This is a genomic window from Sinorhizobium sp. Y406, from assembly GCF_058732025.1.
In genome coordinates, this window is the sequence record NZ_CM178974.1 from 2307058 (window position 1) to 2364728 (window position 57671).

Sequence of the window (57671 nt, forward strand, 5' to 3'; positions counted from 1 at the left end):
GAAGCGCAACTGGACAACCGCGAGGAGGAAAGCAACCGCCCGGCCCGGCCCGGCGACGGCGTGACGCCGATCATGATTACCGGCAATGATTTTGCCGGCGCCTGGGCCATAGACGCGAACGGCGCCGCGCTCTTGCCGACGGTGCCGCCGGACGAGATGCAGCGCGAGTATTCCTTCCGCTCCGGCGTCAACATCATGATGTATATGCTGACGGGCAACTACAAGGCCGACCAAGTGCATGTTCCTGCTCTGCTCGAGCGGCTCGGGCAGTGAGACCGCGATGACCATCGACTTTTCGCCACTCCTCCCCTGGCCCTACCTGACGGCGCTGATCCTGGCGGCCATTGTCCTGGCCGCCTTCGGTATCTGGCAGCGCGTTCGCGGCGCTTTCCTGCGTACGGCCGCGCTCGCGGCCTTCTGCCTTGCGCTTGCTAATCCCGTGCTGTTCCAAGAGAAGCGCGAACCGCTTTCGACTATCGTTGCCGTCGTTGTCGATCGCAGCCAGAGCCAGGAGAATGCCGACAGGCGTGAACAGACCGACAAGGCGCTGGCCGGACTCCAGGAGCGCCTCGCCCGCTTTCCGCAAATCGAAACGCGCATCGTGGAAGCGGCGGATTCCAGGGACAACGACGCGCCCTCGACAAGGCTTTTCGACGCGCTGGCAACGGCATTGGCCGACGTGCCGCCCGCGCGCGTCGGCGGCGCCATCTTCATCACGGACGGCCAGGTGCACGATGTGCCGGATGTGAGCCAGACGCTCGGATTCAACGCGCCGCTGCACGGTCTGATCACCGGAAGACCCGATGAATTCGACCGGCGCATCGAGATCGTCAGCGCGCCTCGCTTCGGCATCGTCGGCGAGCAGCAGAACCTCACCTTCCGCGTCGTCGATGACGGTACCGCCCCCCGGGGCAGCGCCGAAGTAACGATCCGCCTCAACGGCAACGAAATCGCGATCGAGCACGCCGAGCCCGGCACGGAGGTGCCGTTCAGCTTTACCGTGCCGCGCGGCGGCAACAATATTCTCGAATTCGCGGTCAATCCGATCGCCGGGGAAGTAACGGAGGCGAACAACCGCGCCGTTCACGTGATCGACGGCATTCGCGAGAACCTACGGGTGCTTCTCGTTTCCGGCGAGCCGCATGCCGGCGAGCGCGCCTGGCGCAACCTGTTGAAATCCGACGCGGCCGTGGATCTCGTCCACTTCACCATTCTCCGGCCGCCCGAAAAGCAGGACGGCACGCCAATCAACGAGCTGTCGCTGATCGCCTTCCCGACACGCGAGCTCTTCGTCGACAAGATCAGCGAATTCGACCTCATCATCTTCGATCGTTATCAACATCGCGGCGTGCTGCCGATCCTCTACTATGACAACATCGCGCAATATGTGCAGAACGGCGGCGCCCTGCTGATCGCGGCCGGCCCGGAACATGCCGGCGACGATTCGATCGCGGCGACGCCGCTGTCGGCCGTCCTTCCCGCAAACCCGACCGGGGTCGTCAACGAAAAGGCCTTCTTCCCGCGCCTTTCCGAGGAGGGCAGGAAGCATCCGGTGACCAGGGGCCTCGAAGGTGCGGACAGCGAGCCTCCTGCCTGGGGGCGCTGGTTCCGCACGGTCGATGTCGACAGGCCGCTCGGTCAGACGGTGATGGAGGCCGCGGACAGCCGGCCATTGCTGGTGCTCAACCGCGTCGGCAAGGGCCGCGTCGCCATGTTGCTCTCCGACCAGGGCTGGCTCTGGGCCCGCAATTTCGAAGGTGGCGGCCCGCATATTTCGCTCTACCGCCGCACCGCCCACTGGCTGATGCAGGAGCCGGCCCTCGAAGAGGAGGCGCTGACCGCGCGTGCTTCGGGTCGGACGCTGGAAATCACCCGGCAGACGATCGAGGGCGATCCGGGCCAGGCAACGCTTACCTATCCCTCCGGCCGCTCGGCGGAGGTCACGCTGACGGAACGGGAGCCGGGCCTGTACAAGGCGGAGGTCAGCACCGACGAGATCGGGCTCTTCGAAGTTGCCAATGACGAGCTGACGACGCTCGTGCATGTCGGCAATGTCAATGCACCGGAGTTCAAGGCGGCGATTTCGACGGAGGAAAAGCTGGAACCCTGGGCCGAGAAAACCAAGGGAACCCTCCGCCGCCTGGCAAATGCCGACGGCCCGGTCGACCTTCCTTCGATCCTGCCTGTTCGAGGTGCCGTGCGGGCGGTCGACGACCAGCGCCTGTCGCTGAAGATGACCGACGAGACGGTGCTCAAGGGCGTCAATTCCCTGTCGCTGTTCTCCGGACTGCTCGGTCTGGCGGCACTGCTCTTCATCATCTCGGCCACCTGGTATCGCGAAGGGCGGTGAACGGGGCTTGCGTTTATCGCTTTGCGCGCGGCGCCGCACCTTGCTGCAAAGTCGCCCGGCCGACGTGCCTGGTGTTCCCCGCAATGCTTGTGCGCGGATCGTTGGCTCAGGGCAGCCCAGGCCGAGGATGACTGACGAAGGAGGAGTTTGCAGCCCGGTCAGGCGATCACGCCGCGACTTCCCGCGAGGCGCCGATGGCGCCCTCGGACTCAATGCCGTCGTCACGCCAGGCGATCACACCGTGCAGCCGTGTGTAAACATCCGTAGCGATCGGCACGACCAGCACCCGGGCCGGATCGACCGGCCCCGGGAACTCAAGAGCGCCGTAACGCACCTTCTCGAAGCCGAGCGGCTGGTAATAGGGTGGATCGCCGACGAGGATCACCGCCTCTGAGCCCTTCCGCCGCGCCGCCTCGACGGCGATGCGTACGAGCTCCCGGCCGATGCCCTTGTTCTTGTACGACGGCCGGACCGCAAGAGGCCCGAGTAGATGCCCCCGCACGGATCCGGCGGTCACCGCCGTCATCCTGACCGACGCGATCGTTTCGCCATTGTCTGTGCAGATGAACGAAAGCGACCGATCATGTGGTCCCTGCTCACGGATCCGCGCAGCAGCACGGGTAAACCGGCCGGGACCAAAGGCTTCTTCATTGATGATTTCGATGGCTGCGTCGTGGGACGCGTCTTCAGTCAGATAGACGAGATCGTGCTTTTTCATGGATGTCGAAAACCGGCATGCGAACGGACAGAATGCAGTGGCTCACCCCAAAGGGCGTTGGCGGCATCAGCGTCGTCGCAGGTTTCCCGACTGGATCATGGGTATCAGTCATTTCCGAAAGTGAAAAAGCGTTCCGTTGCCGATAGCAGAAATTTGCCGCCTGTCAAAGCCGAAAACGCACTGTTCGAGATTCGACCCCTATCTCCTGCTCCGTCGCGCGCTATTTTGAACGACAGCAGGATCAGGAATGGAGATCTGTAATGGGCAGGCTGGTGGACGGCGTCTGGCAGGACGTCTGGTACGATACCGTCGAGACGAACGGTCGCTTCAAGCGCAGTGTATCGCAGTTCCGCAACTGGATCACCGCCGACGGCTCGCCCGGACCCTCCGGCGAAAGTGGCTTCAAGGCCGAGGCCGGTCGCTACCACCTCTACGTATCGCTCGCCTGCCCTTGGGCGCACCGAACACTGGTATTCCGCAAGTTGAAAATGCTGGAGGAGATGATCTCGCTCTCCGTCGTCGACCCGCTGATGCTCAGCAATGGCTGGGAGTTCAAGCTGGAGAACGGCGGCACGGTCGACCACCTCTTCGATTCACGCTTCCTCTGGCAGGTCTATGTTCGCGCCGACAGCAATTACACGGGCCGTGTCACCGTGCCGGTCCTTTGGGACAAAGAAAGAGAAACGATCGTCTCCAACGAGTCGGCCGAAATCATCCGCATGTTCAATTCGGCTTTCGACGGCCTCACTGGCACGACCCTGGACTTTTATCCCCAGGCGCTCCGGACCGAGATCGACGCCCTCAATGCGCGCGTCTATGACGCGGTCAATAACGGTGTCTACAAGTCAGGCTTCGCCACGACGCAGGAAGCCTATGAGGAGAGCGTCACCGCACTTTTCGCAATGCTCGACGAGTTGGAAGATCGCCTCGGCTCACGGCGCTATCTCTTCGGCGATCGCACGACCGAGGCCGACTGGCGCCTGTTCACGACATTGGTCCGCTTCGATCCGGTCTATGTCGGCCATTTCAAATGCAACATCCGCCGCATCGCCGATTATCCCCATCTTTCGGGTTACCTGCGCGACCTCTACCAAATAGAGGGGGTCGCGGCGACGGTCGACCTGAGCCACATCAAGCAGCATTACTATCGCAGCCATAGGATGATCAATCCAACCGGCATCGTGCCGGTCGGGCCGGAGTTCGACCTCGCGGCTCCGCACAGGCGGGATCGCCTGTAAATCGACGTGAGGAAAGCCGTGCGCCCTTTGGTGTTACCAGAACGAATCCAGCGCTGCGATTCCGGCCAGTTCTTCAAGCCGGCGGCGGGTCGAGGGTGTCGTCTCCTCCGGCAAGGCGTCGAGGGTGAAAAACCCCGCGGCAGCGATTTCAAGGTCCGCACGCTTCGGCCGCTCCTGGCGGACACCCTCACAGCGGAAGAAGATAACGTGATCGCGCCGGCTGGTGCTGCGGTTGTAATAGACCTGTACAAGTGTCGGCGGCCTCGTGAGTTCGAGATTGCCCTCTTCCCCCAATTCGCGGACCAGCCCCTCGACCGCGGTTTCGTCGCGATCGAGGCCGCCGCCGGGAAAGTGCCAGCCTGGCAAGTAGGAGTGCCTGACCAGAAACACCCGCCCCTCTTCGTCGAAGCAGGCCGCCCTCACCCCGAGCGTCATGCCGCGCGAGAATGCGAAATAGACATGGGCGAACCGGGTCAGAAGGCGGAGCCGCCAGCTCTGCATGTCGCTACTCCTTATGATCGATAAAGGCGACAGCCGCGCTGTAGAGGTTCGGGATAATTCTTTCAAATGATTTCCCTGATCCCGAATATGCGCTAGACGGGGGGTAATGTTCAAACTCGCGCATATTTCCGACGTTCACCTCGGGCCGTTGCCGGAGCTTACCCTGCGCGAACTCGCCTCGAAAAGAATCACCGGCTTCGTCAACTGGCACAGAAACCGAGCGCGCCACCTTTTCCCCGGCACGCTCGCGTGCCTGATGGAGGACATGGAGAGCCGCCGACCGGATCATCTGGCGATCACCGGCGATCTCGTGAATCTCGCCTCCTCGCTTGAGATCAAGGCGGTGACCGAATGGCTCGCGGAAGCCGGCGATCCCAAAGACGTCTCCGTCGTGCCTGGCAACCACGACGCCTATGTGCCGGGCGCCTACGAGCGGATGTCCCGTGCCTGGTATCCTTATATGCGCGGCGACGTCGGTCCAACCGGATGGGCGAAGGAGCATTCCTGCTTCCCCTATATGCGCGTGCGCGGCCAGGTCGCGCTCATCGGCTGCTCGACGGCCGTCGCCACGCCCCCCTTCGCGGCAAGCGGCTATTTCGGGCCGCATCAGGCGCGCGCCACGGTCAATCTGCTGCGCGCGGCCGGCGAGGCCGGGCTCTTCCGGGTCATCATGATCCATCATCCGCCGATCCGCGGCGCAACCTCGATGCACAAGCGCATGATCGGCATCCGCCGTTTCGCCGCGACGATTTCGTCCGGTGGAGTGGAACTGGTGTTGCATGGCCACACCCATCTCAACACGGTTCATTGGCTGAAGGGACATGCAGGGCCGGTGCCGGTGGTCGGAATCTCATCGGCCTCCCAGGCGCCGGGCGGCAGCAAGCCCGTCGCCGCCTACAATCTCTTCACGATCGCAGGTGCGCCTGACAAATGGCAGGTGACGCGCGAGCGCTTCGCGCTCAATGCCGACGCGACCGCTACCACCCTTGCCGAAACGACGCATTTTTATGGCCAGCCTGTCGAATAAACGGCGAGTCTTGCGCGTCTTATTCGCGTTCGGTTCGGATCAGCCAGCCGCCGGGGGATGTCCGGTTCGGCTGGGTCACCGATCACCGATCTTCACAGGAGACAGGCATGACGAACCGCAAAATCATTCTCTTCGCCTCCGCAGTCTTGACGGCCTCGGTAGCGAGCCACGCGGCGATGGCCGTCGGCGATGACACCAGCGAGCCGCCGAAGAAGACCAAGACGACCACCCAATGCACGAACGGCAAGGTCTGGGACGCCAAGCAGAACAAATGCGTCGAAGCGAAGAAGAGCAGCCTCGATGACGATATATTGTTCGATGCGGCGCGCGAACTCGCCTATGCCGGCCAATACGAGAATGCCATCAAGGTTCTCGGCGCCATGAAGGAGCAGCACAGCGCCCGCGTCTTCAACTATCTCGGCTATGCCAACCGTAAGGCCGGCCGTATGGAACTCGGCATGCAATATTACAAGCGCGCTCTTCAGGCGGACGGAAATTACATCCTTGCCCGCTCCTATATGGGGCAGGCGCTGGTCGAGCAGGGCCGGATCGAGGAAGCGAAATTGCAGCTCGTCGAGATTCGCGATCGCGGCGGCGAAAACACCTGGGCCTACAGGGCATTGCTGCAATCGCTCGGAGGTCTCCGCCACTACTGAAGCGCGTGGCTGCGCGCCTTTCCTCGGACAGGTAACCCGCTGTCGGAGGCGCAGAGCGGCTATTGGATGGGTCCGAAGCGCAAAAACCTCTTTGCGTTCCGGCTCTTCCCTTGCAGACTTCGGATCGTGTTTCATATCATGGGCCGTGGGTTCGCGTGGCGAGCAGGCCCCCGATCCGGCATGTCTCATTGGAAGAGTAATGCGCCAAGCGGTTGAGATGAAGGACTTCAGACGGGATTTGGTCAGCCTGCTGCCCAAATTGCGTCGCTTCGCGATGACGCTGACACGCGACGTCAATGATGCCGACGACCTTCTTCAGGAGGTCTGCGAGCGCGCGATCACGCGCAGCCATCTTTGGAACGGAGAGGGTCGGCTGGCGAGCTGGGTCTACGCCATGACCCGCAATCTTTGGGTCGACGAGATCCGCAAGCGCAAGGTCCGCAGCGGGGGCGACATGACCGATTTTCTGGGTTCTGCCGAACTCAACGTCGAAGCGACCGCCGAGAAGGCGGTCTATGTCAATCAGTTGCATAGGATGATCCTCTCCATGCCGGAGGGATTGGCAAGCGTGTTCCTGCTGGTAAACGTCGAAGGCTACAGCTACCGGGAAGCGGCGGACATACTCGCGATCCCCGTCGGTACGGTCATGAGCAGATTGTCGACGGCGCGCCTCAGGCTTGCGGCAATGCTGTCCGAAGATGCGGAAAGGAGGGCATGAGCGTTGCAGGAGACGAAAGGACTCGCGCTCGAAGTGCGGCTCTCGGCCTATATCGACGGCGAGATCGGCGAAGCGGAGAAGACGGAGCTCGATAGCTTGCTGGCGCAGGACGACGACGCGAGGGCTCTGCTTGAGCGCCTGAAAGCAGGCAGCACCTTCGGCAACAGGGCCTTCGAGGATTTCCTCCACGATCCCGTGCCTCTGGCTCTGGTCCGCCAGATCAAGCAAGGCCCCGGGATCACGCCGCGTTTCGAGCGGGTCGCAACGGCGAACCTTCCGAAAAGAAGCCTGCGCATCTGGCCGCGCCTTGCCGTCGCCGCCGTTGCGCTGTTCTTCCTCGGCAGCGTCGGCGGTTTCATTCTTGGCAGTGCCGGCAACATCGTCGATCCCGCCCCCGAGGCGGCCGATCGCTCGTGGATCGGCGAGGTCGCAGAGTATCACGCCATCTATTCGCGCCAGAAAAAGCACCTTGTCGAGGTACCGGCCTCGCAGGCAGCAGAGATCCAAAGCTGGCTCTCCTCAAGCGTCGGCGTTGCCTTCCGCATCCCCGATCTCACGCGCAAGGGACTGACCTTCGAAGGTGCCCGCTTGCTTGTCGCCAACGGCAGACCCGTCGCCCAACTGATGTACCGCGATCGCGAAAGCGAAATCGTCGCCATCTGTTTCCTGAAGAACGGCGGCGGCGGGAAACCGGATCAATTCAGAGAGACGATCCGCGGCGATCTAAGCCTCGTCTCCTGGCAGCGAAACAACGCTTCCTTCGTCGTGGTGGGACCGTCATCGGATGCCGGCCTGCAGGATCTCGCCCAGATGGTGGCGGCGGCCATATGACGGGGCAGTCCCCCTCTGAACAGAGGGGGACTGCCCCGGAAGGCTACTTCCCCATCGTCTCCAGCACGCGGTTGGCGGCCGAAACGATCGCTTCGAGCGAGGCGGCGACGATATTGGTGTTGACGCCGACGCCGAACAGCGTGCCCCCCGGATATTCGACTTCCACATAGGCGATCGCCGCGGCGTTCGAGCCGTGCTGCAGCGAGTGTTCGGAATAGTCTGCCACCGAGAGCTCGATGCCGAGATAGATCGACAGGGCATTGATGAAGCCGTCGATCGGGCCCGTGCCCTTGCCCTCGATCCGCCTGGCCTCGCCCCTGTCGGTGATCTCGGCGGCAACGACGCGCAGTCCCTTGTGTTCGCTCACCGGATAGGTGTGGTGATCGATGAATTTGAGCCGCGCGCCGGGCTGCTCCACGTAACCTTCTATGAAGCGCTGATGGATCCGCTTCGACGGCAGTTCCTTGCCCTCCTCGTCGGTAATGCGCTGGATGTCCTCGCGGAACTCTATCTGGAGTTTCCGCGGCAGATTGATGCCATAGTCCTCCTGCAGGATATAGGCGATGCCGCCCTTGCCCGACTGCGAGTTGATGCGGATGATGGCCTCGTAGCTGCGCCCGACGTCGCGCGGGTCGATCGGTAGATAGGGCACTTCCCAGAGCGTCTTGTTTGCCTGCTTCAGCGCCTTCATGCCCTTGTTGATGGCGTCCTGGTGCGAACCGGAGAAGGCGGTGTAGACCAGCTCGCCGACGTAAGGGTGGCGTTCCGGAATGACCATCTGGTTGGAATATTCGTAGACTTCCTTGATGCGCTCGATATCCGAGCAGTCGAGCTTCGGATCGACGCCCTGTGTGAACATGTTGAGCGCCAGCGTCACCACGTCGACATTGCCGGTGCGCTCGCCATTGCCGAAAAGCGTACCCTCGACGCGATCCGCGCCGGCCATCAGGCCGAGCTCGGTGGCGGCGATACCGGTGCCGCGATCGTTGTGCGGATGCAGGGAGATGATCAGGTTCTCTCGGTTGTCGAGATTGCGGCACATCCATTCGATCTGGTCGGCATAGATGTTCGGCGTCGCCATTTCGACCGTCGACGGCAGATTGATGATGAGCTTGTTGTCCGGCGTCGGCCCGATGATCTCGGTGACGGCGTTGCAGATCTCCAGCGCCACTTCGAGTTCCGTACCGGTGAAGCTCTCAGGCGAATATTGGAAGCGGTAGCCGCCTCCCGCCTTTGCCGCCATGTCGGTGATCATCTTGGCGGCATCGGTGGCGATCTGCTTGATGCCGGAGACGTCCCTGGCGAAGACGACGCGACGCTGCAGCTCGCTTGTCGAATTATAAAAGTGGACGATCGGATTGCGGGCGCCCTCGAGCGCCTCGAAAGTGCGCGTGATCAGCTCCGGCCGGCACTGCACCAGCACCTGCAGCGACACGTCCTCCGGCACATTACCTTCCTCGACACACCAGCGGGCGAAGTCGAAATCCGTCTGTGAGGCGGAAGGGAAGCCGATCTCGATCTCCTTGAAGCCCATGTCCAGGAGCAGGTGGAACATCCGCGCCTTGCGGTCGTGCCCCATCGGATCGACGAGCGCCTGGTTGCCGTCGCGCAGGTCGACCGAACACCAGATCGGCGCCTTGGCGATCGTCTTGGATGGCCAGGTGCGGTCCGGCAGCGCCACCTGCGGATAGGGCTGATATTTCAACGCGGCCTCGGGCATGCCTTGCTTGACGGGATGCGATTTCAAGATCATGTGCAGCTTCTCTTCGTCACTGGAGCGTCGCTTGCCGCATGCAATAGCCGATCGCCGGAATTATTGCGATGGCTGATGCTCGCCGGAGCGCGCCTGTTTTAACTGTTGTTTGCAGCTTGGGATTTCGAGGAGCGATCCGCCGGCAAGGCTTTTCGGCCGCCGGGCGCTCCTCACCGGACCCGGCAACCGCGCGTAAGGCCGAGAAGAAGAAGAAGCGAGGCGAAGGCGCGCACGGAAGCGCGATTGTTATCGCGTCCGGAGAAGATCGCTGCGATCCTGTGTGCTTTCGCCTGGGTCATGCAAGTGCCTATACACGGGCCGACGCTGTGGGGCAAGAGGAGAAGCAGATTGCGTGCCGTACTGAATGTAAGTCTTGGCTGGTTCAGACCTAGCCCTCTCCCCGCCGGCGCGGCGAGGGACTTGGAGGATGCCGCGAGTCTCCTTCGCCCCGCCTGCGGGGAGAAGGTGGCCGGTAGGCCGGATGAGGGGCGATCGCTTGCTCTAAGGCCGGGAGGCGCTCGTCATCAGATTTCAGTGACGGAGGTGATGATCCGCGAAACGAGCCCGTAGGCCTTCGCTTCGTCCGCTCCGAGCCAGTAGTCGCGATCGGTGTCCTTGGCGATCTTTTCGACCGGCTGGCCGGTCGCTTCCGAGAAGATTCGGTTGAGGCGCTCGTTCATCTTGATAATTTCCCGCGCCTGGATCTCGATGTCGGAGGCCATGCCGCGCGTACCGCCGGACGGTTGATGCAGGAGGAAGCGGGTGTTCGGCAGGCACAGGCGGCGCTCTTTCGGGGCCCCGACATAGATCAGTGCGCCGGCGGAAGCGACCCAGCCAGTGCCGATCGTCCAGACCTTGGGTTTCACGAACTTGATCATGTCGTGAATGCTGTCGCCCGATTCCACATGGCCGCCCGGCGAATTGATGAAGATGCGAATATCCTCATCGCTGGCCGAGGCCAATGCCACGAGCTGCGAGCAGACCTTCAGCGCCAGCTCCTGGGTGACCGTTCCGTAGATGAAAATCGAACGCGACTTGAAAAGGTTCGCCTCCGTTTCCTTGCCGAGCGGCAATTCGGTCTTCTTCTCTTCCTGGTCGTCGTCGTTCATCCGCATTCTCCGGACTCCTCATGAAATGTCTCAAAGTCAGATAATGCGACTCGACAGCGAAAACAATGCAATGAAATAGGCGAAGCTGGCTCCGCCCAGCCGGTGCTGCTGCGGTGGGAAATGCGCGAGGGACGACAAATGCTGTATGGACAGGGCGCAAAAGCCCAATAAGATCAGCGCGTCAGCAATGGTGCGGTCCCTGGTAGAGCCGCGCCCCGCTGACATGAATTTCAGACAGGCGGGCTACCTCCCAGGCCTGCCGACCAGTGGGGACCCGAATGAAGAAACAGATCCTTATCGCCGCCGCCGCGCTTGTTGCCTCCGCCGCACCCGCTTTTGCCCACCTCGATCCGACGCTGCACGGCTCGCTGACGGCCGGTCTGTTGCACCCGTTTTTCGGCGCCGACCATGTCCTTGCGATGCTCGCCGTCGGCCTCTGGGCCGGCGAGATCGGCGGACGGGCACGCTGGGCGGTACCCGCAACCTTCGTCGCGACCATGGCCGTCGGCTTTGCGCTTGCGGTAATCGGCGTCGGCCTACTCTTTGTCGAACCGACGATCCTCGCCTCCGTGATTGCTCTTGGCCTGATGGTGGCGATCGCCGTCCGGCTCTGCGCTGCGAAAGCCGCGGCCATTGTCGCAATCTTTGCGCTGTTCCACGGTCATGCGCATGGGGGAGAGCTTGGTGCGGCCAGCGCCTGGTCCTTTGCCGCGGGCTTCATCATCGCGACCGCCCTCCTCCACGTCGCCGGTATGGTCTTCGGCATGGCGCTCGCCAGGCGCTCGGGCGGCGCCTGCCTCGCCCGCCTGCTCGGCGGAATTACCGCGCTTGCCGGTGCAGCCCTGATGCTCGGATGAGCAAATGAAGAGCGAAGGGGCGGGTCCATGCCCGGCCGTTCGGGAAAATGGCTGAATGAATGCTGGTGATCCGCCCTGCACTCCCCGAGGAGATCGGCACCCTTGCCGCAATCGGCCTTTCAGCCTGGCTGAAGGGGATAGCGCCACTCGTGACCGAGACGGTGGCGACCAGGATTGCCGCAACCAATCCTTTCCTGCCGTTTCTGCAAGAACTGGGGCCACGCGTGGTGGTGGCCGAGATCGGCGGCGCAGCCGCGGGGATCGGTGCATGCGAGTGCAACGACAATACGATCAGCGATATCTGGATCGCGCCGGCCTTCGAAGGGCGCGGCGCCGGATCGGCCCTGATCGGAGCGCTCGAAGCGCAGATCGCCGGCCGAGGATATGCGGAGGCGCATATTCAGGTTGCCGTCCGGAACGAGCGGGCGCTCCAGCTCTATCGCCATCTCGGCTATCGTGAAACCTGGCGGAAGGTGCTGTTCGACCCCATCCTTGAGACCGATCTTGAAAAGGTCGGTCTCTCCAAGCTTCTCTGATCGGTGCGCCTGTTCGGGCGCGCGTCACCCGCGGCCGCGATAGGTCGGCACGCCTTGGTCCGGCAGCCAAACGCCTCCAGGGGGATTGCCGGTCTGCCAGAAGACGTCGATCGGGATGCCGCCGCGCGGGTACCAATAGGCGCCGATCCTGAGCCATTTCGGCGAAAGCAGCGATACCAGCCGCTTGGCGATTTCCATGGTACAATCCTCATGGAAGGCGCCGTGATTGCGGAAAGAATGCAGGAACAGTTTCAGCGACTTCGACTCGACCAGCCAGCCATCCGGCACATAGTCGATGACGATGTGCGCGAAGTCCGGCTGTCCCGTCATCGGGCAGAGCGACGTGAACTCCGGCGCGGTGAAGCGGACGACGAAATCCGTGCCGGCGTGGCCGCTCGGCACCCTTTCCAGTTCGGCCTCTTCCGGGCTTTGCGGCAGATCTACTTTCGCGCCGAGTTGCGAAAGTCCTGATACGTCCGTCTTCGTCATTTCCGTCATGCTCCAATCTGTGATCGAGACGCTGGATGGGGCGCACCGCCCACTCTTCTCCTTAATGCCCCTGAATGATGCCTAACCTATCAGGCGGCAATTCATAGTGCGACAGCATTGCACGTCCAGTCAGCCGCGCGGTCCCGTGGTCTTGACGCGCACGCCGTGCGCCTTCTCGCCCTCCGGCTCGACGTGAATGGCGATCCGCGCCCCCGGGTGAACGACACGGATCGCATCCTCGATGCGATCGCATATATCATGGGCTTCGCCAACCGGCATCGCCTCCGGCACCACCATGTGAAAATCCACGAAGGTCGCCGGGCCCGCCTGCCGCGTCTTTAAGTCGTGAACGCCGAGCGAGCCCTCGGCATTGTCCGCGATGGCCCGCTTGATCGCCTCCTCTTCCTGCGCCGGCACGGCCCTGTCCATCAGCCCGTCGATCGAGCGCGAGATGACCTTCCAGCCCTGCCAGAGGATATTGCCGGCGACGACCACCGCAAGCAGCGGATCGAGGATCGCGTAACCGGTGGCAAGTGCCAGGAGAAGGCCGACAAGCACGCCCGCCGAGGTCACGACATCCGACACGATATGGTGACCATCGGCGCTGAGCGCCGGCGAGCGATGGCGCCTGCCCGCCCGGATCAACAGATAGGCCCAGGCGGCGTTGATCACGCCGGCACCGAAATTGATCGCAAGACCGAGTGCGGGCGCATCCAGCATGGAGGGCGCCATCATCTCCGGCACAGCCTCCCAGATGATCAGGAGCGCCGCGACGACGATCAGCACGCCTTCGATGACCGCGGAAAAATACTCCGCCTTGTGGTGGCCGAACGGGTGTGTCGCATCCGCCGGCTTCGCGGCATAGCCGATCATCATATAGGCGATCACCGCAGCGATGACGTTGACGGTGGATTCCAGTCCGTCCGAGAGAAGAGCCACCGAGTCCGTCACCCACCAGGCGAGCATCTTCAGCCCCATGACGCCAAGAGAAAGCGGCATGCCCCAGAAGGCGAGCCTCAGGACTGTTCGGTTGTCGGGCGCGGTCATCTCATTCCTCTGCAGATGCAAACGAGTTGCAAATGCATGCCTATTCAAACGCAAAACCGCCCGCGCGGGTTTTCGCGCAGGCGGGTCGTCGTCACCATGGGCGATTTCGGACGGATTGTCAAAGGGCGGTCACCGCCCGCGCGCCTCTGCCGCAGGTAGTCGAAATGTGTCGCCCTAGGCCGCCTTGATCTTCGCGCGCTTGGCCAGATGCGCCACCACGTTTTCGATCATCCGCATGCCGGCGTCACCGCCGAGCGTCATGATCGATTCGGGGTGAAACTGCACCGCGGCCACGGGTTCCTTCATGTGCTCGATGCCCATGATCGTGCCGTCCTCACTCTCGGCCGTTATCGTGAACTCACGCGGCAGGCTCGATGGGTCGGCGAAGATAGAATGGTAGCGTCCGACCGTCACCTCGCGGCCGAGGCCGGAAAAGACGATGCCCGGTTCCAACACCCGAATGCGCGAGGGCTTGCCATGCATTGGGATCGCCAATTGCCGAAGGTCTCCGCCATAAGCTTCCGCCAGCGCCTGCAGGCCGAGGCAGACGCCGAAAATCGGCAACTCGCGCGCCCGCGCCTTCTTGATCGTCGCCTTGCAGTCGAAGTCCTTCGGGCTGCCGGGGCCGGGCGAAAGCACGACGAGGTCCGGCTTGACCCGATCGAAGATCTCCTCGGCGACCGGCGTGCGCACCGTCGTGACGGTAGCACCGGTCTGGCGGAAATAATTGGCCAGCGTGTGGACGAAGCTGTCCTCGTGGTCGACGAGCAGGATGTTGACCCCGGCGCCGACCGGGGCCACGTCGCGCGCGGCCTTGGCGCTGTTGGTGGATTTCGCATCGCGAATGGCGGCAATCATGGCGGAGGCCTTCAGTTCGGTTTCGGCTTCTTCCTCTTCGGGGCTGGAATCATAAAGCAGCGTCGCGCCCGCCCGCACCTCGGCAATCCCGTCCTTGATCCGGATCGTGCGCAGCGTCAGGCCGGTGTTCATGTCGCCATTGAAGCCGACCATGCCGATCGCGCCGCCATACCAGGCGCGCGGGCTCTTCTCGTGGCTCTCGATGAAGCGCATCGCCCAGAGCTTAGGCGCCCCGGTCACGGTCACCGCCCAGGCATGGCTCAGAAAGCCGTCGAAGGCGTCCATATCGTCGCGCAGGCGCCCCTCGATATGATCGACCGTGTGGATCAGCCGCGAATACATCTCGATCTGACGGCGGCCGATCACCTTCACCGATCCCGGCACGCAGACGCGGCTCTTGTCGTTGCGATCCACATCCGAGCACATGGTGAGCTCGGACTCGTCCTTCTTCGAGTTCAGGAGCTTGAGGATCTGCTCGCTGTCGGCAATCGGATCGTCGCCGCGCTTGATTGTCCCGGAAATCGGGCAGGTCTCGATGCGGCGGCCAGACACACGCACGAACATCTCCGGCGAGGCACCGACGAGATATTCCTGGTTTCCGAGGTTGATGAAAAAGGAATAAGGCGACGGATTGATCGCCTTCAGCCGGTTGGAGATTTCCGAAGGGCGGCTTTCGCAGCGCTCGTAGAACTTCTGCCCCGGAACCACTTCGAAAAGATCGCCGCGGCGGAAGCTCTCCTTCGCCTTGACGACAAGCTCGGCATATTCGCCCGGCCGATGGTCCCCGTGCGGCGGAATGCTGTCGACGATGCGGAACGGTTCCGGCGCGATGTCGGCCGCCTTGCCTTCGGTCGAAAGTCCACCTCCCGCAAAGTCATAGCGGTCGATCCAGGCCCTTGCCGCATAGTGATCTACGACGAGGATCTCATCGGGCAGGAAGAGGACCATGTCGCGCTGGTCCTGCGGCCGCTCAAGCTTGAGTTCGATCGAGTCGAACTGGAAGGCGAGATCGTAGCCGAAGGCGCCATAGAGGCCGAGGCTCGCATCCTCTTCCGAATGGAAGAGGTTGGTCACCGCGCGGAGCACGGTGAAGACGGTTGGCATCTTCGAGCGTTCTTCCTCGGTGAAAACGCGGTCGGGCTCGTCGATGGTAACGTCGAGACGGCGCGCGGTCCGGTCCCCGAGCGTGATGTCGACCACGGACTTCAGGTGCTCGGCGACAAGCGCCAGCAGCACTTCGCCGCGCTCATTATAGGCTTCGATCCAGAGCGAACGGCCGAACGAAGAAATGGCAAGCGGCGGATCGACGACGGCAGTGTCCCAGCGGGTGTAACGGCCGGGATATTCGTAGTTGGAGGAGAACACAGCGCCGCGTCTCTCGTCGAGCCTCTCGACATAGCCGGCGATCGCGTCCGTATAGGAGGCTTCGCGCCGCCTGCGGGTGACGACGATGCCGCCCCGGGTGGTGTAGCTTTCCGCGCCGTCTTCCAGAATTACCGTTGCCATTCGTCTCGCTCCGTCAAAGCCCGGTCTTTCCACGCGGCCCGAATACGAAAAAGCCGCCTCGAAATCTCCGGGCGGCTTCATGTCTCAATCACGCATGACTGGTCAAGGCCGCTTCAGCGGACCCACCACCAGACCGAAATGTTGCGTGCGGTTGCCATGGGCGAAACTGTTAGCCTGCCTTTGGACGGCGTGCAAGCGGGAAAAGCATTGGTTGAATAGAACGGCCACCGCCGGACCGTCCAGCCTTCCGGACCTCAGAAGCGCTGACCAGAGAGTCCCGGAAGGTGCGTCTCGGCTCGGAATGATATTGCGACGGCTGCGAGTATACCCCTCTCCTCAGTTTCAGCACATTTTGACGGAGGATTGTTCCCTTGCGCTCGGCACGTTCGACCGCGACGCGAACGGAAGGTCCCCGCATGCGCCACGCCGGACTCATATTGCTCTGCTCCTTGATCGCCTGCGGCGCGACCCTGCCTCAGCAGGGGCCGGTGCCAGCGGAGAAACCCGAAAACAGCAGTAAGCCGACTCCGGCGCCGAAACCTGCGGCGCCGACCGACAATGACAGTTCCGCAACCGGGAAGACCGAGTCCGGCCGCGACTTGCCTGCCGGCTGGAAGGACGATGCCATTGACGCCGTGCCGCCGGTGATCGTCGAAATCGAGAAGGAAGATGAAGGTGCCTACCGAGCCTGCCTCGCCGCGCTTCGCACCCTCGGCGCCTCATTCACCGAAGGCGCGCGCATCGACGACGGCAAGGGTTGCGGCATCGACAAGCCGATCGAAGTCAACGAAATTCTGCCGGGCACGTCGCTGAAGCCGGAGGGCACGATGCGCTGCGAAACGGCGCTGGCGCTTGCCCGTTGGACCAGGGAGACCGCGGCTCCGGCCGCGAAGGTCGCCTTCGGCCCGGATGCGGCCATCGGGAGCCTCAATCAGGCCTCTTCCTACGTCTGCCGTCTCAGGAAAAACGGCAGCACCGGCAAGATATCCGAACACGCGCGTGGCAACGCCATCGATATTGCCTCCATCACACTGAAGGATGGCAAAACGATCGACATCCAGCCGCGCGACGACGACGGTACGCTAACCGGCGCCTTTCAGCGCGCCATCACCGCCACCGCCTGCCTCTATTTCACCACCGTGCTCGATCCCGGCAGCGATGCGGCGCACGAGACGCATCTGCATTTCGACGTCATCGAACGGAAGAACGGTTATCGGTATTGCCGTTGACAATATTGCATCAGCGACGAATCTCCCCTCAGCCGCCCCCACTCTCGTACCCGAGCGCGACGAATTCGCCGGAAAAGCATCCCGCGACCTCTCCTTCGCCCATGAGCTCGGCCGTGACCGTCAGTCGCGCGCGGCCGTGCCGCTCCAGGAGGCGCATGAACCCCGGCCATTGATCCGGGTCTTCAAGGCTCGAGCGCGCCGAAAAGCCGCCGGCGACGGGCTTCAGGTAATCCATGCGGTTGCTCTGGATCACCAACCGGCTGTTGACGCCGCTCAACCGCAGCCGCAGATGGAGGAGCGACCAGGCGGCGAGGATCGACAGCGCCGAGGCGCTGCCGCCGAAGACCGTTTCGCGATGGTTGATGTTCGGTGCGAGCGGTGCCTGAAGAACCACATGCCCCCACTCCAGCGCCGCCACCTCGACCTGCATGGCGGCGGAGAGCGGAATATGGGCATGGAGGTATTCCCGCAGTTCCGAGGGTGTCATAATGCCTCCTATGGTTGGCCACGGACCAGTGGCCGGGCAGAACTCACCTCTACCGCATCGGCCCGAAAATCGTACCCGATTTTCGGAAAGCTCGATGCGCAGATTCAAAGCGTTACAGCGTCCTTTGCGCGTCTGAAAGCGTCTGAAAGACTCGCGGCGCTGCAATCGGGAGCCGAGCTACGGCACGTTGCGGCCTCTTTTCGCGCAAACCTCGCCGCGCCCGATTGAAACCTCTCCCAACCGCCACGATCTAATGGCGGCCAAGCATTTTTCTGCAAGCACAAACCTATCGAGGAACATCCATGCCGCTCCCCATGTACGCACTCATCGTCCCCGCCTTCACCCGCGGCTTTACGGCCCTCGACGGACTTCTGGGCAAGGCCGAAGCGTTCGCCACCGAGAGGGGCATGCCGCTCGCGGAGCTCTTCGACGCGCGGCTCGCGCCGGACATGCTGCCGCTCGCTGGCCAGATTCAGCGGGCGAGCGACACGGCGAAGAACGCGATCGGGCGGTTGACGACGCTCGAGGCGCCACGCCTTCCCGATGACGAACAGGATTTCGCGGCACTGCACGAGCGGATCGCCAGGACGATGGCCTTTATCGAGACCGTGAAACCCGAGCATCTCGACGGCAGCGAGACCCGTGAGGTGACGCTCAGCTTCCCCAACCTCAAGGTGACGTTCAGCGGCGGCGATTACCTCCTGCAGTTCGTGCTGCCGAACTTCTATTTCCACGTCACCACCACCTACGACATCCTGCGCCACAAAGGCGTACCGATCGGCAAGGCGGACTTCATCGGCCACCTCGGCTAGCCCGCATTTCTCACACTCCTTGCGCCTTGCGTTGGATTTTGGCGAGTTGGATGCAGGCGAAAGCCGCGAAAAGCGTAGCCCGTCCTACGGTTGAGCGGCTTTCGCCCGGAGGCAGCCGCCATAATCCAACCCTGCGGGCCGGTTGAAAATGGCGACTGTGTGCGTCGCATGACTTGCCCGATGAGCCACATCGGGCTGCACCATTCTCCTACCCTGTCCCCATTTTGAACCGGCGCAGGGCACAAGGAGTGTGAGAATGCGGGCTAGGCCAGGATCTACGGCGCAGCGCGTCTTTTCAGACGCGCAAAGGTCCAAGGTCGCTGTAACTCTTTGAATCTGCGCATCGAGCTTTCCGAAACTCGGGTACGATTCTCGGGCCGATGCGTTAAAACAGCCCTTCGATGTAGCCAGCTTCGTTGAGGCGGATCCTCTCGGACGAGGGCACTTTCGGCAGGCCCGGCATTGTCATGATCTCGCCGGTGATGACGACGATGAAGCCGGCGCCTGCCGCGAGCCGCACCTCGCGGATCGGCACCGCATGCCCGCTCGGTGCGCCGCGCAGGTTGGGGTCGGTGGAAAAGGAATATTGCGTTTTGGCCATGCAGATCGGCAGATGGCCATAGCCCTGGTCTTCCCAGGTCCGGAGCTGCTCGCGCACCAGCTTGTCGGCGATGACCTCGCTCGCATGGTAGATATCCTTGGCGATGGTCTCGATCTTCTGGAAGAGCGGCATTTCATCTGGATAGAGCGGCGAGAACTGCGAATGGCCGGCATTGGCGAGTTCGACGACCTTCAAGGCCAGATCCTCGATGCCAGCTGAGCCTTCGGCCCAGTGCTTGCAGAGCACCGCCTCGGACCCGAGCGTCCTCACATAGTCCTTGATCGCCTGGATCTCTGCTTCCGTGTCGGTCGTGAAATGGTTGATCGCGACCAGTGCCGGAACGCCGAATTTCTTGACGTTCTGCACGTGCCGCCCGAGATTGGCGCACCCCTTCTTCAAGGCCTCGACATTCTCCTTGCCGAGATCTTCCCTCCTCACCCCGCCATTCATCTTGATCGCCCTGACGGTTGCGACGATCACTGCGGCGTCCGGCTTGAGTCCGGCCTTGCGGCACTTGATGTCGAAGAATTTTTCCGCTCCGAGATCGGCCCCGAAGCCCGCTTCCGTCACGACGTAATCGGCGAGCTTCAGCGCGGTTGTCGTCGCCACCACCGAGTTGCAGCCATGGGCGATATTGGCAAAAGGGCCGCCATGGACGAAAGCCGGATTGTTCTCGAGCGTCTGCACCAGGTTCGGCTGCATGGCGTCCTTGAGCAGCACGGCCATGGCGCCGTCCGCCTTGATCTCGCGGGCGAAAATCGGGCTCTTGTCGCGCCGGTAGCCGATGATGATGTTGCCGAGGCGTCTTTCGAGGTCCCGGATGTCCGTCGCCAGACACAGGATCGCCATGACTTCGGAGGCGACGGTGATGTCGAAACCCGTCTCGCGTGGATAGCCATTGGCAACACCGCCAAGCGCGCCGACGATCTGGCGCAGCGCCCGGTCGTTCATGTCCATCACCCGCCGCCAGGCAACGCGGCGGGTATCGATCGCCTGTTCGTTGCCCCAATAGATGTGATTGTCGATCAGCGCAGCGAGCAGGTTGTGCGCCGAGGTGATGGCGTGAAAATCGCCCGTGAAATGTAGATTGATGTCCTCCATAGGCACCACCTGGGCATAGCCGCCGCCGGCGGCACCGCCCTTGATGCCGAAGCAGGGGCCGAGCGAAGCTTCGCGGATGCAGACGATTGCCTTCTTGCCAATACGGCTCAGACCGTCGCCAAGCCCGACGGTGGTCGTCGTCTTGCCCTCACCCGCCGGGGTCGGGTTGATCGCCGTCACAAGGATTAGCCGCCCGTTCTTCCTTTCTTTCTGCGCGGCGATGAACTCCGCGCTCACCTTCGCCTTGTCGTGCCCATAGGGAAGCAGGTGCTCCGGCGGAATGCCGAGCTTCGCACCGATTTCCATGATCGGCTTCTTCGTCGCGGCGCGCGCGATCTCGATGTCGGATTTGACGTGCCCCATGGCTCCCCCTCAATTTGTGTTCGCACGGCTCGCGCATTCAACCTCCTCCGCCGAATGCGCTTGCGTTTGCTTGTTCTTACGCTGACATGAAGTCCGTCAGCGGGCAAGAATGTCGCGCATTTCCACGAGATTGGACCGAACACGGAGAATGTAGAAACCCATGGTTGCGAGGTGCGTCGGCATGATCCAGCCGTCCTCGCGGCCATTCGAGATGATCAGCGGTTGGATACGCAGCGCGGCGCGAAGCTGCTTCATCGTTTCCGTATAGATCGGCGTCAGCCCCCGCTGCGTGACGACATTCTCGAAATCGGCGCCCGCCGCCGACAGGATGCCGTAATAGCCGTAGAGTTGGCCGAATGAGAACCAGAAGCGGTCGTCCGCCCGCGTGTCGAACCAGCCGCCATTGTGCAACTCGGAGCGCTCGCGAATGATCGCCGACGTATTGCCGAGGTCGCTCGCGATGCGATCCAGGAATTCGACCAGATTGTCCGACCGCCCATCGAAGACCGCATCGCACTTGCCGAGAGATACATTGAACTTCCTGAGGTCGCGCATGGCGGCGCGATAGAAGCTGGGAGTCGGTGTTTTCGGGCCGAACGGGCTGATGCCGAAATACCAGGTCTCCTCGTCGAACTGGATATTGCCGCGCGCGCTCTGCAGGTCGTTGTTGATTCCGGAAGTGCCGCGGACGCGGCCGAGCGAGTCGACCAGTTCCACGGCCGTGCGCCGCACCGCCTGATTGATGCCTCGCTGGAACGATGCCTTGTTGTCGAGCCAGGGCGTATCGTCCCAGTCGAGCCCGAAAAAGCCGAGCTTGTAGGCAAGCATCGAGGATATCCAGGCGTTCTGGTTGACATTGAAGTCGATGAGATCGGCTGCAACATCGACGATTGCGGAGTGCTGGCAGGCGGTCCCGGCGGGCAGCTGCGCGACGGCCAGCGATTCAGGCGTCGAGGTCCCTGCATCGAGCGCTGCCCGGTTGGCGGGGGTCACATCGGCCGATTGCCCGGTCGTCGTCGCCCCCGGACCACTGACCGGCGAGCCGGCCGGTGTCTTGCGTTCGGCGAGCTTGTAGCGGTCGACGTAATCCGGATCGAAATTGGTCCAGGCCTGCGTCTGCCAGATGAAATAGCCGTAGAAGAGGACAAGGGCGAGCAGGATGAGCGCGATTGGCCCTTTGATGATCCAACTTCTTCCGCGGTACCAGTTGCCAAGCGCGACGAAGGGCCAGGCGAGCCACGCCACTACCAACCCGATGCCCCGGCCGATCGCCGTGAAGACACGCTGAAAGAACGCAACGATCGGATCGAACATCTTCTATTCCTCTTTGAGACCGTAGAGCTTGTGGCGGAAGGCGGCCTTGTCCTTGAGATATGTGCCCGTCAACGTCGCAACAACATATTCCCGAAACTTTTCGCTGTAGCCTTCATAAGCGCTGTAGAAGCCCTGCTTGTCGAAAACGAAGCGCGAGACGAAATCGCGCGGGACGAGTTGTGAAACGAGGCGGTTGACGAGCCACTGGTCCGGGTGATCGGGCGCGGCCCTTACCAGCAGGAAGCGATGTGCCGGGGCGATTTCCTGCATTTTGACCGTGCCGGTCGCGGCGATCGCCCGCGACATTTCCTGCAGGAAAGGATAGATGCCGTCCCGCGCTACCAGCGCGGCATTGCGGTGAATCCACGTCTGCAGCCAGATTCGATCGGCATTGACCAGGTCGGCGTCCGGATCGGCCTCGTTGATCAGCCCGCGAACGGCCACGTCCGCCCGGTGCTGGAACAGGCCGGAGTGCTCCACCCAGGAGGCCTGCGGCAATTGCAGCCGGTTCGTCGCAGCCAGGAAATCGTAGATGCGCGCATGATCGGAGATCGCGATATAACTCACCTGCCAGGGCCGCGAGCGACGAAAGCCCGGCGCCGACGGATCGCAGATCACCGTCGTCGTCTTCGCGTCCAGGAAGACATAGACGCCGCCGAAGTGGTTCGCCCAGAAGGCCTGGTGGCGGAAGATGAGTTGGTCGGGCACCAGTGCATTCTGCCGGATGTCGCCGGTCGTCTGCGCCAGTTCCACCATCCGCCCGAGCATCGCGTCGTCCGCCCAGGCGTTCGGCACCTTCTTCAAACGGTCGATGAGCTCGCGAAGTTCGGCCGCCTTGCCGAGCATGCCTTCGGCCGAGAGCACCCGGAACCGCACCTCGTTGATCGACAAGAGATCGTCGATGTCCTTGACGACGGAGACCGTATCCTCGATCTCTCCATAGAGAGCGTCCTTGATCGTCACCGCGTGGATTGCACGGCTGTTTGCATTGAAGAATTCGTGCATCAACGCCGCAGTGTTGGAAAAGCTCGTGTGCACCACCGGCAGCTCCCCCTGCGCCGGCGTCAGGATGATGAAGCGCCGGTTCACCCGATTGGGATCGAGATAATCCTGGTCCCCCAATTCATAGGCAATCTCCGGCGAGAAGCCGGTCATGTCGATGCTGAAGCGCGGAAGCGCCGTCGGCCTGAGGCCGAAGCCTTCGAGCGCCTTGTTGTAGCGCGCAATAAGGTGCGGCTCGGAAATATCGAGCAGCCGCCCGTAAATGAGCTCGGCTTCCAGGAGGCGCTTCATTGTGGAACGCTCCGCAAGACGCGGACGTCCCGTTCGCTGACCAATGCCGCCATCAACTCTGCCACCTGCCGGCGCGCTTCATTGCCTCGATCTCGTGGATCGCCTTCTCGCGCTGGCGTTCGCGGCGAATGATGTCGGCGATCGCTGCGTCGTCGGTTTTGTCAGTGTATCGGAATTCGCTGTCGGCATAGCGGTTGATTTCCTGCAGCACCATGTCGATGGTGATCGGGCCGCGGAGATCCTCGATCATTGCCCTCTTCTCCTCATAGGATTTGTGCATGAAGGAGGCCGCATCCTCGAACCAGTCGTCCGGCAGTTCGACATCCATCGCCCGCATCTTGATCGCGTCGGTGATGTTCCTGATGGCGCGGCCGGTGAAGCGGGGTTCGGCCTCCTTTATCCGATGCAGATAGGCACCGACATCGGCAAGCGTGGCGACCTTGCCCCTTTCCTTCTCAAAACGTTCCCAGACGGCGACGAGCCCATCCTCCTGCGGCCGCGAATGCGCCGCATAAGATTGCGTGACGGCCCGCTTGATTTCCTGGCCGGCATAGAGCTCGTGCTCTCCCAACGGGATCTGATGGTTGTTGCCGACGAGCAGCGCAAAAATGTCGATGTAGTCCGCCTCCGTCTGCGGCCCGTCGACCAGCCAGCGCGCACCGGCCCGCTGACGCAGCGCATCGTCGACATTCTCCGGATGGTTCGAAAACATGCCGAAGGTGCAATTGCCGCGAATGACGGTCGAGGCGCCGGCGAAGCTCTCCATTAGAACCGCGGTCACCTCATGCTGACCGGCCGAGGCGCGGTCGTCGGAACGCTTCGCCGTCACCTGGTCGACATCGTCGATCGTGCCGAAACCGATCGCGCGCGGGTTCATGACGTTATTGACGAACTCCTTGCAGTTCTGGCCCGATTTGCCCTGGTATGAGGAAATCTGGTCGACACCGAAGTTCTCGTAATGGAGGGCATAGCCGGCGACGCCGCAATAGTCGTGCAGCATGCCGGCAAGCATCTGTATCAGGATCGTCTTGCCGGTGCCCGGCATACCGTCGCCGATGAAGGTGAAGAGGAAGCCGCCGAGTTCGACGAACGGGTTCATCTGCCGGTCGAAGTCATAGGCCACCAGCATTTTGGCAAGCTTCAGCGCCTGATATTTGGCGATGTGGTTGCCGATGATCTCCTCCGGCTTCTTGAAGGTCATCACAAGCGGCTTGCGCTTCTGCCCGGGCGCGACGTCGAAGCCGTTGAGAGTGAAGTCGTCCTGGTCGAGCCGGATGTGCACAGTCTCGAAGTTCTGCAATCCCGTGAAGCGCGCCTTGCGGGCGAGCAATCCGTCGATCGCCACGCGTGAAAAGGCGCGGGTTCGGGCCGTCAGGGCAAGCTCGTCGGGCGCGCCCGCGATGCTGCGGTCGAGCGCCGCCACCATGCTTTTCAAGGCGTCCTGGGGGGTGTCGAAAAGAAAGTCCGGCTCGGCGGCATCGTCGACCGGCTCCCCCTCCCCCTGCAAGGTCGCGCCGAGATAGGCGGCGAGCGTGAAGGCGGCGACATAGGCCGACGCCGCAAGCAGCGCCTTGAACCGCTCCGCATCCTCCCCGGCGAGCGGTGCAGTCGAATTGCGCGCCTGCAACTGTTCGAGACTCGTCTGCCGCGCGAATACGTCGGCAACCGCCAGCGCCACCTGGATGCCGCGGCGGGCGCGGTAGAGCACGGCGTGCTGCGCCGGAGAGAGTAGCGGATCTGCGCCGCGGATCGATTGAACGGTGCGGGCAAGCTCGACCTCCCGCGTGCGGCGCTGGCCGCCCGTCGACACGGTCGAGACGAAGCGGCGCCCGGTACCGGCAAGCGGCGCGCCATTTGGACCATCGACCCGCTCGAGGATGATGAGCTTGGTGACGAGGCTCTGGGCGATCGCCTGGTGCTTGGCAATGTCGTCCTCGTGGAGCGTCGTCAGGCCCGCGTTCAAAGTCATCGCTCAAACCTCGCTCACCACCTGGTTACCGGAAATCACATGTACCTTGTAATCACCGAAAATCCCGGCCGCCTCGCCGGAAGCATAAAGCGCCTGATAGGCGTCATGCGGCACCAGCGCATGCTTCTCATAGGCGCTGACCCCCATGCGGGCGGCCTCGAGATTGTCGGTGTCGATATGGAATTCTTCCTGCGCCGGCGTCGAGGACCAGAAGCCGTGTTTGGCCGGACGCTCCGCCTTGGAATAGACCTCCTGCACCGTCCAGGTCAAAAGCCAGGCATTCTCGGTCTTGCGCACCTTCGAGAGGATTTCGTTGATCTTCGCGCTGTTCTCGGTGATCCCCGCCGAATAGAACGGCCCAAGCACGATGCGCCGAAGCTGCTTCGGATGCAGTTCCGGAAAATCCCTGTCGAGCGTCGTGGCGATCGTTGCCGGCGTCAGCGAATAGGCGCTGTGCTTCGAAGCGAAATCGTCGAAGCGGCTGGCAAGCTCCGGATTGAGCAGTCCGCCGACAGGCAGCGGGATCTCGACGTCGGGATTGAGCTTGCCGTCCCTGGTCACCAGCATTTCGACGATATTTTCCGATGAATCCTCGATCGTCGCCATATAGACCATCGGCAGGGTCTGGCTGCCGTCGAATGCGCCCCAGGACACGACGTAATAGGGCCGCATCGTCTTCGGATTGACAGCAACCCGGATCGTCTCCGGCAGGATGAAGGGCGAGAAGATATCCCCCTGGCCGATCTGCTCGAGATAAAGCCGCTCGGCCATCCGCGATTGCAGCGCATCGGGAAAGGCCTTGTGCCGCAGGATGAAATCCACCATTTCCTCGCGCAGCGCATCGGCAGAGGGAATACTCGCCAGCCGCCTGTCGGCGCTCTGGCGGTCATTCTCGAGTTCCAGCACGTTCTGGAACGTCGGATAGCCGCTCTCCGCACGCGCGATGCGGAACTGCTCGACAAAGCCGATGCGGTTCTCCCAGCAGGTGATCGATGCCTTCAGCCGCGCCAGATAGGGAACAATGACCTCGCCCACCACCGTATTGCGGTAGAGCGGCGAGTTTCGGTCTCCGAGAAACAGCTCCAGCCCCGCCACCGCAGCCCGGATCGAGGTGAAGTATTGCCGGACGGACGAGGATATCGCAACGCTCATCGAACGCCTCCCGCCATCTGCCAAAGGGCGGCCGGAAATCGGATCATCGACGCCTTGCCGATCACTGCTTCACGTAATCTGCGGCATTGTGCTTTTCCATTACGTCCTGGAAGCGGCGGGCAAAGGCGTCGTCGGCGAGTTTCTTGCGCCGCTGGATATCCTGTGTCGCCTGCATGTTCTTCTCATGCATTTCGAGCAGGTCGCCGATGTGGCGCTGGGCCGCGGCGCCGATCCCGGCCATGGTTTCCTCGGCGGCGGTGTCGACCTGGCTGCCGAGCGTGTTGATCTTGTGGGCGACATCCTGCTGCGCCGCGGTCTTCAAGGAATCCTCGAGCGACTTGTAGAGGACGATACGCTGTTCGGTGTCAATCGTCAGCTTGTTGATTAGCGTGTTCTGCGCCGCGATCTGGTTGTTGAGCGAGTCGACGAAGGTCTGGAACATCGCCGTGTAGCGCTCGAGCGTCTGGCTCTCGGCAAGCAGTTCCTGCTCCTTGGCCTGCTTCTCGTTGTATTCGGTCGCGAGCCTGGAGCGCTCCGCCTCAAGGTCGGTGCGGGTCCTCTGGTCGGTCGAGGCGGCGATCCGGTTCTCGATATCGAGCAGCAGCGGATTGAGTTCCTCGATCCTCTTCTGCGTTTCCTCAAGAGTCGTCATCGTACCTTTGCGGCGCTCGATTACCTGGATGAGGCTCTGCTCCGAGGTTTTGTAGCGCTGGTCGAGAATCGACTTCTGATCCTTCAGGATGCCGACGATCATATCGGACTTGGCAAGCAGCTCCTGCAGATTGCCGGCGAGCGACATGTTGCGCACGCGATCGGTACGCATGCGCTGCATCGACTGCTTGGAAAAGATGCCGATGAACTTCTCGTAGCCGGTATAGCTCTTCATGCTCTCGAATTCGGCGCCAAAGACATTGGTCGCGTCTTCGAGGCCGATGATCAGATCGGCGATATTGGCCTCCATCACCTTCTGCTGCTTGATGACGTCCTGGATACGGGCGTTCTCGATGTCGAAATCGACGTCACCGAGCCTGGTGTCGGCCTTGGCGAACTGCTCGAGAACGACGCCGGACTGCTCAAGCTTGCCGCGCATCTCGTCGACGACGCTCTTCGTCTTCTCGATCTCGGTGTCAAAATTCTGAAGAGTCGCCATTTTCCGTCCCCTTGATCCGCACCGACAGACGCACGTCAGCGGCCCAGATTACTCAGCCATCGATTGCACTTATATAAAGGACGTCCGACAGGCGAGGACAAGACGCGGTTGGGCTTTTTTCACCCCTGCATCCGGTCTTCCCAATGGCGGCGGCAATAGGAGACGTATTTCTCGTTGCCGCCGACGTCGACTTGTGCGCCCTCGCGCACGACATTGCCCTTGCCGTCGAGGCGCACGACCATTGTCGCCTTGCGGCCGCAATGGCAGATCGTGCGTACCTCGCGCAGTTCGTCGGCGATCGCGAGCAGCGCCATGGAGCCGGGAAAGAGCTTGCCCTTAAAATCCGTCCTCAAGCCATAGGCCATCACTGGGATGCCGAGACGGTCGGCCACCCTCGCGAGCTGCCAGACCTGGTTCTCGCCGAGAAACTGCGCCTCATCGACGAATATGCAGGCGATCTCGCCGGAACCGTCGCCGTTCATGCGCTCGACAAGGGCGTAGAGATCCTCTGCTCGGCGGAACGGGATCGCCTCCGCGTCGAGCCCGATGCGCGAGGCGATCCGGCCGACGCCGGCGCGATCGTCGAAAGCGGCGATCAGCATCACGACGCGCAGGCCGCGCTCCTGGTAATTGTAGGATGCCTGCAGCAGCAGCGTGCTCTTGCCGGCATAGAGTTTTGCCATGAGCCCCGTCTCCGGAATCGCAAGCCGTTACATGACGAGGCGAAGGGCGGAAGGCCAGAGCGCGGGCGACGCGACCCACAGCTTTTCGCGAGGCGCTGCGGACGGTCCTGGCGCCGGACATGAAATAGCCGCATCGCGCCTTGTTTCGCGGGGATTGCGACATTCCGCGTCGCTCCGTGCATCCCTTCAGCGTATTGAGACAATACACTGCCGTGGGCACCAAGGCCTTGAATTCCGGTCCCATTGGTGTTTGGCTAAACAAGAATGGAAGCAGGGGAACGACTACGATGATAAGAAATCTCACTCTCAAACTCATGCTCGCGGGCAGCGTTTGCGTGGCGGCCCTGACCGCCGGAAACGCTGTCGCGGCGGATCCGGAAAGCTGCAGTCCCGTGCGCTTCTCCGACGTCGGCTGGACGGACATCACCGCGACGACGGCAACGGCCACGACCATCCTGAAGGCGCTCGGTTACGAGACGGATGTGAAGGTGCTCTCGGTTCCGGTTACCTACACGTCGCTGAAGAACAAGGACATCGACGTCTTCCTCGGCAACTGGATGCCGACGATGGAAGGCGATATCGCTCCCTATCGCGAGGATAAGTCGGTCGAGACCGTGCGCGAGAACCTCGAAGGCGCCAAGTACACGCTTGCGACCAACGCAAAGGGCGCGGAACTCGGTATCAAGGACTTCAAGGACATCGCCGCTGAGAAGGATGCGCTCGACAGCAAGATCTATGGCATCGAGCCCGGCAATGACGGTAACCGCCTGATCATCGACATGGTCGAGAAGGACACTTTCGGCCTCAAGGGCTTCGAAGTGGTCGAATCCTCTGAGCAGGGCATGCTGGCGCAGGTCGCCCGCGCCGAGAAGGGTGGCGAGCCGATCGTCTTTCTTGGCTGGGAGCCGCATCCGATGAACGCCAACTTCAAGCTCACCTATCTCTCCGGTGGCGACGACATCTTCGGACCGAACTTCGGCGGAGCCACGGTCTACACCAATGTCCGCGCCGGCTACACCGAGGAATGCCCGAACGTTGGCGCCCTTCTCAAGAATCTCAAATTCACGCTCGAGATGGAAAACGAGATCATGGGCAAGATCCTGGACGACGGCGAAGATCCGGAGAAGGCTGCCTCGGAATGGCTCAAGGCCAATCCCCAGGTCCTCGAGCCATGGCTTGCGGGCGTCACCACCAAGGAGGGCGCCGACGGGCTGGCCGCGGTCAAGTCCGAGCTCGGCCTCTGACGGCCTGACGCCACGCGCCCCGACGACGTGCATAAGGGGACTGACGCGTGCCGCATGTTTCCGGAAGCGGATACATGCGGCAGCAGCCTGCCCTTAGCACGGCGCCATGCGATCCTGTTCGACCCCTGACAAGAGGGATTCAATCCCGTGGAATTCCTGACTGACCATCCCATTCCGATCGGCGGCTGGGCCAAGGCCTTCGTCGACTGGCTGACAACCAATTTCGAGCTGTTCTTCGACCAGCTTGCAAACTTCCTGTCGGCAATCATCTCCATTCTGCTCTACATCCTCCAGACGCCGCACCCGCTCATCGTCATCGCGATCGTGACCGCGCTTGCCTGGTGGTTCCGCCGCTCGATCGGCATCGCGGCCTTCACCTGTCTTGGCCTTCTGCTGATCATCAACCAGGGCTACTGGAAGGAAACCACGGAGACGCTGGCGCTGGTGCTCGCGGCCACCTTCGTCAGCATGGCCGTTGGAATCCCACTCGGCATCGCCGCGGCGCGGCGTGCCTGGATCTATGCCTTCATGCGCCCGATCCTCGACCTCATGCAGACGATCCCCACCTTCGTCTACCTGATCCCGGCACTGATCCTGTTCGGTCTTGGGATGGTGCCGGGCCTGATCGCCACGGTCATCTTCGCCATTCCCGCGCCGATCCGCCTAACCCGCCTCGGCATCATCTCGACGCCGCCCGCGCTGGTCGAGGCCGCCGAATCCTTCGGCGCCACGCCCTGGCAGGTGCTGCGCAAGGTGGAACTGCCCTTCGCAATGCCGCAGATCATGGCCGGCCTTACCCAGACGATCATGCTCTCGCTTTCGATGGTGGTCATCGCCGCTCTGGTCGGCGCCAACGGCCTCGGCGTGCCCGTCCTCAGGGCTCTGAACACCGTCAATATCGCCCGGGGCTTCGAGTCCGGGCTCTGCATTGTCATCCTCGCAATCGTTCTCGATCGTCTGTTCCGCTCATCCGATGAAGGAGAAGGCGCATGACAGACGCCGTCGTTTTCAAGAATGTCGACATCATCTTCGGCAAGAACCCGCAGGTGGCGCTCGAGATGGTCGACCAGGGGAAGAGCCGGGACGAGATCGGCGCGGCCTCCGGTCATGTGCTCGGCGTCGCCGGCGCCTCGCTGTCGATTCATGAAGGCGAGATCCTCGTGCTGATGGGTCTCTCCGGCTCCGGCAAATCGACGCTGCTTCGAGCGGTCAACGGGCTTGCCCCGGTCGTGCGCGGCGAGGTGGAGGTCAAGACGGCGAACGGCTCGCTCAATCCCTATCGCTGCAATGCCAAGGCGCTTCGCGACTTCCGCATGCATACCGTCTCGATGGTATTCCAGCAGTTCGCGCTTCTGCCCTGGCGGACGGTGGCCGACAATGTCGGCTTCGGACTCGAACTTGCCGGCGTTCCGGACGGCGAACGCAAGAAGCGCGTCGGCGAGCAGCTCGAACTCGTCAATCTCAGCGCGTGGGCGGACCGTAAGGTCAACGAGTTGTCCGGCGGCATGCAGCAGCGTGTCGGCCTCGCCCGCGCCTTTGCGACGGGCGCGCCCATTTTGCTGATGGATGAGCCGTTCTCCGCGCTCGATCCGCTGATCCGCACGCGCCTGCAGGACGAGCTGCTGGAATTCCAGCGGCGACTGAAGAAGACGATCATCTTCGTCAGCCACGACCTCGACGAGGCCTTCCGCATCGGCAATCGCATCGCGATCATGGAGGGCGGACGGATCATCCAGTGCGGCACGCCGCAGGAAATCGTGAGGAACCCGGCAAACCAGTATGTGGCCGACTTCGTCCAACACATGAATCCGATCGCGATGCTGACCGCGAAGGACGTGATGCAGAGCGGCATCGATCGCTCGACCGCCGGCGCGGGAGTGACCGCCACCGCCAGGCCCACGACGCCGCTCATCGACATCCTCGACGCCATGTCGCGTCAGCCGGGCAGCATCGGCGTCGTCGATAACGGCGCGGTCGTCGGAACCATCGATGCGCAGGACATCGTCGAAGGACTTACCCGCCACCGCAGCAGGGAATGACGCGGGCGATGCAATGCGTTCGAAAAAGGCCTGGAGCGCACGCTCCGGGCCTTTTATTTTGGATGATGCACCGACCGTTAAGGAGGCGACGATGAGCGAGAAACCCAATGTCCTGCGCGATACCGATGACGAGGCACGCAAGCTCGCCCGTGTCCTGCTCCGATCGGCGCGGAGCGTTGCGCTGGCGGTGATCGAACCTCAGAGCGGCGGCTTTCCCTTCGTCAGCCGGGTGCTGCTCGGCATCGACGTCGACGGAGCGCCGGTGGTTCTGGTCTCGCGTCTGTCGACCCATACCCAGGCGCTGCTCGCCGACGACCGCGCATCTCTCTTGACGGGCGAACCCGGCAAAGGCGATCCGCTCGCCCATCCGCGCCTGACCGTACAATGCCAGGCTGAAGAGATCCGGCGCGATTCGGACGACCACGCCCGCATCCGCGAACGCTTCCTGCGGCGCCACCCGAAAGCGGGACTTTATATCGATTTCCCCGATTTCGGCTTTTTCCGCCTGACACCGCAGCGAGCGAGCCTCAATGGCGGCTTTGGCCGTGCCTATGCGCTGACGGCCGACGATCTCGTCATCGATTCACCGGCGACCGCCGCGCTCGCGGAGATGGAGGCGAGCGCAATCGACCACATGAATACCGATCATGCCGAGGCAGTAGACCATTACGCGAAGGTTCACTGCCGGGCATCCGGTGGCGACTGGAAGCTCGTTGGAATCGATGCGGCCGGTCTCGATCTCGCTGATGGCGAGGCGCTGAAGCGCCTTGAATTCGAGACGCCGATACAAAATGCAGCCGAGTTGCGGCCTGTCCTGAAAAAACTTTACCGCTAAACCGCACTTGGCTACCCCCATTTCTTGCAGTGGGTGGTTGCCCTTTTATGCATCACGGCTAATTATCGTGCTTCGTCAAACATAACTACGTGTGATGTGATCGCATGGAGCACGCAATGCAGCCTCTCTCGCCTGAAAAACACGAGGAAGCCGAAACAGCAGCCGGTTTTCTTTCTGCTATGGCAAATCCGAAACGTCTGCTCATCCTCGACTCGCTCGTCAAGGAAGAGATGGCAGTGGGCGCATTGGCCAACAAGGTCGGATTGAGTCAGTCTGCCCTTTCGCAGCACCTTTCGAAACTGCGGGCGCAGAATCTGGTCAGCACTCGCCGGGACGCGCAGACGATCTACTACTCGAGCTCTTCCGACGCGGTCATGAAGATCCTGGGCGCGCTCGACGAGATCTATGGCGAACACAGCCACCCCGTAGGAGACAAGCCGCTCCTGCGCAAATCGGCGTAACTTCCCCGTACGCCACCCATCTGGACGACCTCCGTATTGGCCCCGACGAGCCATTGTGCGAGGGCGTACGCGCATGTGTCATCATACCCTTTCATCGTTGCTTCACCCCCCATCTGCGCTGCCCGGCATCTCTCCACAAGGGGAGAAAACGGCTTAGCGCAACGGAGGGCTGCTTTGATTCAACGCAATGCCCGGCCGACGAAATTGAGGTAAGGCTTCTCCTTTGGCCAATGGCGTCCCTGCATCGCTGCCGGCCACGGCTTGGATCGGCGCTTGCTTGTGTTGAAAGGAGCGACCCATGGTTTCGACCAGAACGGCACCGGGCATAAGCGATGAGCCTGTCGAAGATTCAACGGCAACCCGTCCGCTCTCGAAGGAAGAACTGCGGGCGATCGACGCCTATTGGCGAGCATCCAATTACCTCTCGGTCGGGCAGATCTACCTCCTCGATAATCCGCTGTTGAAGGAGCCGCTGAAGCGCGAGCATATCAAGCCGAGGTTGCTCGGGCATTGGGGTACGTCACCGGGCCTGAATATGCTCTATGCCCACCTCAACCGGGTCATCAAACGCGATGACCTCAACATGATCTACGTGATTGGCCCGGGGCACGGTGGACCTTCTTCGGTAGCTCACGCTTACATGGAAGGCACCTATAGCGAGGTATATCCAAATATCAGCCAGGATGCGGAGGGCATGAAGCGGCTGTTCAAGCAGTTCAGCTTTCCGGGAGGAATCCCCAGTCACGTTGCACCAGAGACGCCGGGAAGCATCCATGAGGGCGGCGAGCTCGGCTACGCCTTGAGCCATGCCTATGGGGCGGCGTTCGACAACCCCGACCTGATCGTCGCCTGTATCGTCGGGGACGGAGAGGCCGAGACCGGACCGCTTGCGACCGGCTGGCACGGCAACAAGTTCCTGAACCCGGCGCGCGACGGCTGCGTGCTCCCCATCCTCCACCTCAACGGATACAAGATTGCGAATCCTTGTTTTCTCGCCCGCATTCCCAGGGACGAGTTGCAGAAATTCTTCGAGGGCATGGGTTACGCGCCGTATTTCGTCGAAGGGCGTGACCCGGCGGCCGTCCATCAGCAGTTGGCCGGCGTACTCGACGCCGTGGTCGCGGAAATCAAGCGAATTTGGACCGATGCCCGCACCAACGGCAAGGTCATGCGCCCCAACTGGCCGATGATCGTCTTGCGCACGCCGAAGGGCTGGACCTGCCCGGAGGAGATCGACGGCAAGAAATGCGAGGATTACTGGCGCTCGCATCAGGTGCCGATGGGCGACATGGACAATCCAAGCCACATCCGCATTCTCGAAGACTGGATGAAGAGCTATCGGCCCGAAGAGTTCTTCGACGGCAACGGCCGGCTGAAGCCGGAATTGGCGGCGCTCGCTCCCGTGGGGCGCCGCCGCATGAGCGACAACCCGCATGCAAATGGCGGCCTGCTTCTGCGCGACCTGAAGATGCCTGACTTCCGTGACTATGCGGTCGCCGTTCCGAGCCCCGGCGCCACCACGGCGGAGTCGGCGCGCGTGATGGGCGCTTTTCTGCGCGACGTGATGAGGCTCAATCTCGAGGCCAGAAACTTCCGTCTTTTCAGCCCGGACGAGAACAACTCGAATCGTTGGCAGGATGTGCTCGAGGTCACGAACCGTTGCTACATGGCGGAGATCTATCCCGAGGACGATCATCTGGCGCCGGACGGTCGGGTGATGGAGGTGCTCAGTGAGCATCAATGCCAGGGGTGGCTGGAAGGTTACCTGCTCACCGGACGCCACGGCTTCTTCTCCTGCTACGAAGCATTCATCCACATCATCGACTCGATGTTCAATCAGCACGCCAAATGGCTGAAGGTGTGCAACGAAATCGCCTGGCGGCGGCCGATCGCTTCGCTGAACTATTTCCTGAGTTCCCACGTCTGGCGTCAGGACCACAACGGCTTCAGCCATCAGGATCCCGGCTTCATCGATCACGTCGTCAACAAGAAGGCCGACGTTATCCGGGTCTATCTGCCACCGGACGCGAACACGCTTCTATCGGTCACGGATCATTGCCTCAGGAGCCGCAACTACATCAACGTCGTGGTCGCCGGCAAGCAGCCCGCCCCGCAATGGCTGACAATGGACGAGGCCATCAAGCATTGCAGCGAAGGCCTCGGGATCTGGGAATGGGCGAGCAATGACAAGGGCAACGAGCCCGATGTCGTGATGGCATGTTGCGGCGACGTGCCGACGCTCGAGACGCTGGCAGCGGTCGAATTGATCCGTGACCATCTGCCGGACCTGAAGGTGCGCGTCATCAACGTGGTGAACCTTATGAAGCTGCAGCCGTCGGAGGAGCATCCGCACGGCCTTTCGAACCGCGACTTCGATGCCTTGTTCACAAAGGATAAGCCGATCATCTTCGCCTTCCATGGCTATCCATGGCTGATCCACCGTTTGACGTACCGCCGCACGAATCACAAGAATCTGCATGTTCGCGGCTACAAGGAGGAAGGGACGACGACCACCCCATTCGACATGGTTGTGTTGAACGACCTGGATCGGTTCCACCTGGTCGAGGACGTGATCGACCGGCTGCCGCAACTGGGGGCCCGTGCTGCCTACTTCAAGCAGGCAATCCACGAGAAACTGATCGAACACCGGCAACACATTCAGAAGTACGGCGACGATCTGCCAGCCATCAGCGGTTGGAAGTGGGGCCTGAAGGGAGCGGCTGGCAAACCTCGGGGCACGTCCACTGAAGAGGACAATATTTAAGGACGACTCAAGCGGAAACCATGCCCGAGATGCTCTCGACCGACGCCGATCTCCATGGACCGCCGACCGATGAAGATCTGGGGCGGCTACAGTTCACAACGCTGCTGTATTACCTGCAAGTCACCAATCCGGACAATGGCCTGGTCCGTGACAAAACAGAGCCGAACGCCCCGGCAAGCATCGCGGCAATCGGCATGGCGTTGGCGACGACTCCCGTTGTTGTGGAACGAGGCGTCATCATCCGCGAATTCGCGGCGAAGATCACTCGCAAGCGATTGCGATTCTTGTCGGAACTTCCGCAAGGACCAGAGCCGGACGCCTCCGGCTACAAAGGCTTTTTCTATCATTTTCTGGACATCGAAACGGGCCGCCGCGTTTGGCAATGTGAGTTGTCCACCATCGATACGGCGTTCCTGTTGGCGGGCGCACTGACGGTAGCAACCTATTTCGATGGCGACACCGCCGACGAGGCGGAAATCCGCCGACTCGCGACGACGCTTTATGAGCGTGCCGATTGGAACTGGGCCCGCGATGGCGGTCCGACGCTGACGCACGGTTGGCACCCGGAAAGCGGTTTCATTCCCCACCGCTGGCGTGGGTACGACGAAGGACTGCTGCTCTACATCCTCGGGCTCGGTTCGCCGACCCATCCGTTGCCGCCCGAATCATATGCCGCCTACACGGCCACCTATGAATGGAGGAATATCTATGGCCGTGATGTGCTTTATTCTGGACCGCTCTTCACCCACCAACTGTCGCATATGTGGGTGGATTTTCGAGGCATTCGCGACGAGTTCATGCGGCAGCACGACAGCGACTATTTCGAGAACAGTCGGCATGCAACGTTCGTGCAGCAGGAGTATGCGATTCGCAATCCGATGAATTTCGCCGGCTACGGGGAATATTGTTGGGGATTCACGGCGAGCGACGGGCCCGGTTGGGTCACGCGCGTGGTCAATGATGTCAAGCGGGAGTTCTTTGATTACATCGCACGAGGGGCTCCATTCGGGCCCGACGACGGGACGGTTTCACCATGGGTTGTTATCGCTTCGCTGCCATTCGCGCCTGAATCGTCATTCCGACAACCCGCAACTTTGCCCGCATGAACCTGGGCATGACGCGTCTGTACGGGTTCAAGCCGTCGTTCAATCAGTCTTTCGTGGTGAAAGACAGTCCGACCGGATGGTGGGTAACTCCGTACCACTTCGGCGTCGACCAAGGGCCGGTTGTGCTGATGGTCGAAAACTACCGGACGGGCCTGCTCTGGGACATAATGCGCCGATCCGCACCCATAGTGACAGGGCTGCGCAGGGCTGGGTTCACCGGGGGCTGGCTATAACACGCTCACGAAAGGACCGAAGGCGTTCTGCCGCTCAACCACCCCAGCGCGCATCCTGTCGAAATTCGCCGGGCCGCTGCAGGCTCTAAACGCAACCATAATACCGGACCAACCAACGGCATATCGGTCGACAAAGCTGCAGGCTTGACGCTGATAGAGGCGCTGATAATTTGACCAACGGGTAAAATAATCCGGCGCGCTCCACCACCTCGCTGCCGGACGAGAATCCTCCAAGGAGAACAGGACATGGCGACCCGCCTAAGCAATGACCTCAGCGCCTTCTGGATGCCGTTTACGGCCAACCGGCAATTCAAGAGGGAGCCGCGTCTCTTCGTCGGCGCCAAGGACATGTACTACACGACCCATGACGGGCGGACGGTGCTGGATGGAACCGCGGGGCTCTGGTGCGTCAATGCCGGCCATTGTCGCCCGAAGATCACGGAGGCCATTCGCGAGCAGGCGGGCGAGCTCGATTATGCGCCTGCCTTCCAGCTCGGCCATCCGAAAGCCTTCGAACTCGCCAACCGGCTCGTCGATATCGCCCCGGAAGGGATGAACCACGTTCTCTACACCAATTCCGGTTCGGAATCGGTCGACACCGCGCTCAAGGTGGCGCTCGCCTATCACCGCGCCAAGGGCGACGGCTCGCGCTTCCGCCTCATTGGCCGCGAGCGTGGCTATCACGGCGTCAATTTCGGCGGCATTTCCGTCGGCGGCATCGTCGCCAACCGCAAGATGTTCGGCACGCTTTTGACCGGCGTCGACCACCTGCCGCATACGCACTTGCCAGGCAAGAACGCCTTCACCCGCGGAGAGCCCGAACACGGCGCCGATCTCGCGAGCGAGCTGGAGCGCATCGTCACCCTGCACGACGCCTCGACGATCGCCGCCGTCATCGTCGAGCCGGTTGCCGGTTCCACCGGTGTGCTCATCCCGCCGAAGGGCTATCTTCAGAAGCTGCGCGAGATCTGCACGAAGCACGGCATCCTGTTGATCTTCGACGAGGTGATCACCGGCTTCGGCCGTCTCGGCACGCCCTTCGCCGCACAATATTTCGACGTCAAGCCCGACATCATCACCACCGCCAAGGGGCTCACCAACGGCGTGATCCCGATGGGCGCGGTCTTCGTCAGCTCCGAAATTCACGACGCTTTCATGACCGGGCCGGAGCACCTGATCGAGTTCTTCCACGGCTACACCTATTCGGGCAACCCGATCGCCTCGGCCGCGGCACTCGGCACGCTCGACACCTACAGGGAAGAGGGATTGCTGATGCGCGCCGCCGAGCTTGCTTCCTATTGGGAAGAGGCCCTGCATTCCTTGAAAGACTGCCCGCACGTGGTCGATATCCGCAATATCGGATTGATCGGCGCGATCGAACTCGAGCCAATTGCCGGCGAGCCGACGAAGCGCGCCTTCTCGGCGTTTCTGAAAGCCTATGAGAAGGGCCTCCTGATCCGCACCACCGGAGACATCATCGCGCTTTCGCCACCGCTGATCATCGAAAGAGAGCAGATCGATGAATTGTTCGACAAGCTGCGTGATGTCCTGACGAACAATATCTGAAATCCGCTCGCAATCCTTCGACCCTTTCCCCGTCCGCGGGGAGAGGGTTATTGTTATGAATCGGTATAGAAAACGGAGTGAGGCCATGTCCGAAACGCTGGAGCGCTTGATCGATCAGGGCGTCGGCCGTGAGCCGGCGGACATCGTGCTCAAGGGCGGACGGTTCTTCGATCTCGTCACCGGCGAACTGGTCGTCTCGGACATCGCCCTCTCAGGCGACAGGATTGTCGGTACCTGCGGCGAATACCGCGGCCGCGAGGAGATCGACATCTCCGGCCGCATCGTCGTTCCAGGCTTCATCGACACGCATCTGCACATCGAATCATCACTCGTGACGCCGCACGAATTCGACCGCTGCGTCCTGCCGCTCGGCATCACCACCGCCATCTGCGATCCGCATGAGATCGCCAACGTGCTCGGCACCGAAGGCATCCAGTTCTTCCTGGATTCGGCGCTGCAAACCATCATGGACATTCGCGTCCAGCTTTCCTCCTGTGTGCCGGCCACACACCTCGAAACCTCGGGCGCCGACCTCCCGGTCGAGCGGCTCCTGCCGTTTCGCCAGCACCCGAAGGTGATCGGCCTGGCGGAGTTCATGAACTTCCCCGGCGTCATCCACAAGGATCCGGTCTGCCTCGCCAAGCTCGACGCCTTCCAGGGCGGCCACATCGACGGGCATGCGCCGCTGCTCCGCGGCAAGGAGCTGAATGGTTACCTCGCAACCGGCATCCGCACCGACCATGAATGCACGAGCGCGGAAGAGGCGCTGGAAAAGATCCGCAAGGGCATGCACATCCTCGTGCGCGAGGGCTCCGTCTCCAAGGACCTGCACGCCCTGATGCCGATCATCACCGAACGCCTTTCGCCCTACCTGGCGCTCTGCACGGACGATCGCAACCCGCTCGACATCGCCGAACAGGGCCATCTCGACCATATGATCCGCACCGCCATCGCCGCAGGCGTCGAACCGCTGGCCATCTATCGCGCAGCCTCGATCTCGGCCGCGCGCGCCTTCGGGCTTAGGGACCGCGGCCTTGTCGCGCCCGGGTGGCGCGCCGACCTCGTCGTCGTCGACAGCTTGGAGAATTGCAAGGCGCAGATGGTGTTTTCCGCCGGGAGGCGTGTCACCGACCGGCTCTTCGCGCGGCGCAAGCCGGTCGAGCCGGTTGGGCTCGACAGCGTCAAGGCGCGAGAGGTCAAGGCCGCCGACTTCGGCGTCCCTTATGCCGAGGGAGAAACTTCGGTGATCGGCGTGCTGCCCGGCAAGATCATCACCGAACACCGCCGCTATCGTCTCCCCGCCGAGGGCAACCGAACCGGTGTCGATCTCGACCGCGATATCATCAAGGTCGCGGTCGTCGAGCGCCACGGCCACAACGGCAATCACGCCAATGGTTTTGTCCAGGGCTTCGGGCTGAAGAAGGGCGCGATCGCCTCAACCGTCGGCCATGACAGCCACAATATCTGCGTCGTCGGCGTCAATGACGAAGACATGGCGCTCGCCGCCAACCGCCTCGGCGAAATCAAGGGCGGCTTCGTCGTCGTCGAGGACGGCAAGGTCACCGGCGAGATCGCTTTGCCCGTCGCCGGCCTGATGAGCCTCGAACCCTATGAGCGTGTGCGCGACATCCTCCACCACCTGCGCCAAGCCGCCGTTGCGCTGGGGGCGACGCTCGAAGAACCATTCCTGCAACTCGCCTTCCTGCCGCTCCCGGTGATCCCGCATCTGAAGATCTCCGACCGGGGGCTGGTGGACGTCGACAGGTTTGCGCTGATCGGGTGAGTTGTCCGCCCGCTCCGGCCGCCTCTGGTGACTTCGCTCAGGCTCGCTCCGACGCTTCGCCCTCCTCATCCTCGGGCTTGAGCCGACTGGGCACTGCCGCCTCCTCCTCCACCGTTATCCTCGGCCCTGAGCATCTCAGGGCCGAGGATCACAATGGAGAGGAAACGTCCTCTCACGCCTCACCGCAGCCTTCCGCAAAACGCATCGAGTCCTTCGAGCCTGACCACGTCGTCCGCAATTTCCGGCGCAAAGCCGGGCAGCGGCAGCGCCTCCGCAACCGTGGTAGCCGATGAGAGATGAACCTCTTGCGGCTCTGTCGTGAGGTTGAACAGGAACAGCAGCCGTTCGCCGTCCTTCTCCCGCACGCAAGCAAGCACGTCCCGATTGGACGCCAGGAAGGACATTTCTCCGTCGATCAGGGCCGCATGCATACGGCGGAAGGCCAGCGTTCGACGGTAGTGTTCGAGCACCGATCCGGCGTCACCCTCCTGAGTATCCACCGCAAGCAGGCGCTGATCGTCTCTTACCGGCAACCACGGAATGCCGGACGAAAAACCGCCGGTTGGATGTCTGTGTTCCCAGACCATCGGCGTCCGGCACCCGTCACGGCCCTTGAATGCCGGCCAGAAGCGGATGCCGTAGGGATCCCGCAGTTCCTCAAGCGCCAGTTCCGCCTCCGGCAGGCCCAGTTCCTCCCCTTGGTAGAGGCAGATCGAGCCGCGCAGGGTAGCAAGAACCGAAATGGCGAGTTTGGCCAGCCGCTCGCGATCGGCACGCGGAACCGCAAATCGGCTGACATGCCGCATCACGTCGTGATTGGAGAGAGCCCAGCACACCCAGCCATCGGCGACCATCGCCTGGAAGCCCTCCACACAGCGGCGAATGTGGCTCGCCGTGAAAGCCGGCCCGAGAAGGTCGAACGTGTAGCACATATGCAACTTGTCGCTGCCGCTCGTATAGGCGGCAACAGTCTTCAGCGACCGAGCGCCGTCGCCCACCTCACCCACGGTTGTACGGCCGCCGTATTCATCGAGCAGCGCCCGCAGGCGACGCAGGAAGGCGATGTTCTCCGGACGGCTCTTGTCGTAGAGATGACTCTGCATCCCGTAGGGATTGACGTCCGGCGCATCCTGACTGATCGCATCGGGATCGGGCACGACCGGCGGATTATCCCGCAACTGATCGTCATGGAAGTAGTAATTCACCGTGTCGAGCCGGAACCCGTCGACGCCGCGTTCAAGCCAGAAGCGAACCGTCGAAAGCAGCGCCTCCTGTACCTCGGGATTGTGGAAATTGAGATCCGGCTGCGACGTCAGGAAATTATGCAGGTAATATTGCCTGCGCACGCCGTCCCATTCCCAGGCCGGGCCGCCAAAGACCGAAAGCCAGTTGTTCGGCGCGGCACCGTCCGGCTTCGGGTCGGCCCAGACATACCAATCCGCCTTCGCATTGGTCCTGCTCGATCGGCTTTCGACAAACCATGGATGCCGATCCGATGTGTGCGAGATCACCTGGTCGATGATGACCTTCAGCCCGAGCCGGTGCGCCTCCGCCAGCATTTCATCGAAATCGTCGAGCGTACCGAACATCGGATCGACGTCGCAATAGTCGGAGACGTCATATCCCATGTCCGCTTGCGGCGAGGTGAAGAAGGGCGAGAGCCATATCGCGTCGACGCCGAGCGCAGCGATGTGCGAAAGCCGCCGGGTGACACCGCGCAGATCGCCGACGCCGTCGCCATCGGTATCCTGGAAGGAACGCGGATAGACCTGGTAGATCACCGCACCGCGCCACCAGTCGTCGCCACGCCTCGCCTCGATCGCCATGCGCCTTCCTTTCATTCCCGCAGATCCTCTTGAGATGTATCGTCCGGTACCGTCCGAGTAAACGGCACTTGCAACATTCACTTGCCCGAGCGGCGGCGCTTCGCTAACCCATTGGGCGAACAACCGGCAAGGGAGGACCTTATGGCAGGCACGATGCTTTCGATCGGCGAATGCATGGTCGAACTGATGCAGGCGGAGAGAGGCATGCTGCGCAAGAGCTATGCCGGCGACAGCTTCAATACCGCTTATTATGCCCGGCTATTTGCGCCGGCGGACTGGACGGTGGATTATTTCACCGCCGTCGGCACCGATGCGGTCTCGGACGAAATGATCGCCTTCATGGAAAGTAACGGAATCGGCACGTCGCATATCGCCCGGATCGAGGGTCGCATGCCGGGCCTTTACATGATCCACCTGAAGGAGGGCGAGCGCAGCTTCTCCTACTGGCGTTCCACCTCTTCCGCCAAGCTGCTTGCCGAGGACCCGGATCGGCTGAGGAAGGCTGTCGAGGCCGCGGACGTTGCCTTTTTCTCCGGCATCACGCTGGCGATCCTCTCGCCCGGCGCGGGCGAGACGCTGCTTTCCGAACTGCGCCGCGCGAAGGCCGGCGGCAAGCGCGTCGTCTTCGATCCGAATATCCGTCCGCGCCTGTGGGACGACGCGACCCGGATGCTCACCACTCTCGAGGCCGGCGCCCGGGCGGCGACGATGGTGCTGCCGAGCTTTGACGACGAGGCGACGCATTTCGGCGATGCGTCAGTCGGCGAGACGATCGATCGCTACCGCGCGCTTGGTGTCGAGGAGATCGCCGTCAAGGACGGCGGCAAAGGCATCACGCTGCAGTTTGACGGCGAACGCCTGCATGTGCCCGCAGTTCCCGCGTCGCGGATCGTCGACACCACCAGCGCCGGCGACAGCTTCAACGGCTCTTTCCTCGCCCGTCTTGCCGCCGGCGACAGCCCCGCCGATGCCGCCGCCTTCGCCGCCCACGTCGCTGCTGCCGTCATCGGTCACCACGGGGCGCTGGTTGCGCGGGAGACGCTGGCGGTCGAGGATATCGCTTAGATCGGCAGCTGCTGCGGAGGACGGGCAGGCGCATGAGGGACCAACGCCGTCCTCACTCGGCAAACCGTCACCGCCTCTTGCGCGCCTTCGTCTCGTAGGGATTGTCCGAGGCGCGGAAATGGACGCGAATGGGCACGCCCGGCATATCGAAATCCTTGCGCAGGCCGTTGACGAGATAGCGGACATAGGATTCCGGCACCGCCTCCGGACGGGTGCAGGAGATCATGAAGCCCGGCGGGCGGGCCTTCACCTGCGTCATGTATTTGAGCTTGAGCCGGCGGCCGGAGACGGCCGGCGGTGGGTGCTGCACCTGTTGCGCTTCGAGCCAGCGGTTGAGGCGCGCCGTCGAAATACGGCGGTTCCAGACCTTGTCGGTCTCGATGATCGCCTGCATCAGCCGGTCGAGCCCATAGCCCGTGTGTCCGGAAATCGGCACCGCGCGGATGCCGCGGGCCTGCGGCAGCAGCCGTTCGGTCTTCTCGCGCAGGTCCGCGAGCACCGCCTGCCAATCCTCGACCAGATCCCATTTGTTGAAGGCGAGCACCGCCGCACGTCCCTCGCGCAGCACCAGGTCGACGATCTGCAGATCCTGCTTCTCGAAGGGAATAGTCGCATCGAAAACGATGACGACCGTTTCGGCAAAGCGGATCGCGCGCAGCGCGTCGGCGACGGAAAGCTTTTCGAGTTTCTCCTGAACTTTCGCCTTGCGGCGCATGCCTGCCGTATCGAACATCTTGATCGTGCGGTCACGCCATTGCCACTCGACCGAAATGGAATCGCGGGTAATCCCCGCCTCCGGACCGGTCAGGAGCCGGTCTTCGCCAAGGAAGCGGTTGATCAGCGTCGATTTGCCCGCATTGGGGCGGCCGACGATCGCGACGCGCAGAGGTTTGGTTGCGTCACAGACGGGCTCGGCCTCTTCGTCCTCCGCCCCCTCGCCCACCTCGGCCGGCCTGACATCGACATCCGTCACGGCGACGTCCTCGGCGGGCGGAAAGGCCCTCTCCTCGCCAAGCGCTGCGACGATCGCGTCGCGTAGGTCGAGCATGCCCTGGCCATGCTCGGCCGAGATCGGGCAGGGTTCGCCAAGGCCGAGCGTAAAGGCATCGTAGAAGCCGCCCTCGGAGCCGCGAGCCTCGGCTTTGTTGGCCACGACGATGACCGGCTTGCCGCGCCGGCGCAGCATTTCGGCAAGCGTCTCGTCGGCGGGCGTCAGGCCTGCCTTGGCGTCGACGATGAAGAGCGACAGGTCGGCCTCGTCGATTGCCGCCTCGGTCTGCGCCCACATGCGGCCCTGCAGGCTGTCGGGTGCGGATTGCTCGAGGCCGGCCGTGTCGATGATGCGGAATTTGAGGTCGACGAGCTTGGCGTCGCCCGGACGGCGGTCACGCGTCACCCCCGGCGTGTCGTCGACAAGCGCCAGCTTCTTGCCCACAAGCCGGTTGAACAGTGTGGACTTGCCTACATTAGGGCGCCCGACGATGGCGACGGTAAAACTCATTCTGAATGCCTCAAGCCTTGCCGCTGGCCCCGATCACGTCGAGCAGCATCTGCGCCCTGTTCGCAATGCCGCGCGGGCTCTCCGTATCTTCGGCGATCTGCTGGAACCAGCTCTTCGCCTTGGCGTAGTCGCCCGCCTTGTAGGCGGCAAGCCCGAGCGCCTCGCGCGCGGAATGGCGCATGGCGTTCTGCGGCACCGCCAGTTGCTCGACCTCCGCCGAGACCTGCTCATAGGTTCCCGCGTCGATCAGCAGATAGGCCGCGCGCAGCCGCGCCGCGTCGCGCAGCGCCGCCGGAATCCGGCTGTCCTTGCCGATGTCGGTAAAGGCCGCGATCGCCGCGTCGGTTTCCCCCTTTTCGGCCTCGAGCGTCGCCGCACGCAGACGGGCAAGCACGGGATAGGAGCCGTAGCCATCCTGCTCGAGCTTCGTCAGCGCGGCCAGCGCTTCGTCGGATTTGTTTTCCTTGGCGAGGTCGAGGGCGACCAGGAAGGCGTCGCCGGATTCCGACGAGGAGGCATCCTGCCAATAGTCGTAGCCGACCTTGCCGATCGTGCCGAGGATAATCAAGGCGGCGACCGCGATAATGACCCCGCCGAACCGCGTCCAGATCGCCTTCATCTGGTCCGAACGGAGCTCTTCATTGACCTCGCGGATAAAGCTGTCGTCTTGGTTCGCCATGTCCTGTTCCGGCTGCCCGGCCTTTACTTTAAAGATTGCGTCTGGAGCGGCAACGCCGCGCATCTTTCTCGATGCTGCCCCAGGAGTTTGCGCCTTCTACCCGATTTTGCGCCGCTTGTAAGGGGGCGAACGTGATTTACCCGACCACGAGAGGAGCGACGCCGATCACCAACTCGTGCAGTTTCCAGACAATGACGCCAAAAAGCGCGGCTCCGATCACCGCCGCCGCAAGATCGTAGCGGTAGGAGACGAAGCGGGGATAGGCGATCTCGCCCGCCCGCCACCGCTTCTTCATCGAGATGCGCATGATCACGCCCCAGGCGAGAAACGAGCCGAAAAGCAGGACGGACGCCGTTTCGCCATTGGCGAGCAGGTGCGCGAGCGCCCAGATCTTGATTGCCAGGATCGCGGGGTGCTTGGTCGCCACGCGAATCCTGCCGGGCGGCAGGAAAGCGGCCACAAGGCAGATGCAAGCGATCAGCATCAGCGTCAGCGCGATATGCGCCATGAAGATGGGCGGTGTGTAAAGCATTCCGGTCGTCGTGCGAGCCTGAGCGAAGCCGATCGCGATCAGCGCCAGCCCGACGAGTGCAAGTGTACCGTGTACGCCGTGCCATGTACCCGTGCCGCGCCGCTTGATCACCGCTGTGCGGATCGCAGGCGCGAACCTTCGCACCAGATGGATGCCGAAAAATATCACGATGCCCAGGACCAGAAGTGCCATGTCTCCCCCGTTTTGACATTGAGCTCGGCCGACAGACCGACCTGCGCGCCCGTTTACCGTTCGTTAACCACCGCATAGCGGGACCGCCTGTGAATTTCCAGCCGGATCAAAGGATTGCCGCATTGTTGCTCAAGGAGGCAGCGAACAAATCGTCGCAGCCACTGATTCTCCCAAGAAGCCCTCCGCATGATCCGCAAGTTCCTCACGCTCCCCGTCTGCCTTTTTCCCGCCCTCGCCGTCGCGGCGCCGCCGGCCGCACCGGCAAAAGACAAGCAACTGGTGATCGTCTCCTTCGATGGAGCCCATGACAATGCGCTTTGGGACAAGAGCCTCGCGTTGGCGAAACGGCACGGCGCGCACTTCACCTATTTCCTCTCCTGCACCTTTCTGATGACGAAGGCCGACGGGAAGGCGAGCTACAAGGCGCCGGGCCAGAAACGGGGCCGATCGAATGTCGGTTATGCCCAGGATCGCCACGAGGTCGCCGCTCGCGCCGGCCATATCTGGCGGGCGCATCTCGATGGACACGACATCGGCAGCCATGCCTGCGGTCACTTCGACGGCAAGGGCTGGAGCGAGGCCGACTGGAAGCAGGAATTCTCGTCCTTCCGCACGGCGCTCGTCGACGCCTGGAAGAGGGCCGGCAGGCCGGAGGCCGAGCCGGAAGGCTGGGCGGACTTCGCCCGAACCGGCATTACGGGCTTTCGCGCCCCCTACCTCTCCTTGAGCGACGGGCTGGTGCCGGCAATAAAGGCCTTCGGCTTCACCTATGATGCCAGTCTCGTCACCAAAGGCCCCGCTTGGCCGAGGGCCGGGGACGGACTGCCCCGCTTCGGCCTGCCGCTCATCCCCGAAGGGCCTTCCCGCCGGCCGGTGATCGGCATGGACTACAATCTTTTCATCCGCCATTCGATGGGGATCGAAAACAAGAAGGACAGCGCCCGCTTCGAGGAACGCACGCTGGAAGCCTTTCGCAACGCCTTCATCAGGGAATATGACGGCGAGCGCATCCCGCTGCAGCTCGGCTTCCATTTCGTCGAGATGAACGGCGGCGCCTACTGGCGCGCGCTCGACCGCTTCCTGACCGAGGCCTGCGGCAAGCCGGACGTCGCCTGCGTCAGCTATGCGCAGGCACTGCCCTTGATCGAGCGCGCCAGGAAGAAGGCGGACGGCTCCGCCTTCTGATGGATGGCGCGATCAGAGCGCCATCTCCTCCTTGCCGCCGGCCTCGATGAACTGCTGATCGATCTCCGGCAGCGGCTCTTCATAGAGGATCGATTCGAAGGCGCGCAGGCGCTTGTAGATCGACAGGAGTTCGACGATCGTCGTCCAGGAATTGACGAGATACTGGAAGGACTCGCGCACCTGCCCGAAGACGTTCAGTATCTGGGTCATCACGCCGAGCGTCAGCTTCCCCGCCACGATTGCGGGCACCAGCACGAATGTGCCGTACAGGTTATCGGCCTGCAGGTAGAAGATACGCGCTATGTTGAAATACATGTAGTGGAAGTATAGGCGGAAATAATTCCTTCTCACGTTGTGAAACAGCTCTCCGAGGGTCAGCGGATCGGCGCGATCCGCATGATCTTCGCCGTAGACCAGTTCCTTACGATACGCCGCCTCGACCCGCTGGTTTCGAAATTCGAGGCCCGGAAGCTTGATGCCGACCAAGGCAAGGAAAACAGTGCCGAAAATCGACCAGCTGATCGCCGCCCAGACCAATGCATGGGGCACTTCGCCGACGACCGGCAGTACGCTGACCTGCTCGGAGAACTTGAAGAGCACCGGCAGGAAAGCAATCAGCGTCATGATGGAACTTACGAGGCCGACACCCAGCCGTTCGACCGTGGACGAAAAGCGCATCGTGTCTTCCTGGACGCGCTGAGATGCCCCTTCGACATGGCGCAACTTCGGCCAATGCGAGACGTAGAATTCGTTCATCGCGGTCCGCCAGCGGAAGATGAAGTGGCTGACGAAGAAGAGATTGAGTACGCCGACCGTCACCGCCACGAACGCAATCCCGGCGAAGCCGAGCATGCCGGTATAGAGCTGCTCGGCCGTCACGGGTGCCGTCTTCGCCAGCGCTTGCTGGATCAGGTTATAGAAGGGGCCGTACCAGGCGTTGATCGCGACGCTGACCTGGACCGAAAAATAGGTGTTGAAGATAATCAGCGCCGAACCGAGAATCGACCAGTTTTGCCACCTGTGCGGCGCGTATGCGAACCAGAATCCGGCGAACAGGGCTACGACCGCCAGATAGTAGATGTAGAACCAGAGGAACGGGGCCGACCAGAAGACCGAAACACCGATGACGGGTTCCACGCCATCGGGAAGCGGCGGCAACCCGAACACTGCGCCAAGATCACGCCCCGCGCTATACCAGCCGAGGATGGCGATGAGCGACCAGACGACAACGGAAAGAAAAAACAGCTTCGGTTTGGGAAAGAAGGATTCGAACAAGGGACGGCACTCACGTTTTCTCGGAGGTCTACGACTTGCCTCCTGATGCGCCGAAACTAGGGCAATTTCACCGCGTCAACAATTCGACAATACGAATGTTACCGTTATTTCATGAAGCTGCGCCCGGCGAGATCATGGTTGCCGCGCGGCGATCGCGGCGTTGATTGCGCGCAACTCCAGCACCACGACGCCGCCGCACGCCAGGAGCACGATGGCGGCAACCAAGGTCGGCGGAGTAAAGCTTCCGGTCCATTCGGCCAGCCAGCCGGCCACCAGAGGCCCTATGATCTGCCCTACGCCGAAGGCGGCGGTCATGAAGGCGAGCGCCCGGCGCGGGCTTTCGGGTGCAAGGCGGTGACCGATCTGCAGGCCGTAGGCCGTGATCATCATGAAAGTGAGCCCCAGCATCAGACCGCCGACGAGCGGTGCCAGGGTTCCGGGCAGAGAGACGGTCAGGACAAGGCCGGCCGCCTCGAAGAGGAGCCCAATGGCATATACGCCGGCAAGACCGACGCGCCGCACGGCGAAACGCCAGAGCTGCACCGACAATGCGGCACTGGCACCCGTCAGCAGCCAGGCCGGGAATTCTCCGCCGCCTGCCTCGCGGGCCATGGCGACGAGGAAGGTGGCGGTAATCACATAGCCGAAGCCGAAAAAGCCGTAGGTGAGCGTCACCACCGCGAGCTCTCTCGTCCAGACAAGCGGCGCCTCCGGCCGTTCGCCTTCCGCGGCCTTGCCACTCTCCTGCAACAGAACCGCGACGAGAGCAGTGCCCGCAAGCGCGAGAAGAGCGCCGGTAAACCAGTGTGCCTGCGAGGCGGAAAGGCTGCCGACCCCGGCAAGCGGCGCCACCCAGACGGCGATCGACGACAGCGCGATGCCAAACCCGACGCCGCCGAAATGCACCGGCGGCACATGTTCCGATCTCGCGCGCAGGCCCTCGCCGAGCACGATCCCTGACACGAAGATCATGGCGAAGGCGCTCGCGAGGCCCGCAAGGAAGCGGATGAGCCCGAAGACGAGCACCGACGCGGTGAGTCCCATGGCGCCAAGCAGCAGTGCCGTAGCCACCAGGGCGGCCAGGCCAATTCTGCGTTCGTGGCCGTGAGCCCAGCCATAGGCCGCCAGCACGGCACCGGCGAGATAGCCGACGAAATTCGCCGAGGCGATCAGCCCGGCATGCGCGGGTGAAAGCCCCGCATCCGCCATCATGGCCGGCAGGATAGGCGTATAGGAAAACCGGCCGAGGCCCATCGCCACCGCCATAGCGATGGCGCCGGCGATGGCGGTCGCAACGAGGCTCCCGCTCGAAACGGCAGGAAGGGCGGCAGGCGACGAAGCCTCCGCATGCTCCCCCGGGTGCGGATCGGCACCATCGACGACGGCTTCGCCGGATCGCCTGCCGTCGCAGTCCGGCACTCTCTGGTGCGTACTCATAGGCCCTTATTGCACCGCAACAGGAAGGCGACAAATCAGTATATTTGAAGGGACGATGGAGGAAATCGAACGATCCGGCTTCGGCAAACTCAGCCCGGCAGCGTCACAACCAGCGGACCGCCGCGGGTAACGACCACCGTATGTTCGTATTGCACCGTCGGTGCGCGCGGTTCGCTATAGAGCGTCCAGTCGTCGTCTCCGCCCTCGGCCCAATGCGCTCCCATCGACAGGAACGGCTCCACCGTGAAGACCATGCCTTCGCTCATCCGCCGCCGCTCCGAAGGATCCGGCCAGGTCGCGATTTCGCCGGGCTCCTCGTGGAGCGACCGGCCGATGCCGTGGCTTGCGAGATTGGTGACCAGCGAATAGCGGTTCTTGCGCGCGAATTCGCCAATGGCATTGCCGATAGCCGCAAGCGGCTGGTTCGGCCGCACCTGCTTGAGGCCCACCCACATGGCGCGCCTGCCGTCGCGGCAGAGGCGGTCGATCGCAGCCGTCACCGGCGGCACCGGAAACGACGAGCCCGTGTCGGCGAAGATGCCGTCCTTCTCGGCAGAGACATCGATATTGACGAGATCGCCCGAGTTGATGACCCGGCTGCCGGGAATGCCGTGGGCGATTTCCTCGTTGACGCTGATGCAGGTCGCGCCCGGAAAGCGGTAGCAGAGCTCCGGCGCCGAGCGCGCACCCGCATCCTCCAGCACCTTGCGGCCGATGGCATCGAGCTCCGCGGTCGTGATGCCCGGCTCGAGCGCGTCGCCCATCGCCTGAAGCGCGTTGGCGCAGATGCGGCCGATCTCCTTCAGCCGTTCGAGGTCTTCGTCATTGTTGAGGGTCATGGCGTCTCGCTTTCGCGGCACATGTAGCGTGCCGGCCAGGCTTATGCCAGTCCCTCGACTGCGTCAGTCCCTAAAGTTGCCGGCCGCCTCCTCCGCCAGCATCTCCCGCACGAGTGGGGCGACCTTGGTGCCGTAGAGCTCAATGCCGCGCATGATCTGGTCGTGCGGCATGAGCCCGATCGCCATCTGCAGGAGGAAGCGATCGTTGCGGAAGAGCCGCTGATGCACGACGATCTTTCGCGCTACCGTCTCCGCATCGCCGATGAAGAGGTTGCCGGTCGGGCTCCGTGCCTGCTCGTAGTGGGCACGGCTCGTCGGCCCCCAGCCACGTTCGCGGCCGATACGGTCCATCACCTCGGCCTGGGGGCCGTAGAACTGGTCGGCCGCGGCCTCTGTCGTGTCGGCGATGAAACCATGCACATTGATGCTCGTCTTCAGCGCCGAAATATCCTGGCCGGCGCGGCGGGCTGCCTCGCGATAGAGATCGAAGAGCGGTGCGAAACGCCGCGGCTCGCCGCCGATGATGGCAAGGGCCATCGGCAGGCCGAGCGCGCCGGCGCGCGCGACCGACTGCGGCGTGCCCCCGACGGCAATCCAGAGCGGCAGTGGATCTTGCAGCGACCGCGGATAGACGCCGCGGCCGTTGATCGCCGGCCGCATCTCACCGGCCCAGGTAACCTTCTCGGCCTCCCGGAGCTTGAGCAGGAGATCCAGCTTCTCGGCGAAGAGCTGGTCGTAGTCGTCGAGCGACTGTCCGAAGAGCGGGAAGGATTCGATGAAGGAGCCGCGCCCGGCCATGATCTCGGCGCGGCCATTGGAAAGGAGATCGAGGGTCGCGTACTGCTGGAAGACGCGGACCGGCTCGTCGGAGCTCAGCACCGTCACTGCACTCGTCAGGCGAATACGGCTCGTGCGCGCCGCGGCCGCCGCAAGCACCACCGCCGGCGCGGAGACGGCGTAATCCGGCCGGTGATGCTCTCCAAGCCCGAAGACGTCGAGCCCCACCTGGTCGGCAAGCTCGATCTCCTCGATGAGATCGGCAAGCCGGCGGCGCCCTTCGGCGCCCTTGTCGGCCGCATTGGGATCGACATCCGCGAATGTGTAAAGCCCGAGTTCCATGGCAGCACCCTGTTTGCTCTTCGCGATGAGATAGTCGGCTGACGCCCAGGCCGCCAAGGCGCATTCAGGAAACACTCTGTTTCCGACAAAGTGCGTTTCCGACCATGCGGCCTGGGCCTCCCTCTTTGCCGGGAAGTGCCGCCCAAGCAATCACTGTCCCCTCGCCCGCTGCAGGCCGATGCGCTAAGCCGCCACCAGCGTCCGCTTCACGGCGCTCCGCCAGCCCTTCAGCTTCACCTTGCGGGTCGCCCCGTCCATCTTCGGTTCGAAGCGCCGGTCACGTGCCCAGGACTTGGCGAATTCCTGCCGGGTCGGCCAGACGCCGGCGCGGCTGCCGGCGAGCCAGGCGACGCCGAGCGCCGTGGTCTCGAGGATCACAGGGCGGTCGACCGGCGCGTCGAGCAGGTCGGCCAGTCTCTGCATCGTCCAGTCGGAGGCGACCATGCCGCCGTCGACACGCAGCACCGTGTCCTTGCCGTTGCTGCGCCAATCGCGATGCATGGCGTCGAGCAGGTCGCGGGTCTGGTAGCAGACGGACTCAAGCGCCGCGCGGGCAAATTCCGCCGGGCCTGTATTGCGCGTCATTCCATAGATCGCACCGCGGGCATCCGGGTCCCAATGCGGCGCGCCGAGGCCGGTGAAGGCCGGTACGAGATAGACCTCCTGTGATGGATCGGCACTTTCGGCAAGCGCGCCGGTGTCAGGCGCCGCCTTGATGACCTTGAGCCCATCGCGCAGCCATTGCACGGCGGCGCCCGCGACGAAAATCGATCCTTCGAGCGCATAGGTGGTTTTGCCGTCGAGGCGATAGGCGATCGTGGTCAGGAGTCGGTTCTTCGACCGGACGATATCCTTGCCGGTATTGAGCAGCGCGAAGCAGCCGGTGCCGTAGGTCGACTTCAGCATGCCCGGCTCGAAGCAGGCCTGGCCGATCGTCGCCGCCTGTTGATCGCCCGCAACACCGAGGATCGGGATCGCCGCGCCGAAGAGCGACGGATCGGTGACGCCGAAGTCGGCGGCGCAATCCTTCACCTCCGGCAGCATTGCCCGCGCAATGCGCAGGATCTCGAGCAGTTCGTCGTCCCAGGCATTGTCGACGATGTTGTACATCAAGGTGCGCGACGCGTTGGTGGCATCCGTCGCGAATGACTCGCCGCCCGTCAGTCGCCAGATGAGGAAGGTATCGATGGTGCCGAAGCAGAGCTCGCCCTTCGCGGCACGCGCCTGTGCCCCCTTCACGTTGGAGAGGAGCCAATGGAGCTTCGTGCCGGAGAAATAGGGATCGAGCAAAAGGCCGGTCTTCTTTGCGAAGGTCTTTTCCAGTCCGTTCTTCTTGAGCTTGTCGCAAAAGGCGGCCGTGCGGCGGTCCTGCCAGACGATCGCGTTGTGGATCGGCTTGCCGGTTTGGCGGTCCCATACGACCACCGTCTCGCGCTGGTTGGTTATGCCGATTGCAGCGACGTCGCTCGCGACAATGCGGGCCTTCTCCATCGCCTGCGTCACGGTGAGAACCACCGTCTGCCAGATCTCCTCCGGGTCGTGCTCCACCCAGCCGGACTTCGGGAAGTGCTGCTTGAATTCCTTCTGGCCGACGCCGACGACCTTTTGCGTCTCATCGAAAACGATCGCCCGAGTGGACGTCGTACCTTGATCGATCGCGAGAATATATCCGCCCATATGCCCCTCCTCGGCACGCGATGCTTCAAGACGAGGAGATGCGCCGGAACCCGGCTCCGCTCATCCTGTTCCTTTCGCCCTTCCTCAAAGGCCTTCGAAAGAGTTCAATACGATGGGAAAACGAATGTCAAACGAAAACAAAACGCAACACTCTCCCGGCCTCCCGACTGCCGCCGACAGTGCGTTGCAAGACCGAAAAACACAATTGTCACCGGCGCACTTTTGCGCGTAGGCTGAAGATCTTGCGACGCAAAACGAGCGACGGACGAGACAGGCATCGCGATGCCGAGGGAGAAATCGAGAATGACGAAAACTGCGGTCATAACGGGTTCGACGAGCGGCATCGGCCTGGCGATCGCCAAGGCCTTCGCGAAGTCCGGCGCCAATATCCTGTTGAACGGTTTCGGCAAACCGGACGAGATCCAGGCGGTGACGGACGAGGTTGCGGGTCTGACATCCGGCACGGTTGTCTACCACCCGGCCGACATGACGAGGCCGGAGGAAATCGCCGATCTGATGGCCACCGCCGCCTCGCGCTTCGGCGGCACCGACATCCTCGTCAACAATGCCGGTGTGCAATTCGTCGAGAAGATCGAGGATTTTCCGGTCGAACAATGGGACCGGATTATCGCCATCAATCTTTCATCCTCTTTCCACACGATCCGCGCGGCCGTTCCGGCGATGAAGCAGAAGGGCTGGGGCCGCATCGTCAACATCGCCTCGGCGCACGGGCTCGTCGCCTCTCCCTTCAAGTCCGCTTATGTTGCGGCTAAACACGGCATCATGGGGCTCACCAAGACCGTCGCCCTGGAGGTGGCGGAAAACGGCATCACGGTGAACTCGATCTGCCCCGGCTATGTGCTGACGCCGCTCGTCGAAAAGCAGATTCCGGATCAGGCGCGGACGCGCGGCATCACGGAAGAGCAGGTGGTCAACGAGGTGATGCTCAAGGGGCAGCCGACGAAGAAGTTCATCACCGTCGAGCAGGTGGCGTCACTGGCGCTCTATCTCGCCAGCGACGATGCCGCCCAGATCACCGGCACGCATGTTTCGATGGATGGCGGCTGGACGGCCCAGTAGAGCGAGACGGTGATGGCAACGGCATCCGACAGCATCCGCTTCATCCTGAACGACACCGACATCGTCCTTTCGGAGGTCGCGCCGACCGCGACGCTGCTTGACTATCTGAGGCTGGACCGCCGCCTCACCGGCACCAAGGAGGGCTGCGCCGAGGGCGACTGCGGCGCCTGTACGGTGCTCGCCGGACGGCTTGCCGACGATGGCCGCGGCGGCGAAAAACTCGTCTACGAAACCGTCAATTCCTGCATCCGCTTCCTGGGATCGCTCAATGCGACTCATGTCGTCACCGTCGAGCATCTGGCTGCCCGGGACGGCGCGCTCCATCCGGTTCAGCAGGCGATGGTGGATTTCCACGGCTCGCAATGTGGCTTCTGCACGCCGGGCATCGTCATGTCGCTCTACGGGCTGTGGCTGACCAACGATACGCCGCGCCGCGACGCAATCGAAAAGGCGCTGCAGGGCAATCTCTGTCGCTGCACCGGCTACGAGCCGATCGTGCGAGCGGCCGAAGCCGCGGCCAAGGCGCGACCTTCGGCGATCTTCGATCCGATCACGCGCACGCGGGAAGCGGTTGCCACAAAGTTGAAAGAACTTCGGCCGACGCAATCGATCACCATTCGCAAGGACGATGACTGTCTGATCGTGCCGGCGGATACGGCCGGTCTCGCGGCGGTACTCGCCGAACATCCGGCCGCCACCATCGTCGCCGGCGCCACCGACGTCGGCCTCTGGGTGACGAAACAGATGCGATCCTTGAACCCGGTCGTATTCATCAACGGCATAGCCGAATTGCAGCGGATCGAACGATCGGACGCCGGCCTGACGATTGGTGCCGGCGTCAGCTATACGGAGGCCCATGACGCCCTCGCGTCGGCATATCCGACCTTCGGCCGCCTGCTCGAGCGCATCGGCGGCGAGCAGGTGCGCAACATGGGCACGATCGGCGGCAATATCGCCAATGGTTCGCCGATCGGCGACAGCCCGCCACCGCTAATCGCCCTCGGAGCAACCGTAACATTGCGCTCGAAAGCCGGCACGCGCACGCTGCCGCTCGAAGATTTCTTCCTCGCCTATGGCAAGCAGGACCGGAAGCCCGGCGAATTCGTCGAAAGCATCTTCGTTCCGGCACTGCCGGCGGGGGACCTCTTCGCCGCGTACAAGGTCTCGAAGCGCCGCGACGAGGACATCTCCGCCCTGCTCGGCGCCTTCCGGATCTCCCTTGACGAGGAGAACCGCGTGACGACCGCCCGCATCGCCTATGGCGGCATGGCGGCGACGCCGAAACGGGCGAATGCGGTCGAGGCCGCGCTCACGGGACAGCCCTGGACGGAAGAGACGATCCGTACCGTGCAGCCAGCCCTCGAAACGGATTATCAGCCACTTACCGACTGGCGCGCCACCAGTGCATATCGCATGCTCGCTGCGAAGAACCTGCTGATGCGCTTTTTCCTGGAGAGCGCCGGTGAGACGGCTGAGCTTCGGCGGTTTGAGGAGGTCGCATGAAGGCCGACATCGAGAATTATGACCCGCGATTGCCCCTCTCCTCGGATTTAACCCAAGGCCTAACCCTCTCCCCGCGGGCGGGGAGAGCGGACGAGCGCAATGCGATAACGTCACTTTTCACCGCCCGGACGGGAAGAAAAACGCCGGTCCGCCCTCCGCAGTTGCGTAGCTACTGCGGAGGGCGGGCAGGCCGGATGAGGGGCCCCTCCGCCGTGAGGATTGGCTGAGATGGATAAAACCGCCTTCGAAGACGAAGCCACCATTGTCGGACCGATGCACGCGCGCCTCCCCCACGACAGCGCCCACAAGCACGTTGCCGGCACCGCCGATTATGTCGACGACATGCCGGAACCCGTCGGCACCCTGCACGGCGCGCTTGGCCTCACCGACCGGGCGCATGCGGAGATCCTGGAGATGGAACTTTCCGCCGTTGCCGCGGTCTCGGGCGTCGTCTGCGTGATGACTGCCAAGGACATGCCGCATTCCAACGACATCAGTTCGACGCATCTGCACGACGAGCCGGTGCTCGCCGACGGCCGGGTGCAATTTCATGGACAGCCGGCTTTCGCGGTTATTGCCGAGACGCGCGAGATCGCCCGCCGCGCCGCACGACTCGCCAAGATCACCTACCGGGACCTGCCGCCGCTGGTCGATGTCGCCGAGGCGAAAGCAGCGGGCGGCGAACTCGTCACGCCGCCGCTGACGCTCGAGCGCGGCCATGCCGAAACCGAGTTGCAACGGGCCCCTCGCCGGCTTCAGGGACAGATGCGGATCGGCGGCCAGGAACATTTCTACCTGGAGGGTCACATCGCGCTCGCGATCCCGGGCGAGGACGACGAGGTGACCGTCTGGGTCTCGACCCAGCATCCGAGCGAGATCCAGCATATGGTCGCGCAAGTTCTCGGCGTGCCCTCCAATGCCGTGACGGTGAATGTCCGCCGCATGGGCGGCGGCTTCGGCGGCAAGGAAACGCAGGGCAACCAGTTCGCGGCCCTTGCCGCGGTTGCCGCGCGCAAACTGCGTCGCGCCGTCAAGTTCCGCCCGGATCGCGATGACGACATGATTGCCACCGGCAAGCGGCACGACTTTCTCGTCGACTATGACGTCGGTTTCGATGAGGAAGGCCGCATCCTGGCGGTCCAGGCGAACTATGCCGCGCGATGCGGCTACTCCGCCGACCTTTCCGGCCCAGTCACCGATCGCGCCCTGTTCCATGCGGATAATGCCTATTTCTATCCGCATGTGAAGCTGACCTCGCAGCCGCTGAAGACGAACACGGTCTCGAACACCGCCTTTCGCGGCTTTGGCGGCCCGCAGGGCATGCTTGGCGGCGAGCGGATCATCGAAGAGATCGCCTATGCGCTCGGCAAGGACCCGCTCGA

General features: G+C 62.7%; 49 protein-coding genes and 1 pseudogene (2 of these 50 only partly in view). 25 read left to right on the forward strand and 25 right to left on the reverse strand.

The genetic code is table 11. The annotated features are described in order from the left end of the window. A protein-coding gene (locus AC4P1R_RS11075; protein ID WP_492176921.1) for a DUF4159 domain-containing protein crosses the window boundary here: on the forward strand, positions 1-273 show its 3' portion. 2541 nt of this gene lie to the left of the window's left edge; the window shows 273 of its 2814 coding nt (coding positions 2542-2814); its start codon lies beyond the left edge, outside the window; its stop codon occupies positions 271-273. 7 nt (positions 274-280) lie between these two features. Then, a complete protein-coding gene (locus AC4P1R_RS11080) occupies positions 281-2350 on the forward strand; it encodes a hypothetical protein (protein ID WP_069458202.1) in 2070 nt (689 codons plus the stop codon). 166 nt (positions 2351-2516) lie between these two features. On the opposite strand, the gene AC4P1R_RS11085 is transcribed toward AC4P1R_RS11080, so the two are convergent. Next, positions 2517-3068: a GNAT family N-acetyltransferase gene (locus tag AC4P1R_RS11085; protein WP_492176922.1), complete on the reverse strand. Its 552-nt coding sequence runs from the start codon at positions 3066-3068 to the stop codon at positions 2517-2519. A gap of 260 nt (positions 3069-3328) precedes the next feature. Between AC4P1R_RS11085 and AC4P1R_RS11090 the strand changes: the two genes are divergently transcribed. Further along, positions 3329-4306, forward strand: a complete 978-nt coding sequence (locus tag AC4P1R_RS11090; RefSeq protein ID WP_492176923.1) for a glutathione S-transferase family protein — start codon at positions 3329-3331, stop codon at positions 4304-4306. 33 nt (positions 4307-4339) lie between these two features. Here AC4P1R_RS11090 and AC4P1R_RS11095 read toward each other — a convergent pair whose 3' ends face one another. Then, positions 4340-4807, reverse strand: a complete 468-nt coding sequence (locus tag AC4P1R_RS11095) for an NUDIX domain-containing protein (protein ID WP_069458036.1) — start codon at positions 4805-4807, stop codon at positions 4340-4342. 106 nt (positions 4808-4913) lie between these two features. Here AC4P1R_RS11095 and AC4P1R_RS11100 point away from each other — a divergent pair, with 106 nt between their 5' ends. From AC4P1R_RS11100 to AC4P1R_RS11115, 4 genes are all read left to right on the forward strand, one after another. Next, on the forward strand, positions 4914-5834 hold the full coding sequence (locus tag AC4P1R_RS11100; protein WP_069458037.1) for a metallophosphoesterase family protein: 921 nt from the start codon (positions 4914-4916) through the stop codon (positions 5832-5834). Positions 5835-5941: 107 nt separating this feature from the next. Further along, positions 5942-6490, forward strand: coding sequence for a tetratricopeptide repeat protein (locus tag AC4P1R_RS11105; protein WP_069458038.1), 549 nt, complete (start codon positions 5942-5944; stop codon positions 6488-6490). Between the two features lie 199 nt (positions 6491-6689). Continuing rightward, positions 6690-7208: an RNA polymerase sigma factor gene (locus AC4P1R_RS11110; protein ID WP_069458039.1), complete on the forward strand. Its 519-nt coding sequence runs from the start codon at positions 6690-6692 to the stop codon at positions 7206-7208. Between the two features lie 3 nt (positions 7209-7211). Beyond that, a complete protein-coding gene (locus AC4P1R_RS11115) occupies positions 7212-8039 on the forward strand; it encodes an anti-sigma factor family protein (protein ID WP_069458040.1) in 828 nt (275 codons plus the stop codon). Between the two features lie 43 nt (positions 8040-8082). On the opposite strand, the gene leuA is transcribed toward AC4P1R_RS11115, so the two are convergent. Together leuA and AC4P1R_RS11125 are read right to left on the reverse strand one after the other, a co-directional pair. Further along, positions 8083-9792 carry a 2-isopropylmalate synthase gene (gene leuA / locus AC4P1R_RS11120; RefSeq protein WP_492176924.1) on the reverse strand — a complete coding sequence of 570 codons (1710 nt, stop codon included), beginning with the start codon at positions 9790-9792 and terminating at the stop codon, positions 8083-8085. A gap of 524 nt (positions 9793-10316) precedes the next feature. Then, complete coding sequence (locus tag AC4P1R_RS11125) at positions 10317-10901, reverse strand: ATP-dependent Clp protease proteolytic subunit (RefSeq protein WP_069458042.1); 585 nt, start codon at positions 10899-10901, stop codon at positions 10317-10319. Positions 10902-11179: 278 nt separating this feature from the next. Between AC4P1R_RS11125 and AC4P1R_RS11130 the strand changes: the two genes are divergently transcribed. Further along, on the forward strand, positions 11180-11758 hold the full coding sequence (locus AC4P1R_RS11130) for a HupE/UreJ family protein (protein WP_492176925.1): 579 nt from the start codon (positions 11180-11182) through the stop codon (positions 11756-11758). A gap of 59 nt (positions 11759-11817) precedes the next feature. Further along, on the forward strand, positions 11818-12294 hold the full coding sequence (locus AC4P1R_RS11135) for a GNAT family N-acetyltransferase (protein ID WP_151611542.1): 477 nt from the start codon (positions 11818-11820) through the stop codon (positions 12292-12294). A gap of 24 nt (positions 12295-12318) precedes the next feature. Here the strand turns inward: AC4P1R_RS11135 and queF are convergent, their stop codons facing one another. The 4 genes from queF to trpLE form a co-directional block, all read right to left on the reverse strand. After that, positions 12319-12783 carry a preQ(1) synthase gene (queF, locus tag AC4P1R_RS11140; protein WP_069458203.1) on the reverse strand — a complete coding sequence of 155 codons (465 nt, stop codon included), beginning with the start codon at positions 12781-12783 and terminating at the stop codon, positions 12319-12321. 129 nt (positions 12784-12912) lie between these two features. Beyond that, the gene (locus AC4P1R_RS11145; protein ID WP_492176926.1) at positions 12913-13830 is read right to left on the reverse strand and encodes a cation diffusion facilitator family transporter; all 918 of its coding nucleotides are present in this window, start codon (positions 13828-13830) and stop codon (positions 12913-12915) included. Positions 13831-14004: 174 nt separating this feature from the next. Beyond that, complete coding sequence (locus tag AC4P1R_RS11150) at positions 14005-16194, reverse strand: anthranilate synthase (protein WP_069458046.1); 2190 nt, start codon at positions 16192-16194, stop codon at positions 14005-14007. A gap of 113 nt (positions 16195-16307) precedes the next feature. Continuing rightward, positions 16308-16352 carry a trpE operon leader peptide TrpLE gene (gene trpLE, locus AC4P1R_RS11155; RefSeq protein ID WP_178385072.1) on the reverse strand — a complete coding sequence of 15 codons (45 nt, stop codon included), beginning with the start codon at positions 16350-16352 and terminating at the stop codon, positions 16308-16310. A gap of 258 nt (positions 16353-16610) precedes the next feature. On the opposite strand from trpLE, the gene AC4P1R_RS11160 reads away from it, so the two are divergent. Further along, positions 16611-17423, forward strand: coding sequence for an extensin-like domain-containing protein (locus AC4P1R_RS11160; protein ID WP_492176927.1), 813 nt, complete (start codon positions 16611-16613; stop codon positions 17421-17423). 28 nt (positions 17424-17451) lie between these two features. Here AC4P1R_RS11160 and AC4P1R_RS11165 read toward each other — a convergent pair whose 3' ends face one another. Beyond that, a complete protein-coding gene (locus tag AC4P1R_RS11165; protein ID WP_492176928.1) occupies positions 17452-17910 on the reverse strand; it encodes a YiiD C-terminal domain-containing protein in 459 nt (152 codons plus the stop codon). Between the two features lie 302 nt (positions 17911-18212). On the opposite strand from AC4P1R_RS11165, the gene AC4P1R_RS11170 reads away from it, so the two are divergent. Next, complete coding sequence (locus AC4P1R_RS11170) at positions 18213-18722, forward strand: DUF1993 domain-containing protein (protein ID WP_069458049.1); 510 nt, start codon at positions 18213-18215, stop codon at positions 18720-18722. Between the two features lie 385 nt (positions 18723-19107). Here AC4P1R_RS11170 and AC4P1R_RS11175 read toward each other — a convergent pair whose 3' ends face one another. The 7 genes from AC4P1R_RS11175 to AC4P1R_RS11205 all read right to left on the reverse strand — a co-directional run bounded on the left by AC4P1R_RS11175 (position 19108) and on the right by AC4P1R_RS11205 (position 28348). Continuing rightward, positions 19108-20787: a formate--tetrahydrofolate ligase gene (locus tag AC4P1R_RS11175; RefSeq protein WP_492176929.1), complete on the reverse strand. Its 1680-nt coding sequence runs from the start codon at positions 20785-20787 to the stop codon at positions 19108-19110. Between the two features lie 96 nt (positions 20788-20883). After that, complete coding sequence (locus tag AC4P1R_RS11180) at positions 20884-22101, reverse strand: DUF2333 family protein (protein WP_492176930.1); 1218 nt, start codon at positions 22099-22101, stop codon at positions 20884-20886. Positions 22102-22104: 3 nt separating this feature from the next. After that, positions 22105-23394 (reverse strand): DUF6638 family protein, encoded by a 1290-nt coding sequence (locus tag AC4P1R_RS11185; RefSeq protein WP_492176931.1) that lies wholly within the window; start codon positions 23392-23394, stop codon positions 22105-22107. Positions 23395-23446: 52 nt separating this feature from the next. Continuing rightward, complete coding sequence (locus AC4P1R_RS11190) at positions 23447-25363, reverse strand: AAA family ATPase (protein WP_492176932.1); 1917 nt, start codon at positions 25361-25363, stop codon at positions 23447-23449. Positions 25364-25366: 3 nt separating this feature from the next. Next, on the reverse strand, positions 25367-26515 hold the full coding sequence (locus AC4P1R_RS11195) for a hypothetical protein (protein ID WP_492176933.1): 1149 nt from the start codon (positions 26513-26515) through the stop codon (positions 25367-25369). A 61-nt stretch (positions 26516-26576) separates the two neighbouring features. Continuing rightward, positions 26577-27665 (reverse strand): hypothetical protein, encoded by a 1089-nt coding sequence (locus tag AC4P1R_RS11200; protein ID WP_492176934.1) that lies wholly within the window; start codon positions 27663-27665, stop codon positions 26577-26579. Between the two features lie 119 nt (positions 27666-27784). Then, on the reverse strand, positions 27785-28348 hold the full coding sequence (locus AC4P1R_RS11205; protein ID WP_492176935.1) for a thymidine kinase: 564 nt from the start codon (positions 28346-28348) through the stop codon (positions 27785-27787). 287 nt (positions 28349-28635) lie between these two features. On the opposite strand from AC4P1R_RS11205, the gene AC4P1R_RS11210 reads away from it, so the two are divergent. From AC4P1R_RS11210 to ade, 9 genes and pseudogenes are all read left to right on the forward strand, one after another. Next, complete coding sequence (locus AC4P1R_RS11210; RefSeq protein WP_492176936.1) at positions 28636-29592, forward strand: choline ABC transporter substrate-binding protein; 957 nt, start codon at positions 28636-28638, stop codon at positions 29590-29592. 147 nt (positions 29593-29739) lie between these two features. After that, positions 29740-30585, forward strand: coding sequence for a choline ABC transporter permease subunit (gene choW, locus AC4P1R_RS11215; RefSeq protein WP_069458058.1), 846 nt, complete (start codon positions 29740-29742; stop codon positions 30583-30585). Then, positions 30582-31631, forward strand: coding sequence for a choline ABC transporter ATP-binding protein (gene choV / locus AC4P1R_RS11220; protein ID WP_069458059.1), 1050 nt, complete (start codon positions 30582-30584; stop codon positions 31629-31631). Before choW ends, choV begins: the two co-directional genes overlap by 4 nt. 91 nt (positions 31632-31722) lie before the next feature. Continuing rightward, a complete protein-coding gene (locus AC4P1R_RS11225) occupies positions 31723-32466 on the forward strand; it encodes a HugZ family pyridoxamine 5'-phosphate oxidase (protein WP_492176937.1) in 744 nt (247 codons plus the stop codon). Between the two features lie 116 nt (positions 32467-32582). Next, a complete protein-coding gene (locus AC4P1R_RS11230; RefSeq protein ID WP_069458061.1) occupies positions 32583-32927 on the forward strand; it encodes an ArsR/SmtB family transcription factor in 345 nt (114 codons plus the stop codon). A gap of 298 nt (positions 32928-33225) precedes the next feature. Further along, on the forward strand, positions 33226-35691 hold the full coding sequence (locus AC4P1R_RS11235) for a phosphoketolase family protein (protein ID WP_492176938.1): 2466 nt from the start codon (positions 33226-33228) through the stop codon (positions 35689-35691). A 20-nt stretch (positions 35692-35711) separates the two neighbouring features. Then, positions 35712-37030, forward strand: a pseudogene (locus AC4P1R_RS11240) (glucoamylase family protein). A 246-nt stretch (positions 37031-37276) separates the two neighbouring features. Beyond that, the gene (gene aptA / locus AC4P1R_RS11245) at positions 37277-38596 is read left to right on the forward strand and encodes an omega-aminotransferase AptA (protein WP_492176939.1); all 1320 of its coding nucleotides are present in this window, start codon (positions 37277-37279) and stop codon (positions 38594-38596) included. An 85-nt stretch (positions 38597-38681) separates the two neighbouring features. Continuing rightward, complete coding sequence (gene ade / locus AC4P1R_RS11250) at positions 38682-40379, forward strand: adenine deaminase (RefSeq protein ID WP_492176940.1); 1698 nt, start codon at positions 38682-38684, stop codon at positions 40377-40379. A gap of 179 nt (positions 40380-40558) precedes the next feature. Here the strand turns inward: ade and bglA are convergent, their stop codons facing one another. After that, the gene (gene bglA, locus AC4P1R_RS11255; protein ID WP_492177739.1) at positions 40559-42205 is read right to left on the reverse strand and encodes a beta-galactosidase BglA; all 1647 of its coding nucleotides are present in this window, start codon (positions 42203-42205) and stop codon (positions 40559-40561) included. 141 nt (positions 42206-42346) lie between these two features. Between bglA and AC4P1R_RS11260 the strand changes: the two genes are divergently transcribed. Then, complete coding sequence (locus AC4P1R_RS11260) at positions 42347-43270, forward strand: sugar kinase (RefSeq protein WP_492176941.1); 924 nt, start codon at positions 42347-42349, stop codon at positions 43268-43270. A 67-nt stretch (positions 43271-43337) separates the two neighbouring features. On the opposite strand, the gene der is transcribed toward AC4P1R_RS11260, so the two are convergent. The 3 genes from der to AC4P1R_RS11275 form a co-directional block, all read right to left on the reverse strand. Continuing rightward, complete coding sequence (gene der, locus AC4P1R_RS11265; RefSeq protein WP_492176942.1) at positions 43338-44771, reverse strand: ribosome biogenesis GTPase Der; 1434 nt, start codon at positions 44769-44771, stop codon at positions 43338-43340. Between the two features lie 10 nt (positions 44772-44781). Next, positions 44782-45450 (reverse strand): tetratricopeptide repeat protein, encoded by a 669-nt coding sequence (locus AC4P1R_RS11270; RefSeq protein WP_069458204.1) that lies wholly within the window; start codon positions 45448-45450, stop codon positions 44782-44784. Positions 45451-45586: 136 nt separating this feature from the next. Continuing rightward, positions 45587-46174: an NnrU family protein gene (locus AC4P1R_RS11275; RefSeq protein ID WP_492176943.1), complete on the reverse strand. Its 588-nt coding sequence runs from the start codon at positions 46172-46174 to the stop codon at positions 45587-45589. A 186-nt stretch (positions 46175-46360) separates the two neighbouring features. Between AC4P1R_RS11275 and AC4P1R_RS11280 the strand changes: the two genes are divergently transcribed. Continuing rightward, a complete protein-coding gene (locus AC4P1R_RS11280; RefSeq protein WP_492176944.1) occupies positions 46361-47359 on the forward strand; it encodes a polysaccharide deacetylase family protein in 999 nt (332 codons plus the stop codon). Between the two features lie 12 nt (positions 47360-47371). On the opposite strand, the gene bacA is transcribed toward AC4P1R_RS11280, so the two are convergent. The 5 genes from bacA to glpK all read right to left on the reverse strand — a co-directional run bounded on the left by bacA (position 47372) and on the right by glpK (position 53706). Next, positions 47372-48634, reverse strand: coding sequence for a bacteroid development protein BacA (bacA, locus tag AC4P1R_RS11285; protein WP_492176945.1), 1263 nt, complete (start codon positions 48632-48634; stop codon positions 47372-47374). 132 nt (positions 48635-48766) lie between these two features. Then, positions 48767-49900 (reverse strand): YbfB/YjiJ family MFS transporter, encoded by a 1134-nt coding sequence (locus tag AC4P1R_RS11290; protein WP_492177740.1) that lies wholly within the window; start codon positions 49898-49900, stop codon positions 48767-48769. Between the two features lie 260 nt (positions 49901-50160). Continuing rightward, positions 50161-50910, reverse strand: a complete 750-nt coding sequence (gene map, locus AC4P1R_RS11295; protein ID WP_069458070.1) for a type I methionyl aminopeptidase — start codon at positions 50908-50910, stop codon at positions 50161-50163. 63 nt (positions 50911-50973) lie between these two features. After that, complete coding sequence (locus AC4P1R_RS11300; RefSeq protein WP_069458206.1) at positions 50974-52029, reverse strand: LLM class flavin-dependent oxidoreductase; 1056 nt, start codon at positions 52027-52029, stop codon at positions 50974-50976. A 183-nt stretch (positions 52030-52212) separates the two neighbouring features. Further along, positions 52213-53706, reverse strand: a complete 1494-nt coding sequence (gene glpK, locus AC4P1R_RS11305) for a glycerol kinase GlpK (RefSeq protein WP_492176946.1) — start codon at positions 53704-53706, stop codon at positions 52213-52215. Between the two features lie 303 nt (positions 53707-54009). Between glpK and AC4P1R_RS11310 the strand changes: the two genes are divergently transcribed. From AC4P1R_RS11310 to xdhB, 3 genes are all read left to right on the forward strand, one after another. Continuing rightward, positions 54010-54786 (forward strand): 3-hydroxybutyrate dehydrogenase, encoded by a 777-nt coding sequence (locus AC4P1R_RS11310; protein ID WP_069458072.1) that lies wholly within the window; start codon positions 54010-54012, stop codon positions 54784-54786. A 12-nt stretch (positions 54787-54798) separates the two neighbouring features. Next, on the forward strand, positions 54799-56289 hold the full coding sequence (xdhA, locus tag AC4P1R_RS11315) for a xanthine dehydrogenase small subunit (RefSeq protein ID WP_492176947.1): 1491 nt from the start codon (positions 54799-54801) through the stop codon (positions 56287-56289). A gap of 228 nt (positions 56290-56517) precedes the next feature. Beyond that, a protein-coding gene (gene xdhB, locus AC4P1R_RS11320; protein WP_492176948.1) for a xanthine dehydrogenase molybdopterin binding subunit crosses the window boundary here: on the forward strand, positions 56518-57671 show its beginning. The gene runs 1180 nt beyond the window's last position; only the first 1154 of its 2334 coding nucleotides appear in the window; its start codon is at positions 56518-56520; the stop codon falls past the right edge of the window.

What these genes read in the sequence shown, in the direction of transcription:
- AC4P1R_RS11080 (WP_069458202.1), top strand. Translation starts at nt 281, where the DNA reads ATGACCATCGACTTTTCGCCACTCCTCCCCTGGCCCTACCTGACGGCG.
- AC4P1R_RS11085 (WP_492176922.1), bottom strand. Translation starts at nt 3,068, where the DNA reads ATGAAAAAGCACGATCTCGTCTATCTGACTGAAGACGCGTCCCACGAC.
- AC4P1R_RS11090 (WP_492176923.1), top strand. Translation starts at nt 3,329, where the DNA reads ATGGGCAGGCTGGTGGACGGCGTCTGGCAGGACGTCTGGTACGATACC.
- AC4P1R_RS11095 (WP_069458036.1), bottom strand. Translation starts at nt 4,807, where the DNA reads ATGCAGAGCTGGCGGCTCCGCCTTCTGACCCGGTTCGCCCATGTCTAT.
- AC4P1R_RS11100 (WP_069458037.1), top strand. Translation starts at nt 4,914, where the DNA reads ATGTTCAAACTCGCGCATATTTCCGACGTTCACCTCGGGCCGTTGCCG.
- AC4P1R_RS11105 (WP_069458038.1), top strand. Translation starts at nt 5,942, where the DNA reads ATGACGAACCGCAAAATCATTCTCTTCGCCTCCGCAGTCTTGACGGCC.
- AC4P1R_RS11110 (WP_069458039.1), top strand. Translation starts at nt 6,690, where the DNA reads ATGCGCCAAGCGGTTGAGATGAAGGACTTCAGACGGGATTTGGTCAGC.
- leuA (WP_492176924.1), bottom strand. Translation starts at nt 9,792, where the DNA reads ATGATCTTGAAATCGCATCCCGTCAAGCAAGGCATGCCCGAGGCCGCG.
- AC4P1R_RS11125 (WP_069458042.1), bottom strand. Translation starts at nt 10,901, where the DNA reads ATGAACGACGACGACCAGGAAGAGAAGAAGACCGAATTGCCGCTCGGC.
- AC4P1R_RS11130 (WP_492176925.1), top strand. Translation starts at nt 11,180, where the DNA reads ATGAAGAAACAGATCCTTATCGCCGCCGCCGCGCTTGTTGCCTCCGCC.
- AC4P1R_RS11135 (WP_151611542.1), top strand. Translation starts at nt 11,818, where the DNA reads ATGCTGGTGATCCGCCCTGCACTCCCCGAGGAGATCGGCACCCTTGCC.
- queF (WP_069458203.1), bottom strand. Translation starts at nt 12,783, where the DNA reads ATGACGAAGACGGACGTATCAGGACTTTCGCAACTCGGCGCGAAAGTA.
- AC4P1R_RS11145 (WP_492176926.1), bottom strand. Translation starts at nt 13,830, where the DNA reads ATGACCGCGCCCGACAACCGAACAGTCCTGAGGCTCGCCTTCTGGGGC.
- AC4P1R_RS11150 (WP_069458046.1), bottom strand. Translation starts at nt 16,194, where the DNA reads ATGGCAACGGTAATTCTGGAAGACGGCGCGGAAAGCTACACCACCCGG.
- AC4P1R_RS11160 (WP_492176927.1), top strand. Translation starts at nt 16,611, where the DNA reads ATGCGCCACGCCGGACTCATATTGCTCTGCTCCTTGATCGCCTGCGGC.
- AC4P1R_RS11165 (WP_492176928.1), bottom strand. Translation starts at nt 17,910, where the DNA reads ATGACACCCTCGGAACTGCGGGAATACCTCCATGCCCATATTCCGCTC.
- AC4P1R_RS11170 (WP_069458049.1), top strand. Translation starts at nt 18,213, where the DNA reads ATGCCGCTCCCCATGTACGCACTCATCGTCCCCGCCTTCACCCGCGGC.
- AC4P1R_RS11175 (WP_492176929.1), bottom strand. Translation starts at nt 20,787, where the DNA reads ATGGGGCACGTCAAATCCGACATCGAGATCGCGCGCGCCGCGACGAAG.
- AC4P1R_RS11180 (WP_492176930.1), bottom strand. Translation starts at nt 22,101, where the DNA reads ATGTTCGATCCGATCGTTGCGTTCTTTCAGCGTGTCTTCACGGCGATC.
- AC4P1R_RS11185 (WP_492176931.1), bottom strand. Translation starts at nt 23,394, where the DNA reads ATGAAGCGCCTCCTGGAAGCCGAGCTCATTTACGGGCGGCTGCTCGAT.
- AC4P1R_RS11190 (WP_492176932.1), bottom strand. Translation starts at nt 25,363, where the DNA reads ATGACTTTGAACGCGGGCCTGACGACGCTCCACGAGGACGACATTGCC.
- AC4P1R_RS11195 (WP_492176933.1), bottom strand. Translation starts at nt 26,515, where the DNA reads ATGAGCGTTGCGATATCCTCGTCCGTCCGGCAATACTTCACCTCGATC.
- AC4P1R_RS11200 (WP_492176934.1), bottom strand. Translation starts at nt 27,665, where the DNA reads ATGGCGACTCTTCAGAATTTTGACACCGAGATCGAGAAGACGAAGAGC.
- AC4P1R_RS11205 (WP_492176935.1), bottom strand. Translation starts at nt 28,348, where the DNA reads ATGGCAAAACTCTATGCCGGCAAGAGCACGCTGCTGCTGCAGGCATCC.
- AC4P1R_RS11210 (WP_492176936.1), top strand. Translation starts at nt 28,636, where the DNA reads ATGATAAGAAATCTCACTCTCAAACTCATGCTCGCGGGCAGCGTTTGC.
- choV (WP_069458059.1), top strand. Translation starts at nt 30,582, where the DNA reads ATGACAGACGCCGTCGTTTTCAAGAATGTCGACATCATCTTCGGCAAG.
- AC4P1R_RS11225 (WP_492176937.1), top strand. Translation starts at nt 31,723, where the DNA reads ATGAGCGAGAAACCCAATGTCCTGCGCGATACCGATGACGAGGCACGC.
- AC4P1R_RS11230 (WP_069458061.1), top strand. Translation starts at nt 32,583, where the DNA reads ATGCAGCCTCTCTCGCCTGAAAAACACGAGGAAGCCGAAACAGCAGCC.
- AC4P1R_RS11235 (WP_492176938.1), top strand. Translation starts at nt 33,226, where the DNA reads ATGGTTTCGACCAGAACGGCACCGGGCATAAGCGATGAGCCTGTCGAA.
- aptA (WP_492176939.1), top strand. Translation starts at nt 37,277, where the DNA reads ATGGCGACCCGCCTAAGCAATGACCTCAGCGCCTTCTGGATGCCGTTT.
- ade (WP_492176940.1), top strand. Translation starts at nt 38,682, where the DNA reads ATGTCCGAAACGCTGGAGCGCTTGATCGATCAGGGCGTCGGCCGTGAG.
- bglA (WP_492177739.1), bottom strand. Translation starts at nt 42,205, where the DNA reads ATGGCGATCGAGGCGAGGCGTGGCGACGACTGGTGGCGCGGTGCGGTG.
- AC4P1R_RS11260 (WP_492176941.1), top strand. Translation starts at nt 42,347, where the DNA reads ATGGCAGGCACGATGCTTTCGATCGGCGAATGCATGGTCGAACTGATG.
- der (WP_492176942.1), bottom strand. Translation starts at nt 44,771, where the DNA reads ATGAGTTTTACCGTCGCCATCGTCGGGCGCCCTAATGTAGGCAAGTCC.
- AC4P1R_RS11270 (WP_069458204.1), bottom strand. Translation starts at nt 45,450, where the DNA reads ATGGCGAACCAAGACGACAGCTTTATCCGCGAGGTCAATGAAGAGCTC.
- AC4P1R_RS11275 (WP_492176943.1), bottom strand. Translation starts at nt 46,174, where the DNA reads ATGGCACTTCTGGTCCTGGGCATCGTGATATTTTTCGGCATCCATCTG.
- AC4P1R_RS11280 (WP_492176944.1), top strand. Translation starts at nt 46,361, where the DNA reads ATGATCCGCAAGTTCCTCACGCTCCCCGTCTGCCTTTTTCCCGCCCTC.
- AC4P1R_RS11290 (WP_492177740.1), bottom strand. Translation starts at nt 49,900, where the DNA reads ATGGCGGTGGCGATGGGCCTCGGCCGGTTTTCCTATACGCCTATCCTG.
- map (WP_069458070.1), bottom strand. Translation starts at nt 50,910, where the DNA reads ATGACCCTCAACAATGACGAAGACCTCGAACGGCTGAAGGAGATCGGC.
- AC4P1R_RS11300 (WP_069458206.1), bottom strand. Translation starts at nt 52,029, where the DNA reads ATGGAACTCGGGCTTTACACATTCGCGGATGTCGATCCCAATGCGGCC.
- glpK (WP_492176946.1), bottom strand. Translation starts at nt 53,706, where the DNA reads ATGGGCGGATATATTCTCGCGATCGATCAAGGTACGACGTCCACTCGG.
- AC4P1R_RS11310 (WP_069458072.1), top strand. Translation starts at nt 54,010, where the DNA reads ATGACGAAAACTGCGGTCATAACGGGTTCGACGAGCGGCATCGGCCTG.
- xdhA (WP_492176947.1), top strand. Translation starts at nt 54,799, where the DNA reads ATGGCAACGGCATCCGACAGCATCCGCTTCATCCTGAACGACACCGAC.